Genomic DNA, 57671 nt, shown 5'->3' with positions numbered 1-57671 from the left:
CGGAAGTTTATAATGGATGTTGGGATGCTTTATATGAAGATCGTGCTGATTTCGTTATAGGTGCTCCTCAAAATCCGCCATGGCCTGATGATATTTCCACTGAGCCAATGGGAAAAATAGGATGGGTATTTGTGGTTGCAAAAGATCATCCTGTTGCATCAATAGATGGGATTTTACGGGCTGACCTCTTACGTAATTATCCTTCAGTTGTGGTTCATGATTCATCTGTGGCATTACAACCTAAGAAAACTTGGGCTTTGCGTGGGCAGAAAATGATATATGCAGCTGATTTAACGATGGCTAAAAATCTTATAGCTAATGGCATAGGTATAGGTTTCTTACCTGAGCGTTTTATTTCAGATCCTTTAACTCAAGAAAGAATAGTTGTTAAGCAAATTTCAGAACATAAACATCCGATAGCGATTAATTATGCTTGGAAAACGCACAGTCAAAGTTCAATTCTAAAGTTTATTGTTGAATATTTAGTAGATGAAAAGCGAAAGGAAGAGTGGCTTAAATAGAAAGAATTAATTTATTTCACATCATTAATAATTAGTTTTTTACAATCAAGGAGAAATTTATGAATGAAGAACTTTTTGAAGCGGTAGCTTTAGGTAATAAAGAGAAAGTAAATATGCTTTTGGCTAAAGGTGCTGATATTAATGCTCAAGATAAAGGGAAAAGAACACCTATTCTTATTGCAGCACAACATAATCATCTTGATTTAGTTCGTTTTCTTGCAGAGCAAGGGGCTGATATTAATGCTCAAGATAATAAATCATTTAACCCTTTTATTCATGGGTGTATTTTTAATAAATTAGAGTTGGTTAAATTGATGGTTAAATTGGGGACTGATATTACTCGGTTAACTCGTTTTGGTGGTAACGGTTTAACTCCAGCAGCAGAGAAAGGACATGAAGAAATTGTAAAGTACCTGCTAGAAAACACAGATATTAATGTAAATTTAACTAATAATGTTGGTTGGACAGCATTGATTGAGGCGATCATTCTAAATGATGGTGGAGAAAAAATGCAAAGAATTATTCGTTTACTTTTAGAAAATGGTGCAGATCCTACTATGACTGATGAATGGGGTGTTCCGCCAATAGAATTAGCAAGACGTAAAGGATATCAAGAAATAGTTTCTATTATTGAGGAATATTTGTAGTGAATTAAATTGATAACGTGGTATTTATAAAGAGGTATTGGATGAATTTTGAGTTTTATTTAATCGATAAAATCTTATTACCAATGTACGCTTCATTAACTTTAGATGAAAGTAAGATTTTTTCTCGGCATAATCACGTTATTAATTTTATATCTTCAACAGGGTATTTATTTGCAGTAGTTGATGAAAGCGTACCATTGGCTCCAAGACAAATAAGAGTTAAGGGAAATCACTTATCATTTAATATTAATACCCTTACCCTTCCAAACACTCCTCCTCCATCTTTTGATTGTTCATTGTTAATACCAAGAAGAGATTATCTTAACAAGATAGTAATTGAAGATGGATGGAAAGTATTATCGAATAAGCAGTCAGAGCCTAGGGGAGAATTTCAATATTTATTATATAAATCTTTGAAGGCTAATATAAAAAGTCTATTTGTTGAACTTGAAAAAACTCGACCAGATCTAAATTTTCCTGTTTCGAAACTACTAGGATTAGGCTATGGATTAACTCCAACGGGAGATGATTTTTTATCTGGGTTACTGATCAGCCTATCATTGGCTCAAAGCCCATATTCTCATCAACGTAATTATTTAGTGGATGCTATATATAAAAGTATTTCACAAACAAATCTCATTTCTGCTGCTTTCATTTCTGATGCTTGTAAACAGCAAATTAGTGTTCCTATACAGAATTTTATCAATGCCCTTTTGGGTAAAGATACTAATAATAATGTTATTTCTGTAGTTACATCATTAGGTCATAGCAGTGGTTATGATTTACTCAGTGGTCTGCTTGCAGGTCTTCCTCATCCAATAGAAAGGAGAAAATTATTATGTCCTTACATAGTCGATTAAAATCGAATACTTATATTGATTCAGTCACTTTAATGGCAATTTCAACAGCTGTAAATAAGCTAAATGGTGTAGCACAAGCTCAAATAGCTATGGGAACACCAATGAATAAAGCGGTTTTAGAGAGCGCTGGATTATTAACAGAAGAATTATCTAATGCTGGTAGTTCAGATTTAATGTTGGCTCTTATTTTGGAGGATGATGCTAACGTAAATGATATTTTTTTAGAAGTCGATTCGTTATTAACTCGTAAACCGAGTCAAATCAAAAGTAATGATAGAGAAGTGTTTTACTCGTTAGAAGCCGCAGCTGAGAATGTACCAGATAGTAATTTTGTAGTTATTTCTGTAAATGGTGCATATGCAGCAAGAGAAGCACAAAAAGCGCTTACTCTAGGTAAACATGTAATGTTATTTTCTGATAATGTTAAGATTCAAGATGAAAAAAATCTAAAAGATCTGGCTCATGATAAGGGATTATTACTTATGGGACCTGATTGTGGGACTGCGATTATCAATGGTGTGGGGTTGGGATTTGCTAATAAAGTTCGTCGTGGAAATATTGGAGTTATTGGCGCCTCGGGAACTGGTTCACAGGAAATTTCAGTAAGAGTTCATGAGTTCGGTGGAGGAATCTCTCAATTAATAGGTACAGGAGGAAGAGATTTATCTACAGAAATTGGAGCAAGAATGATGTTAGATGCATTAAAAATGTTGTCTGAAGATGTATCTACTGAAGTAATTATTTTAGTTTCTAAACCACCTGCAAAAGAAATTGCAGAAAGAGTGTTATCTGCTGCTGCGAATATCGATAAACCTATTTTTATTTGGTTTTTAGGTTATCAAGATCAGCAACATGAAAATGCAAAAGTGAAATTATTCTCATATAGTAAGCCTTGTGCTATGGCCGCTGTTATTGCATCAGGGGTTTCTGAAGAAAGTATTGATAAACATGCATTAAATATCCCTTTAATTGAGGAAGTTCGTGCGAAGTTAAAACCAGAACAGAAGTATATTAGAGGCCTATTTTGCGGTGGAACTTTATGTGATGAAGCCATGTTTATTGCTTCAGAAAAACATTCAGATATATATTCTAATATTCATCCTGATTTAGATCATCGTATAGGTCCTAATGATAAAAGTAAATGTCATACATTTTTAGATTTTGGAGATGATGCTTTTACAAATGGTAAACCACACCCAATGATAGATCCAAGTTATCGTATAGAGAGAATTTTAGAGGAAGGACGAGATCCTGAGGTTGGAGTTTTATTATTAGATTTCGTTCTAGGTTTTGGAGCGAATTCGGATCCTGTAGGCATAACTTTAGATGCTTTGGTTAAAGTTAAGAAAGAGGCTGAACAAGCAGGACGACATTTAGAAATATTGGCCTATGTACTTGGTACAGATTTAGATGACCCAAATGTAGTAAGTCAAGTTGAAAAATTGAATCGAGCTGGAATTACAATTGCTTCCAGTTCTACTAATGCAGGGTTACTTGCTCGTGAATTTGTGATTAAAGGAGCTTAATGATTATGACAACTTTATTTGAACAACCACTTAATGTAATTAATATAGGTATTAGTCAATTTTCGGAAGATTTGCAGAAACAGCAAGTACCAGTAACGCAGTTAGATTGGAAACCAGCAGGAGGAGGAGATGAAAAACTTATTGAATCTCTTGCTATTTTAGAACAAGCAGAGATTGCAGAGAAAATTAATGCTGCTAATCAAGAGGCCTATCAGAGAATTATTAGTGCGCAACCAGTTTTAAAGTCTTATGCTCAAGCAAAAGATGTTATTCCAGGAATGACAGATAAAACGATTTTACATGCAGGTCCACCTATTGTTTGGTCTAAGATGAATGGACCTATGCGAGGAGCTATATGTGGAGCAATTCTTTTTGAAAAATGGGCTAAAAATCTAGATGAGGCTGCTGAATTAGCAGCTAGTGGAGAAATTAATTTCCGACCATGTCATGAGCATCAAGCAGTAGGTTCGATGACTGGTGTAACTAGTCCGTCAATGTATGTTCATGTAGTCAAAAATATGACTCATGGCAATATAGCATTTACAAATCTTTCTGAGCAATTAGCTAAAATTTTACGAATGGGGGCAAATGATCAAAGTGTTATAGATCGTTTAAACTGGATGAGGGATGTATTTGGCCCTATATTGGCTCAAGCAATGACTTTTTGTGAGGAGGGAATCGATTTACGATTAATGTTATCTCAGGCTCTTCATATGGGAGATGAATGTCACAACCGTAATGTAGCTGGTACAACATTACTTATCCAGAAATTAGCACCTTATATTCTTGATACTGATTTTAGCACTAAAGATAAAAAAGATGTATTTAATTTTGTAGCTTCTTCTGATTACTTCTCTGGTCCAACATGGATGGTTTGCTGTAAGGCTGCATTAGATGCAGCACAAGGGATTGAGCATTCTACAGTGTTAACAACAATGGCAAGAAATGGAACTGAGTTTGGTATTCGTGTTTCAGGTCTTCCTGGTCAATGGTTTACAGGCCCTGCACAACAAGTTATAGGTCCAATGTTTGCTGGTTATAAACCAGAAGATTCAGGATTAGATGTTGGTGATTCAGCTATTACTGAAACTTATGGAATAGGTGGATTTGCAATGGCTGCTGCTCCAGCAATAGTTTCATTAGTTGGAGGGACAGTTGATGATGCGATGATGTATAGTAAAACTATGCGTCAAATTACAACAGGAACAAATCCTAATGTAACAATTCCAGCACTCAATTTTATGGGGGTACCCACAGGTATTGATGTGAGAAAAGTTATTGAGTCTGGGGTCCTGCCAATAATCAATACTGCGATTGCTCATAAAGAAGCTGGTATTGGAATGATAGGGGCTGGTATTGTTTATCCGCCGATGGAAGCTTTTGTTAAAGCTATGCATGCAATTGCGCAACAATATAGAGGTTAATATTATGACAGGATTATGGAAAAAAGGAGATTGGGCAGCTTTCTTTGGCCTATTTAGTAATAATTTGACCAATCTGCTAACTATGATTGCGTTACTGACTTTGGTTGTTGGTATTCCTAAAGATATTGTTTTTGGGCAAGTTGCTCCTGCGTTTGGATTAGCTGTATGCTGTGCATCTGTTTTTTATGTTATTTTTGCAAAACAGTTGGCTAAGAAAACGGGTCGTGATGATATTGTTGCATTGCCATCTGGACCAAGTGCTCCATCTATTTTTACAGTTACATTTTTAGTTTTACTTCCCGTTTACCAGGAAACTCAAGATTACAAATTTGCACTTAGTATAGGTCTTGTTTGGGGATTTGTAGAAGGCATGATGTTATTTTTTGGTGCATTTATGGGAGATTTTTTACGTAGGGTTGTTCCTAGAACTGTTCTGTTGTCTTGTTTAGCTGGTCTTGGCTTATTATTGTTAGCTATGAATCCGATGCTTCAGGCCTTTCATACACCAGTTGTTGCCTTTGTAGTGCTTGTACTAATCTTTATTAATTGGTTTGGGCGTTCCCCTATGTTCAAAAAAATTCCGACAGGATTGTTATTATTGATCGTTGGATCTTCACTAGCCTGGGTTTTTGGTTTACAAGATCCGTCTGCTATTGGAACAGCCCTACATAGTGCAGGTTTTAATCCACCAACACCTCATATCAATGATTTTATTGATGGTATTCGACATGCAGGGCCATATTTAGCTTCAGCCGTTCCATTAGCATTAGCTAATTATGTTTTTGATCTTGAAAATATTGAGAGTGCTCATGCAGCTGGTGACCCATATCCAACCCGTCGGGTAATGCTTGCTAATGGTGGTTCAAGTATGTTCGGCGCATTAATGGGCAATCCGTTTCCTGTAACGGTATATGTAGGCCATACAGCATACAAAGAAATGGGGGCTGGAATAGGCTATACATTAGCTACAGGTCTAGTTATGTTACTAGTTTGCATGTTTGGATTAGGAGCTTTCTTATTATCTTTGATTCCAATGGCTGCAATTGCTCCAATTTTAATCTTTATTGGAATTGTAACAGCAAATCAAGTTGTTCGTGAAACCCCTAAACTTGAAGTACCTGTAATTTTCGTATGTTTATTCCCATGGATTGGGGCTTGGGCATTAACGCTTGCTAATAATGTACTAAAAAGCGCAGGAACGAATGCTGGAACAATCGGTTGGGATATACTACAAAAAGCAGGAGTTGATTACACAGGATTATACCATTTAGGTAGTGGAGCTCCTTTGTCATCACTATTGTGGGGGTGCATCGCAATATTTGCTATCACAAATAATCCTAAAAATGGAGCAATTGCAGCAGTTATAGCAGCTATATTATCTTTCTTTGGAATAATTCATCAACATGTTCCTGTTTTTGGTGGAGAGGCTCCGCTTATGTTTGCTATGTCCTATTTAATGGTAGCTGGGCTATTATTTTTAAAACACGTTTTAAATAAAAAGGATGTGGAATAGATTTTTCAGTTAAGTAATATTAAATTGGGACTTATATTATACCGAGCTATTCAGCTCGGTATTTTTTTGTTATATTGTCTATACGTATATAAACCAAGGATAGTTAAATACTCAAAATATCTTTAGCTATAAAATTCTCTTTTGTTTAAACTTATGAAAGCTAATTATAGGGGAATATTAAGCTTGAATATAACAATAGATATAAACACAACTAAAATTTATTTAGACATAACTAGATGTGTTTACAATAGACGAAACTTTATAATATCATAAAGGAATATTCTTATATAATGATTATTTTTTACTTAAATAATTCAATTTGAGTAAGTTTACTTATTCCATTATATATCCAATTACTAGTTTCTGCCGTTGGATGTTTGAATGTAGAAACTTTCATTTCTTTCTTATTCTGTTGAGAAATATACTCCGTTGGTAATTGTTCTGAGTGAATTACTTCACAAAGTATTTCTGCTAATTTACTACCTCGAATATCATCTAATGTGATAAAATCTTCGTCATTACTTTTTTTAAGTAATCTATCTGAACGTTCAATCAACGTTATATTTTGTTCATTGAGGATTCCTTAGAGTAGCATTTAGAGTAATTTCTTAATACCGTTCCAAACCCAGTTATTATTTGTCTTTGTAGCTTCTACATGTCTAAATAACGACATTTTTCCATCTTTTGAATCAACATAATCACTGTTTACACCTTCGCTTGATACGATTTCAATAAATAGCTTAAATAAGTTCTCATCTCGGCTATAAACATTTCCCTCACCTGACAAGAACTGTTGAATACTTTGAGGTTCGTAAACGACACTACTAAAACCTGAGTTTTCTTTTTCATTTCGAGCAGGGAAACTTAATATAAAGAATGTTCTTTGTTGCACATCTACTCGCAATATTAACGCTGCTACTGGATAATGTTGTCCTATTGAATTAAGAATTTCTTCTAATGAAACTAACGTAAAGTTATCACTTTCATTAAAACCCCGTTTAGGTGTGTACCAGTAGACTTTTGCACCTTTTTCAAAACGTAAACGTTTAGCGTGTTCCCATACAGTATCTAGACGTGATTTTCCTTCAATTTCTTGATTGCTAGGAATGTCATAGAAACAATTAGCAATACCTGTATTACCTGTTTTTCCTTGTTTCTCACCTACTCCATAATTTTCTGGCTCATCGTAGTTTAAGACTTTAACTTTACCACCTTCAGAGGTTTCTTGAGTAAGTCTAATGCGGTTTATTTCTCGTTGTTCACCTAGTAGTTTTAAATGTTCTATTACATCCGCCGTCACGAGGTTATTGACGTTATCTAGTGCTATATCTAGCTTTTCAAGCTCGTGTTCTCGCTCATATTTTCGTGTTCTGTATTGAGATTCACCATTATATTGTTCTTTACCATCTTTGCTCACTTGTATCGGAGAATGGTAATAAAGATTAATTGCTTCTCCTTGAGGTTGACTAATTCCTGTAATTTGGCAGCAAAGTACAGAATTTCCTAACTCAACACCATAGAATGAAAGTGCGATTGGTTGGTCGTGCCAACAATGGATTAGGTAACTAGGATTCTTATTACCTTTGGAAAGAATGATGTTATTCATTACATCTTTTACAACTTTTTCTGTATATTTACTATATTTTAAATGATAAAGAAATACGGCATCTTTTGTGGAAAGGTTATTCGGTACAAATATGCCTTTGTTTTCAAATTTTTCCCGAAGTCGTAATTTTTCTTCAACCTTGCTCCAACTATATGTAATCAATATGCGTTTTAACTCGCTTGAATAACCATAGTGAGCCATAAAGAAATGGAGTGGGTGAATAATGTAGGATTTGTTGCTGTTTTGAGGGTTAATTACTAGCAGTTTATTCCCATCTCTTTTAAAACTATCTAAATATGATGAGTGAACGTATTTGTCTGCTTCGAGTGGGTGCGGTGTTCTGTTCATCCAAAGAGGTTTATAACTCAAACCTTGCCCTTTTGAGAAAGTAACTTCAAACTCTTTAAGTCTGAACTTATATTCAGATTCGCCCTTTTTCCAAATGCTGCCAAACGGAATTTTATGTAAGTAGTTGATAGGTAAAGCAACCCTAAAGAAACTTTGACGCAAGTTGTCTGTTTCCTTATCTGTATAGGTGGGATTAGTTAAATTGATAAAAGTGACTTCAACGAGTGTTTTAGATTTGTCTAATGAAAGGCGGTTTTCATACCAAGTAACAACATATTCATGTTCTTTATTATAGAAACCACGAATCGGGTTTTCAAAATATTTTTTTAAATTAAGTGAACATCTCCAACGAACTCTCTCTAAATTATTTTCATCAAAATATGACATAATCCACATCCTTTCTATTATTTCAAGAGATATGTAGATTATAAATGATGTGGTAGCTATGTGACAATTATTTGTATCGTTTGTCAGTTATTTGTAACTTTAACACCGCCCCCCACCAATGCCACCATAGAGGCACTATGATGTGGGGCTCGAAATGGACGTTGTTTCCAATTCTGAAAATTCAATTCATTTTGCACAAGGCTGGTTACCGAGGCAGTTTCTATCGCCTCTTGATCTGACATTTCAGGCAATAAATCCGCCAAACGACTTGCCAGCATTGTTTTGCCCGTCCCTGGTGGACCTAAAAAAAGAAGATTATGTTGCCCGGCAGCTGCAATCATCAACGCTCGTTTTGCGTGTTGTTGCCCAATAATATCGGTTAAATCTCGGCTTACAAGCGGCCGATTTTCTATAGAATTTTGCGAAATTTGCTGACAAATCGGTAATTTATCTCGCTTATTAAGCATATTAACCACATCAAGTAGCGAACCGGCATAATAGGTTGTCGCATTAGAAACCAAGGAGGCTTCATTGGCATTTTGGCGGGCTAATATCATTTGCCGTTTGGCTTTATCGGCAGAAATGACCGCAGGAATGGCTCCGTGCACACCTCGCAAATGCCCTGTTAAAGCTAATTCTCCCAAAAACTCAAACTGTTTAAGTAAATCAGAATCAATCTGCCCAGAGGCAGCCAAAATACCGATTGCAATCGGCAAATCAAAACGACCACCCTCTTTGGGTAAATCGGCGGGAGCAAGATTTATGGTAATTCGCTGTGGCGGATAGATAAAATTCGCATTAAGCAATGCACTTCGCACCCGATCGCCAGCCTCCTTTACCGTTGCTTCCGGCAAGCCTACTATAGTTAATTTCGGTTGCCCGTTGCTGATATGTACCTCAATCGTCACCAATGGGGCTTCCACCCCTATAGATGCTCGGCTGTAAACTATCGCTAATGTCATAAAAAATGAAAAGTCAGAAATGGATAAAAACAGAATAAAAGGAAAGTAAAAAAGGTGATAGAAACAATTTCTAATTTTTCGAGCGAGATCGCAAAAATAGTTTTAGGCAAAAGAAAAGCCGATCAAAAATCGGCTTTAGGAAGGATTATTTCACAATTTCAACTGGTCCGTGATCATCGCAATGATCTCCGTGCTGATGATGTAAACGACCATCTACGATGTAATCGATATGATCGCCGTGCGGTACGGCTTCGTGCCCACAGCCTTCACCGTGAACGTGATCGCCACAGTGATGAGCCGCATTACACTCATCTGGGTTTTGTTCATTTACATCTAGCGTATGCTCATCGTAATGATCGCCGTGTTTGTGGTGTAAATGCCCATCGTGTAAATAGTCGATATGATCGTTATGTTTAATTGCGGTATGTCCACAACCTTCGCCGTGTTGGTGGTCGTGGTTTGCGTGTGTTTTACAAGACATAAATGCTCCTTAATAAGCGAATAAATCAGTTTGATCCTAATCTGAAATTCAATACAATTCAAGCAGTCTCTATGGTATATTTTATGCAGTCTAGAGGAGCAAAAAATGAAAACTGAATGCGATATGATTATAATCGGTGGCGGAATGGTTGGGGCTGCCACAGCACTTGGGCTGGCAAAACAAGGGTTGAATTTAGCCTTAATCGAGAAAAAACCATTACCGACCTTTACCCCAAACGCCGCTTATGATCTGCGAATTTCTGCTATTAGCCAAGGCTCAATTCAGTTATTACAACAACTAGAAGTATGGAGCACTATTTCCGCAATGAGAACCTGCCCCTATACTGCACTGGAAACTTGGGAAATTGAGGGCTTTAACACGGCATTTTCCGCTGATGAAATCGGGCTAGAAAAACTGGGCGATATGGTCGAAAATAACGTGATTCAAATTGCATTATGGCAAGCGTTACAACAATATCCAAACTGCCAACAAGCGGTCGGATTTCAACAAATTTCTGCAAATAGAGAAGAAAATCGCTGGACGGTTAAAGTTGATGATAAAACCTTCTGTGCCCCTATTATCATTGCCGCAGACGGTGCCAACTCCCAAACTCGCCAATGGGCTGGTATTGGGCTAACCAGCTGGCAATACCGCCAACACTGCTTATTGGCGACTATTACTTGTGAAAATCCTACTCCACCTGCTACTTGGCAACAATTTTATCCGACAGGCCCTCGTGCGTTACTGCCACTTGCAGGTAACAATAGCTGTATTGTTTGGTACGATTCACCTCAACAAATCGCACAACTTAAAGCCCTTCCACCAGAAAAACTGACCCTTGAAATTGAGAAAAACTTCCCTGCTCGCTTAACTGCAGAATTAGGTAAAATTCAAGTTCAAGCATCTGGGGCTTTCCCCCTAACTCGCCAGCACGCTCAACATTACGTACAAAACGGTGTCGTGTTGATTGGCGATTCTGCCCACACCATTAACCCTTTAGCAGGGCAAGGGGTAAATTTAGGTTTTAAAGATGTAAAAGCCTTGCTGGAGGTTATCGAACAAGCGGTCAAAAAAGGGGAAAATTTTGCAGATGAATCAATTTTAAAACGCTACGAACACAAACGAAAAACAGATAATTTACTGATGCAAACAGGAATGGACGTGTTTTACAAAGCCTTTAAAACCGAGCTACTGCCCGTTAAAATCGCCCGTAATTTAGGGCTAGTATTTACGGAAAAAGCCACTCCACTTAAAAAACAGATCTTAAAATATGCGATAGGTATTTAACTGACAATAAAAAAGAGGAGTCATCACTCCTCTTTCCGTTATCGCTGGCTTACATCGCAATAATCACGCATTCTGCTACACTACGAGCATTTGACTGTGCTCTTGAGGTTGCCGCTCTGTCGCCAATCGGCCCGACAAAAACACGGTTCCATTCTGCACTGCTTGCAATACGAGCATTAAAACCGGCCATTGCTAGTCGTGCCTGCATATTTTCTGCTTGAGCTTTATTTTTGAAGGCTCCACACTGTAAACCAAATTTACCTGCTTGATTTGCTGCTTTTTGAGCAGGGCTTGCTGCGGTTGCAACGATTTTAGCTTGTTGCTCTTTTTTCGCTTTTTCTGCTGCTAATCGAGCTTGCTCTGCTTTTTTCGCTTCTTCTTGTCGTTTTCTCTCCGCTTCACGACGTCGCTCTTCCGCACGTTGTACTAATAAAGCCTCTTCTTCTGCCCTTGCTGCTAACTCAGATTCACTTAATGCTTCTTCTACTGTTGTTGTATTGCCAGCTGTATTATTTTGCTGAGATTGTGCCGCTAATCGAGCTTCTTCTTGTTTGCGTCTTTCTTCAATTTGTTGCTTTTGCTGTGCGGTTAATTGTGCTAAACGCTCTTGTGAAGTTTGGCTATTATCTGTAATCACAGTACGGGTTTCTAAATCACGAATATAGCTCCAAGTCTCTTCTGGGCGGCTTGGTAACTCACTTTTAGATTGTTGATTATTAGGTTGTATCGTTGTCGGAACAACAGATGTTGGAGCACTGGCTTTTAAAAACCATAAACTTACCCCACTCACTAAAATCAACACAATAATTACCGTTAAGATTTTTTTGACATTATTCTCTTTTTTTGTTTTTTTGCTCTTTTTTTCATTTGAGCGAGCAATATAATCACGCTGTGGCACTCTAACCGCCTCTTAAAAATAAAATATAAACCAATTTGTAAATTTTACTGGAAAAATAACCGCTTGCCTATCTTCTATACACGTTTCATCTTTAAAGTTTTGTAAAAATAAGTAAAGATTAACACTCTAGCTCATTTTAATGAGCAAGATAAACATCAAAACGATGATTTTTTGTGGTCTGCGAAAAATCAGGTTTTTGCTCTGCTAAGAAAGGGGCATAATCCGGGCGTTTTACCACCACCCGTTTTTTAGCTAAGGCTTTAGCCGGTAGAAAAAAGTCATCTGAGTCCAAATCCGACCCGACCAAATGTTGAAAAACTCGCATCTCTTTTTTTACCAAAGCACTTTTTTGTTTATGAGGATACATCGGATCTAAATAAACCACATCCGCACTTTGCACTTTAGGATCAAGCTGCGAAATGTTGCGAAAATCGGCTAAAATCATCCGTTCTTGCATAAACTCACCGATTTCCGCATCTTGATAGGCTCGATTTAAACCGTCTTCCAATAATGCTGCAACAATAGGATTGCGTTCGACCAATAACACCTTGCAACCGATAGCCGCCAACACAAAAGCATCTCGCCCAAGCCCAGCGGTCGCATCAATCACCGTGGGCAAATAATCGCCTTTAATGCCTACCGCTTTGGCAACCGCCTCGCCTCGTCCGCCACCAAATTTACGCCGATGAGCCATTGTGCCATCCACAAAATTCACTGCAATCGCCCCAAGTTTTGGTTCGTCTAATTTGCGTAATTCTAAACGCTCTTCTGTAAGTACAAGGGCTAAAATGCTATCTTCGTTATGAACAAGCTGCCATTTGTTGCAAATATGTTGGAATTTGTCGTTATCTTGTGTTTCGTTAATTAGTTGGATCATTAAAACAAATCTCCCCCTCCCCTCTTTACTAAAGAGGGGAGAGCGTGCAGAACGTAATTTAAATTTATCAGACTATTTTAGCGTTTAATTGTAGTGAAAAAAGATAAATCTCAAATTTTCTCGATCTTATTCCCCTCTTTAGAAAAGAGAGGTTAGGGGAGATTTGACTATACTCCCAAAAGCTCCTCAAAATGTTCAATTAAACAGGCTTTCCCTGCCACATCTTCATCTTGCCAAGCTGATTTTAACATTTCATCACTAAATAATTTTTCATATTCGCTTGCGATTGGGTGGTAGCTAATGTGCCACGGTTCAAAACCTACTCGGCTATGCGTGCCGTCAAAAGGGAAGAAAAAACCAAACTGTTCGGCATTGTGATGTAGCCATTCTGCCAATTCAGCAAAATAACCTCCCTCTAGATACTCCCAAGGTTCAAGCAACAACGGGGTGTTTTCAGGTAATAAATCTGGGTCAAAAATATCAATTTCAGTACCCCAATGATGACGGCTTGCCCCTGGCACCGCAGACCATCTCAACATTGCTTGGCATTTTTCAAAATCAGTTAAGACGGATAAATCAATCGCCACACCATTATCGTCGTGTACTTTACGCTCGCCGTTAAATTTCGCATTCCAAATCAATTTTTGTCGCTCAAAATCACGAAAAGTACTCGCTGGTTGAAGATTAAAACCTGCCTCTTTTGCCTCTTTTTGAAGTGCTAAAAAGGCATTCACAACTTCAGGTTGAAGACTGTGTTTATCTGAAAGAGGATTAGGCAAAGACACTAAATGCTCACGGGTTTTACCCGTTAAGATATTTGCAAAATTTTCCACAAAAATGACCGCTTGTATATAAAATTAATTGCATTAAATTATAAACCAAATTTCAGCAATATATTTTTTCTTGTGGAAATAAAACCCTTTATATGTTAAAAAGTTACCCTAAATTTCCCTTTTCAATGTAACAAATTAAGGAACACAACAATGTCTTTACAAGCAATTATTGAAGCAGCATTTGAAAAACGTGCTGATATTACCCCTAAAACTGTGGATGCAGAAACAAAAGCGGCTATCGAAGAAGTGATCGCAGGTTTAGATAATGGTTCACTACGTGTTGCCGAGAAAAAAGATGGCGAATGGGTGGTAAATCAGTGGGTGAAAAAAGCGGTGTTGCTTTCATTCCGTATCGCTGATAATGAAGTGATTGACGGTGCTGAAACCAAATTCTACGACAAAGTACCAACTAAATACGGAAACTATACGGAAGAACAATTTAAAGCGGACGGTATTCGTGCTGTGCCAGGTGCGGTAGTACGTAAAGGTTCACACATCGAGAAAAACGTAGTATTAATGCCATCTTTCGTAAACATTGGTGCTTACGTTGGCGAAGGTACAATGGTAGATACTTGGGTAACTGTTGGTTCTTGTGCTCAAATTGGTAAAAATGTTCACCTTTCAGGTGGTGTAGGCATTGGTGGTGTGTTAGAACCATTACAAGCAAACCCGACTATTATCGGCGACAACTGTTTCGTTGGTGCACGTTCTGAAATTGTAGAAGGTGTGATTGTTGAAGATAACTGCGTAATTTCAATGGGTGTATTTATCGGTCAATCAACTAAAATTTATGACCGTGAAACAGGCGAAATCCACTATGGTCGTGTGCCGGCTGGCTCTGTGGTTGTTTCAGGCTCTTTACCGTCAAAAGATGGTTCACATAACCTTTACTGTGCGGTTATCGTGAAAAAAGTAGATGAAAAAACATTAAGCAAAGTAGGCTTAAACGACTTACTACGTTCTATTGATGAGTAATTCATAAATTGAATTTCCCTCACTTTGCAAAAGTGAGGGATTTTTTTACCGCTTGTAAGGAATTATTATGAAAAAAATCCTCCTTTTAAATGGCCCGAATCTCAATATGCTTGGAAAACGTGAGCCTGAAATTTATGGTTCGCAAACCTTAGCGGATATTGAAACGCACCTGCAACAATTAGCTAATAAACAAGGCATTAAATTAGAATATTTCCAAGCAAACGGTGAAGAGCCGATTATTAACCGTATTCACCAAGCATTTCAAAATACCGATTTTATTATTATCAACCCCGGTGCATTCACTCACACTAGCGTGGCAATTCGTGATGCGTTACTGGCGGTTTCTGTTCCGTTTGTAGAAGTCCATCTTTCTAATGTGCATAGCCGTGAACCTTTTCGCCATCACTCTTATCTAAGTGATGTAGCAAAAGGTGTAATTTGTGGTTTAGGGGCTAAAGGTTATGAATATGCATTGGATTTTGCAATTAGCCAATTAAAAAATCTTTAAACTATGCTTTAATCTCAATACAATTACATTTTATAATTATAATATTAATTAAAGGTTCTTTATTTTAATGGATAAGTTTTCTCTTATATCCTTATGTTTTATTCATTTAGGATTATTCTCTTATTTCAGTATCATTTTTTTTATAACTAGAGAAGTAATGATCACTAAATTTGTGGATAAAACAATTTTAGATAACCCTGAAAATTATCATTCAGTTAAAAGAATGAGAAATTTGGGCTTTCGCTTTGATTTAAAAATAATCGCATTATTTTTAACCATACCATTTTTAATGGCAGCACTATTATCAACTATTTTTTCAGTTCAAACCATTCTTGCTAGCTATGCTGGATATATTTTAATTAGTAGCTTTTTTATTACCCTAGCATTAATTTGCAACTATTTTTACTTCAAAACTTATAATAATTACTATGATGTTTTTATCTTTGGATTAATAGAAGAAGATACAAAAGCCGTATTAAAAAATATACTTGATGATTATCCTGTTATACGCATTATCACAACGGCATCTATTATAAGTTTGATTCCTACTTTTCTAATATGTAACTACAAAACGCCATATCTAGAACTGCCATTATGGTTAAATATTCTTATATTTATCAGTATGATAGTAGCAATGTTTTTTGCAATTAGAGGAACAATAAACTCTAAACCTCTAGGAAGAATACATTCTCAAGTATCGCAACTTGCAATCCTAAATAAAATGGTACCAAATGGTATATTAGCAATTCGATGGGCATTTCAAGATAGAAAACGAAATGTAAATTTTAAGCCTGTAGATAAACTAGTAGGTAAGCAGCTAATAAATGAATCAGGTCTAAAAACATTATATGCAAAAACAGCTAAAAATGAATGGTTAGAACATACGAAACCAAATGTAGTATTAACCATTATGGAAAGCTTTGGGTTAAATGGACTGATTACCGATAATAAAGATGAGAATGATCTGTTAGGCTCTTTACGATCTTATATGGAAACAGAGTTCGTATTTAAACGTTTCTTATCCTCATCAAATGGCACTATGAGTACGTTAGCGTCAATTTACTTCCATAGTCCGATGCAAGAAATTACGCAATCTATTGCTCAAAATGTAAGACTAAAAACAACACCTTTTTTGATTTATAAGAACCAAGGGTATAAAACTGTTTTTATTTCTGCAGGTAATATGATGTGGCGAAATTTAGCAAATTACCTCCCTATTCAAGGGGTAGATGAGTTATATGATCAAAATACTTTAATTGATAGATACCCTGAGGCTAAAAACACATTATCTTACTGGGGAGTTGCTGATGAGTTTGCTTTTAAATTAGCTAATGAATTATTAGAGAATGCTAATGAGCCAATGTTTATTAATATTTTGACTATTACTAATCATCCTCCATATAAAGCCCCAAATGCATATATACCTAATAAGGTTAATCCAAAAGTATTTAAAGATAAATTTGGTGAAAATGATACAGAGCGCCGTAATATATTAGAAAGTTTTCAATATGCCTGTAATGCCTTAGGTAATTTTATTACAGATGTCAAACAAGGAAATAAAAAAGATAATACAATTATTGCTGCTACAGGCGATCATCACATTAGAGGAATGAAACATAAATTTCCAGAAGAATTTTTTATGGCTAATGCCGTCCCATTTATTTTAAGTGTTCCGTCTAAATTACAAACCCAATTTGAAATTGACTATTTACCTGCGAAGTTAGGATCACATAAGGATATTATGCCTACTCTGTATCATTTAAGTCTTTCTGATATCGAATATCTACACTGTGGGGGAGAAAATTTATTAGCACCAGTAACAGATAACTATTTTGCATTCCATCCTTATATATGGGCCGATAATTCAGGAGTAATTGATCTAACATCACCTGATTTTACTAAATATAAATGGGATGATCAGGATAAGTTCTTTATAAAAAATAACTCATTAGACCACAATGAGCATAATAAAATTAATGCTTATACACAGCTCCTTGATTGGCAAATAAATTATTTAATTAAGGGATATCAAGATGAGAAAAAAGACTAATACTTCCGATTTTAAACTGGTACGATGAATACCAAAATCGTTCATTTTCGCCAAATTTCTGAGATTTTATTCGCAAAATTGGCGAAATTCAGTTATTCTACACACAGAATTTTTTAACTCTGCATTTTATAAAAAATGCAGAGTTCTGTTTTTAGCTAACAACATACGGAATCTTATTATGGATATTCGCAAAATTAAAAAACTTATCGAATTAGTTGAAGAGTCTGGCATTACAGAATTAGAAGTGTCAGAAGAAGAAGGTACAGTACGTATCAGTCGTGCGGCTCCTGTTGCAGCTGCAGCTCCTATTCAATATGCAGCAGCACCTGTTGCAGCACCAGCACAAGCTGTACAACCTGTAGCTGCTCCGGCAGTACCTGAACCAACTGCACCAACAGCAGAAGTAAGTGGCCACGCAGTCCTTTCTCCAATGGTTGGCACGTTCTACCGTAGCCCAAGCCCAGATGCAGCACCATTTGTTGAAGTGGGTCAAACTGTGAAAATCGGTGATGCTTTATGTATTGTTGAAGCAATGAAAATGATGAATCGCATCGAATCAGACAAAGCAGGTGTGGTGAAAGCAATTCTTGTTGATGATGGTGAAGCAGTAGAATTTGATCAAAAATTATTCATCATCGAATAATAGTCTCCCCTCTTATCCCCTCTTTTAAAGAGGGGATGATCATTCATCTATTAAATGAAACTCTGAATATCGTTCAATCTTTGACGATCGCTTCTTCTTAACAAAGAGGAAGGGGGAGATTTTAAAGGAGAAAATCCCAATGTTAGAAAAAGTTGTTATTGCAAACCGTGGTGAAATTGCGTTACGTGTTTTACGTGCTTGTAAAGAATTAGGCATTAAAACCGTAGCGGTTCACTCAACTGCAGACCGTGAATTAAAACACGTTAAATTAGCTGACGAAACAATTTGTATCGGCCCTGCACCTTCAGTAAAAAGCTATTTAAATATCCCAATGATCATTGCAGCTGCTGAAGTAACTAATGCAGATGCTATTCACCCGGGCTACGGCTTCTTATCTGAAAATGCAGATTTTGCAGAACAAGTTGAAAAATCTGGCTTTATCTTTATTGGCCCAACAGCAGATGTCATTCGTTTAATGGGTGATAAAGTTTCTGCAATCAATGCAATGAAAAAAGCAGGTGTTCCTTGTGTACCAGGTTCTGACGGCCCAGTTGGTAACGATCCAAAGAAAAATAAAGAAATTGCAAAACGTATCGGCTACCCTGTTATTATTAAAGCTTCCGGTGGTGGTGGTGGTCGTGGTATGCGTGTGGTGCATCACGAAAAAGATTTAGAAGAATCTATCGCAATGACCAAAGCTGAAGCGAAAGCCGCATTTAATAACGATATGGTGTATATGGAAAAATATTTAGAAAATCCACGTCATATCGAAATCCAAGTCCTTGCGGATACTCACGGTAATGCCGTGTATCTTGCCGAGCGTGATTGTTCAATGCAACGTCGCCACCAAAAAGTGGTGGAAGAAGCACCAGCTCCAGGCATTACGCCTGAATTACGTCAATATATCGGCGAGCGTTGTGCCAATGCGTGCCGTGAAATTGGTTATCGTGGTGCAGGTACATTTGAGTTCCTATATGAAAATGGCGAATTCTACTTCATTGAAATGAATACTCGCTTACAAGTAGAACACCCTGTTACTGAAATGATTACAGGTGTGGACTTAGTAAAAGAGCAATTACGTGTTGCGGCTGGCTTACCACTTTCTATCAAACAAGAAGATATTAAAGTGAGAGGGCACGCAATGGAATGTCGTATCAATGCGGAAGATCCAAACACTTTCTTACCTTCGCCGGGTAAAATTACACGCTTACACGTGCCTGGTGGCTTAGGTGTGCGTTGGGATTCTCATATCTACTCAGGTTATAGCGTTCCTCCGCATTACGATTCAATGATTGGTAAATTAATTACCTTCGCAGAAAATCGTGATATTGCCATCAGCCGTATGGAAAATGCGTTATCTGAAACTATTGTTGAAGGAATTAAAACTAACATTCCTCTTCATACTCAAATTCTTTCAGATAAAGAATTCCGCAAAGGCGGTACTAACATTCATTACCTAGAGAAAAAACTAGGCTTAAAGTAATGTAGCCAAGTATAATCATAAAACGATCTGCACCCTAAAAGTTAGAATATAAACTAGCTGATTCAGGTGCAGATTTTTTATAAATAAACCATCTCCAGCTCCTAAGCTTGAATAAGAAATAGAGTTTAACTAAAACAAACCTTGCAAAATTTTTATTAAAAATAACCGCTTGTTCTTTCTTTAAAACCGAAAAAATAATTATTTTTATGGGCAACCGATTGCTTGTTTTTTTAGATCAAAAAAAAGTAAATAAAGCCTTTTAAAGCTTAACGCTTTGGGCTAATCTAAACAAAATTTTAAATAAGAAAGGAGCAAAAAATGACAATCTTCCAAGTTGCTGAAAAATGGTTAGCACAAGATCCAGATGCAGAAACTAGAGCAGAATTAGAACAACTTATTCAAGCCGCTCAAACGGATGAAAAAGCAAAAACGGAATTAGAATCTCGTTTTGATGGTCGTTTACAATTCGGTACTGCAGGTTTACGTGGCAGATTACAAGCCGGTTCAATGGGTATGAACCGTGTGTTAGTGGCTCAAGCTGCTGGCGGTTTGGCTGAATTTGTAAAAGGCTACGATAAAACCCCTTCTATTGTGATTGGTTACGATGGTCGTAAAAATTCAGATGTGTTTGCCCGTGATACCGCAGAAATTATGGCAGCGGCAGGCATTAAAACCTACCTTTTACCACGCAAATTACCAACCCCTGTTTTAGCTTATGCAATTCAATATTTTGATACTACCGCAGGTGTAATGGTAACCGCAAGCCACAACCCGCCTGAAGATAATGGTTATAAAGTCTATTTAGGTAAAGCCAATGGCGGTGGTCAAATTGTTTCTCCAGCAGATAAAGAAATTGCTGCGTTAATTGATAAAGTGGCAAACGGTAGCATTGCTGACTTACCTCGCAGCCAAGATTTCACTGTGTTAGATGATGAAGTGGTTAATGCGTATATTGAAAAAACAGCTTCATTAGCAAAACAACCAAAAGCGGAAATTAACTATGTTTATACCGCAATGCACGGTGTTGGTTATGAAGTATTACGCAAAACACTGGAAAAAGCAGGTTTACCACAACCTCATTTAGTGAATGCACAAATTCAACCAGACGGTACATTCCCAACAGTAAACTTCCCGAATCCAGAAGAGAAAGGTGCATTAGATTTATCTATTGAATTAGCGAAAGAAAAAAATGCAGAATTTATTTTAGCTAACGACCCTGATGCAGACCGTTTAGCCGTTGCAGTGCCAGATGCACAAGGAAATTGGAAACCTTTACACGGTAATGTGATTGGTTGTTTCTTAGGTTGGTATTTAGCGAAACAATACCAAGCAGAAGGCAAAAAAGGTGTATTGGCTTGCTCTTTAGTTTCTTCGCCGGCATTGGCTGAAATTGCGAAAAAATATGGCTTTGGTTCGGAAGAAACACTAACCGGCTTTAAATATATCGGTAAAGTAGAAAACCTATTATTCGGTTTTGAAGAAGCATTAGGTTACTTAGTGGATCCAGATAAAGTACGTGATAAAGACGGTATTTCAGCCGCTGTTGTCTTCTTAGATTTAGTATGTAGCTTGAAAAAAGAAGGTAAAACCATAGCAGATTACACCGCAGAATTTGTGAAAGAATTCGGTGCTTATGTGAGCGGTCAGATCTCTATTCGTGTGAGCGATTTATCAGAAATCGGCAAATTGATGACGGCATTACGCAATAATCCACCAGCAGAAATTGGTGGGTTTAAAGTGGCACAATTTATCGACCACACCAAAACAGAGCGTCAAAACGATATTTTAGTCTTTGTATTGGAAAATGGCAGCCGCTTAATTGCTCGTCCATCTGGTACAGAACCAAAAATTAAGTTCTACTTAGATGCTCGTGGTAGCGATGCAGAAAATGCAGAGCAAGTATTAGCTCAATTCGATGAAAGTGTTCGAGCATTACTTCGCCAAGAGCAATACGGTAAACAAGATTGTTAATTGAAACTAAAGCACTCGCCTCTTCGTGAGTGCTTTTTTCTTTTATGGAGGGGACAAAATGGCTCAAAAAATTATTTTAGATTGCGACCCTGGGCACGATGATGCCATTGCAATGATGTTGGCTTGGGGAAACCCCAATATTGATTTATTGGCTGTTACCACTGTGGTGGGAAACCAAACCTTAGAAAAAGTTTCTCGTAATGCGTTGGCGGTGGCAGAAATTGCGAATATTCGCAATATTCCTTTTGCGAAAGGTTGCCCTCGACCATTAGTACGAGAGGTGGAAAATGCCCCCGATATTCACGGTAATTCGGGTATGGACGGTCCATTACTGCCCGAGCCTACATTAACATTTGAAGACAAACACGCGGCAAATTTAATTATTGATTTAGTGATGTCACACCCCGAAAAAAGCATAACCCTTGTGCCAACGGGTGGTTTAACCAATATTGCCTTAGCTGCTCGGTTAGAGCCCCGCATTATTGAGCGTGTTAAAGAAGTAGTGTTAATGGGCGGAGGCTACCACACAGGAAACTGGAGTGCGGTGGCAGAATTTAATATAAAAATCGACCCTGAAGCGGCTCATATTGTCTTTAATGCAGGCTGGAAAGTCACAATGGTTGGTTTAGACCTCACGCACCAAGCACTTGCAACGCCTGATGTAGTGGAACGCTTTGCTGCATTAAACAGCAAACCGGGGCAATTTGTGGTGGAATTGTTAGAGTTCTTCGGCAAAATGTACAAACAAGCTCAAGGATTTGATTCTCCGCCCGTGCACGATGCCTGTGCGGTTGCCTATGTGATTGACCCGAGTTTAATCGAGGTGCAACAAGTACCGGTCAATATTGAGCTGACCGGCACTCATACGCTTGGAATGACGGTGGCGGATTTCCGCTATCCACCAAAACAATGCAATACTTGGGTGGCTAAAAAATTAGATAAAGAGCGTTTTTGGGATTTAGTTATTGACGCAGTTAAAAATCTCTAAAACGATTTCCCACTAGAATAGTATATAATTAAGTTTTTGGGCAAAAAGTGAGTGCAAGCCACTCACTTATGCTGAGCCGAGTATGCTTTGTATACTAGGTCGAAAACCGACTTAATTAGACTTTATGAAAACACTCTTTCTTCTCTTTTTCCTACTTACAAGCGGTTCAATTTATGCAAAAGATTGCATTGAATATACGAACGAATCGCCCTTTCATATTACCCGAGTGGATCTTAACTGCAAAAATATTGAATTAGTTGGCTCCGAGAAAAGCGATAATGGCACAACGGTTTCAGAGTTTGCCAAAAAATATCAGACAGATGTTGCTATAAATGCGAACTTCTTTTGGAAAGATTTTACCCCGATAGGGCTTGTGGTAAGTAATGGCAAACGTTGGTCAAAATATGGAGATACTCGCTCACGAGTGCTGTTTGGTTGCGATAAAGCGAACAAATGTTTTATTGAAGACAAAAATAAAGTTACCCCACAAAATGCAAAATGGCAGGTGGTAATTGCTGGCTGGCATTGGTTTAACCGAAACACGGAAAAATTTGAATGTGGTAAAAATGATAAAGTCGGCTGTGTGCAGAGCGTTTTTACCAACAAACACCCAAGAACCCTAATTGGCTTAAATGAGGCTAAAAATTGGCTCTATTTGGTTGTGGTAGAAGGGCGACAACTGACGTTTCAAGGTGTAACTCTTGATGAGTTAGCACAAGTCGCTAAAAAATTAGAGCTAACCAAAGCTGTGAATCTGGACGGAGGCGGCAGCTCAACAATGGTTATAAATCACAAGCGGGTAAATTCTCTACCATTTTTGCAAAGCGAAGAACGCAAAGTTTCCAACCATTTTGGGGTAAGGTTGAAATCCGAATAAATTTTACAAAGACTTCGGAAAAAAATAACCTCTGATGGCGCGAGTGTCCCACTCGTGCCGAAAATAATCGGTCAATTTAAATTTGGGATAGTGGACAAAATTTGATAAAAATTAGCCGATTGTACTAAGGCTAGCCTAGCACCAGCGAGGACGCTGGCGCTATCGGAGTGAGATTAAAAGAAAAATAAATTTTGCAAAAATGTCGGAAAAAATGACCGCTTGTATTAAAGAATTCTATTAAGCATTGGTATATTCGGCTTTATCGTCTAACCAGCGTTTGATCAATGCTTGTGCAAGCGGTGGATTTTCCACAATAATTTGCTTGGCATAGCGTTGCACCAACGGAATCATTTTGCGATCTCGCATTAAATCCGCCACTTTAAATTCTGCCATACCGGTCTGTTTGGTGCCGAGAATTTCCCCTGTGCCACGAATTTCCAAATCTTTTTCTGCAATGTAAAAACCGTCTTGGCTATCTCGCATTACCTGTAAACGCTTGCTGGAAATTTTGCCAAGCGGCGGTTTATACATTAGCACACAATGGGAGGCAGTTGCTCCTCGCCCTACTCGCCCACGTAATTGGTGTAGCTGTGCTAAGCCTAAACGTTCGGAATTTTCAATAATCATCAGGCTGGCATTCGGCACATCAACCCCTACTTCAATCACGGTGGTAGCAACCAATAAATCTAAATTCGCCGCCTTAAATTCCGCCATAATCGCTTGTTTTTCTTGCGGTTTCATTCGCCCGTGTACCAACCCAATACGTAAATCAGGCAAGGCTCGCTGTAAATCTTCCGCAATGGCAGCGGCGGCTTGTGCCTCTAATACTTCCGATTCATCAATTAAGGTACAGACCCAATAGGCTTGGCGGTTTTCCTGCTTACAGGCTTGATAAACCCGTTGCACGATTTCGGCTCGTCTGTCTTCTGAAATCACAACCGTTGTAATCGGTGTTCTCCCCGGTGGGAGTTCGTCAATAATAGAGGTATCTAAATCGGCATACACCGTCATTGCCAAAGTTCGAGGAATCGGGGTGGCGGTCATAATCAGTTGATGCGGATAAATTTCTCGCCCGTCAGCCGTTTTCGCCCCTTTTTCACGTAGCGTTAAACGTTGATGCACACCAAAACGGTGTTGTTCATCAATGATCACAAGCGCAAGATTATGAAATTCCACCGCCTCTTGGAACAGAGCGTGAGTGCCGATAATCATCTGCGCTTCGCCGTTTTTGATCGCCTCAAGTTGAGCTGTGCGAGCTTTGCCTTTCACTTTACCGGCAAGCCAACCCACCTCTATACCAAAAGGATTCAGCCAATTCGCAAAATTATTAGCGTGCTGTTCGGCTAAAATTTCGGTCGGAGCCATTAACGCTACCTGTTTGCCGTTATCTATCGCTAACAAGGCGGCAAGGGCGGCAACTAAGGTTTTACCCGAGCCCACATCGCCTTGCACTAAGCGCATCATCGGCGAAGGTTGGGCTAAATCACGCTCAATATCTTCCGTTACACGGCTTTGGGCGTTGGTCGGTTGGAATGGCAAACTTTGCAGAAAACGCTGTTTAATATCCGTTTGATACATTAAAGCCTCCGCATACTGCTGTTTTACCCCCAAACGCAGTTGTTGCATTGCTAAATTATGGGCGAGTAACTCCTCAAAAATCAGCCGTTTTTGTGCAGGGTGTTCGCCTTTTTCTAAGGTTTCGGCAGAAATGGTCGGAGGCGGACGGTGCAATAACTGCAATGCCTCTTTTAAACTGTATTTATGCGGATTGTATTCATCTGGCAACAGTTCAGCCACTTTTACATTATTTAACACCGCCAAGGCTTGCTCGGTCATTTTCCGCAATGAGGCTTGTTTTAAGCCCTCTGTGGTGGAATAAATCGGTGTCAGTGTTTCTGATAATTCAAGCGGTTGATTATTGCGGATAATTTGATATTCAGGGTGATGAATCTCCGCCATAAAACGACCACGTTTAATCTCGCCAAAGGCTTTTACTCTCGCTCCCACCACAAAACTGTTTTTCATTCCCGCATTAAAATTAAAGAATTTCAGCATAATTTTGCTGGTGCTGTCGGAAAGGGTAACGGATAAAATCGGACGGCGACCAAATTGCACTTCGGCAAGTTGCACATAGCCTTCAATGGTCGCAAAACTTTCCGGGCGAACATCGGTAATCGGCGTAATACGGGTGCGATCTTCGTACCTCATCGGCAGATGAAACAACAAATCCTGCACATTATTGATGCCAATCCGACTTAATTTTTCCGCAATCGCTGCCCCAACGCCGGAAAGAGCAGTTAAAGGCACTCCGTCTAATAATTGTTCGCTCATAGTGTTTAATTCGGTTCAAAAGGGTTGAATAGACGCACATCGCAACGGGCGAAGTCTTTGGTATTACGAGTAACTAAAATCAGGTCATTTGCCTTAGCAATAGCTGCAATATAGGCATCATTGATCGGGCTTCTATCCGGAATATGAAATTCTGCACAGATAATGGCGGCTGCTAAATCAAACGGCAAAATACGTGCTGAAAACTGTTTTAATAACTGATTTTCAAACCAATCATTTAGAATATAGTATTGGGCTAAATCTCGCTGTTTTTTCGCTAGAATACCGATTCTAACTTCACTGATAACAGTGCTACAAAGATAGCAGTTATTCAACTCAACTTGCTGAAACCAACGCATTACGTTTGAATCGGCTCTGCCTTTTCCTGCTTTACGCAGTTCGGAAATAATATTGGTGTCGAGCAAATACATTAGTCAAAATCCACCGTTCTACATTTAGAATTTTTACGAATATCTCGTAAAATTTGCTCAAAATCCGCCATATCGACTTCATCTTCTTCAACAGAAGGCGAGGCAAATATATCTGCTAATGTTTGTGGCTTGGTTTGCTGTTTATAATCCACATAACTCGACACCACACTCACAATTTTACCCCATTTGGTGATAAAAACCGGCTCTTTTTCCGCCATTTTCAACACTTTGCTGGCATTTTGGTTAAATTCTCTTGAAGTGATGGTAATAGCCATAATAATCTCCAAAATGTAGTGAAAAGTTGAGTGTATTTTAGTAAATGTAGGAGGTTTTTCAAGAGATGCTTTGATATACAATAGAGAATAGCCAGATCTTTTTAATTTTCACTACAGATAAAGCCCCTTATACCGCTATCGAACCGCCTTTTGATATTCCTGAAAGTTGGGAGTGGGTGAAGTTATCTGATATTGTCTTTAATTTAGGACAGAAAACACCAACTGAGAAATTTTGCTATATTGATGTTGGGTTAATTGATAATAAAAAACATAAATTAGAAAATACAGAAAATTTTATTGAAGCAAAAAATGCACCTTCTCGGGCAAGAAAACTAATCCAAAATGGAAGTATTTTATATTCAACAGTAAGACCATATTTGCAAAATATCTGTATCATTGATAACACATTCAAATATGAACCTATTGCTAGTACGGCTTTTGCTGTAATGAATGTATTTACTGATTTTTATAATAAATATCTTTTCTATTATTTGTTAAGTCCACCCTTTACTGATTTTGTGAATCAAGAAATGGTGGGGGTAGCTTATCCTGCAATTAATGATGAGAAATTATATAATTTTTTAGTACCTATCCCCCCACTCAACGAACAACACCGAATCGTCGCTAAAATTGAAGAGCTTTTGCCTTTTATCGAACAATACGACAAACAGGAACAAGCCTTAAAAACACTGAATAAAAACTTCTCCGAACAGCTAAAAAAATCGATCTTACAGGCAGCGATTCAAGGCAAATTAACGGAGCGATTACCGACCGATGAATCTGCCAGTGAGCTGTTAAAACGCATTGAAGCGGAAAAAGTGCGGTTGATTTCCGAAGGGAAATTGAAAAAGCCGCGAGTTCGTGATAATTCACAGAATGAGAAGTTCGAGCCACCGTTCAAGATTCCACAGGGGTGGGAGTGGGTTAGGTTGGCTGATGTGTCTGTTATTACAATGGGGCAATCTCCAGACAATAAATATATTGGAAATATCGGAATTGAATTTCATCAAGGAAAAAGTTTCTTTACTGAAAAATATATTTCTAAGTCTAGTCTTTATTGTTCTCAATCTTCAAAAATTGCAGAAAAGAATAGCATTTTATTATGTGTAAGGGCTCCAGTTGGTATTGTAAATCTAACAAATAGAGTATTATGTATCGGACGAGGGCTTGCTGCAATAAATCCAATTATACTTGATTATAAATTTTTATTTTATTTATTACGTTGTTATCAAAATTATTATGAAAGTTTGTCCACTGGGAGTACCTTTAAAGCAATCAATAGAGATATTATTGATGAAACATTTATTCCCCTTCCCCCACTCGAAGAACAAAAACGCATAGTAGAAAAAGTGGAATTGCTTTTATCGCAAATAGAGCGTTTATAAGAGCATATAATATACGCCCACGGACGCACGTAGATGTAGGTCGGGCATTTATGCCCGACCTACAATACTGATTTTCAACACACAAAAGGAAATCAGTATGATCTTATCTTACGAAAAACATCTTAAACAATCCAACCTTGCTAAAAATACCATTTCAGCGTATTTATTTTCTATTAAGCAGTTTTATTCTTTATTTGATGAAATGAATAAATCGAACCTAAAATCCTATAAAATTTATTTAATAGACCATTTCAAACCGCAAACTGTGAATTTAAGATTACGTGCAATAAATTGTTATTTGGAATTTATTAAAAAAGAGAAATGGAAATTATGTTTTGTTAAAGTGCAACAAAAGCCTTTTTTAGAAAATGTCATTAGTGAAGCAGATTATGAATATTTTAAGAAACGCTTAAAAGCTGACAATAATCTCTATTGGTATTTTGTCATTCGTTTTATGGCAGCAACAGGGGCAAGGGTTAGCGAGTTAATTCAACTCAAAGCGGAGCATATTCAGCGTGGTTTTTTAGACCTTTATTCCAAAGGCGGTAAATTACGTCGTATTTATATTCCCGAAAGATTACAACAAGAATGTTTAGCTTGGTTAAAACAGAGAAATTGCCAACACGGATTTATTTTTCTAAATAAATATGGAGAAATAATTACCACAAGGGGAATTTCATCACAATTAAAAGTATTGGCAAAAAAATATAAATTAGATCCTAAAGTGATATATCCGCATTCATTTCGTCATCGATTTGCTAAAAGTTTTTTAGAACGGTTTAGTGATATTGCTTTTTTGGCTGATTTAATGGGACACGAAAGTATTGAAACTACCCGAATTTATTTACGGCGTACCAGCACAGAACAGCAGGCTATTGTGAATAAAATTATTGATTGGTAAATTTTCAATAAACTTTGACAGTTGTAGGTTGGGCATTTATGCCCAACATTATTCAAATGATGATGGATTATCGGGCATAAATGGCCGACCTACATCTACGTACGTCCGTGGGGATATATCATATGCCCTTATAAACGCTCTATTTGTGATAAAAGCAATTCCACTTTCTTTACTATGCGTTTTTGTTCTTCGAATGGGGGTAGGGGGAATAAAATATCCAAAATATCATTTCTTGAAATTCCAGGTATCATACTTTTAGCTACACTTTTTAATTTATCGATATAGTTATGAAGATAAAACTTTAAGAAATATTTATTTAGATAAGGATATGTTTTTATTGCCATAATTTGTCTAGCAATATGAACTTTATCTTGTTCTAAGAAAAGCATTTCGCCAATAGTACCTTTGCAAGTAATCAGTAAATCTCCTTTATTTGCTATTTTTGATGCTCTATTTGTATAGCGATTAATTTCTAGTTTGTTATTTATAAAATTACTTGCACCTGTAATATATGGAATTCCAATTTCTTCTTTTGAATAGTATTCAGGTGTTAAATCTTGACCTGAAATCAATTCAATTAATTCACCAAGCCTAACCCACTCCCACCCCTGAGGAATCTCGAACGGCGGATCGAACTTCTCATTCTGTGAATTATCACGAACTCGCGGCTTTTTCAATTTTCCTTCGGAAATCAATCGCATTTTTTCCGCTTCAATGCGTTTTAACAGCTCGCCGGCAGGTTCATCGGTCGGTAATTGTTCCGTTAATTTGCCTTGAATCGCTGCCTGTAAAATCGATTTTTTTAGCTGTTCGGGGAAGTTTTTATTCAGCGTTTTTAAGGTTTGCTCCTGTTTGTCGTATTGTTCAATAAAAGGTAGCAGTTCTTCGACTTTAGCGACGATTCGGTGCTGTTCGTTAATTGGAGGGAGAGGAAAAATTAATTCTTTTAGTGTATTTAAATAAATACCTTTTTGTGCAGTCCCTTTACTATTTGATACCATTAAATCTAGCAAAAAAGCAGATTGAAGAGCGTAACTAATATATTCAGAATTAACCAGAATAGGCTTTAAAACAGCAATACTTCGTTGCAAAGCAAATTTTGCATTTGATTTTACAATAGCAGTTCGCCCAATTGTTCCGACAATTGTAAGCAAAACATCATTCAATTGAATTTCGGTTCTTTGATTCTCTATTTCCCATTGTTCAATAGACACCCAGCGTGATGCTGATGAGAATTGAATTTCGTGATTAAAAATATTAGCAGCACTTAAAATAGGAATTCCAGATAAATTATTGGGTGGTGGATTGTGAGAGCCATCTGTAATTTTTGATGTGATTTCATCAAGCCTCACCCACTCCCAACTTTTAGGAATCTCAAAAGTCGATTCGATAGCGGTATAAGGGGCTTTATCGGTAGATTTTTTGCTTTTTTTTATTTTTCCTTCGGCAATCAAGCGGTCTTTTTCTGCTCGAATTTTGCAAAGGAGTTCGCTAGCTGGCTCGTCATTCGGATCTTGCGGTACAAGCTTGCCGGAAATAGCCAGTTGTAAAATGCTGCTTTTTAATTGTTGGGCGTTCATTTTTGTTCTCAATTCAATCGGGATTACTTCTTAAAATATTTTTGATTACGATGTTTAGGATTTTCGGGGTATAACATTTCAACTACGCCAAAAGCTAAGGCTGGTTTTAAATATTGCATACGGAAATGTTTGTCATCTTTTAACCCGAGTTTTTTCATAATGTCTTTACTTTTCATTGGTTCAAGCAATACGGAAAGTAAACGAGTTACTTCGGGGGTAATTTGACAGTTTTCTTCTGGGGTAAAGACGTCGCTTTCTTCAGTTTGCTTTTCTTCGGGGGCTACGCTTTGCTTGTCTTTACTAGCTTTATCAAGTTGAATGCAAGATTGACTAAAATAATCATCTTGTGATTTCTCAGTGATTATCTGCTCTAAGCCGACTAGAGTATAGAGCTGTTTTCTCGGACTCCCTGAACTGGTCAACAAACCCTTTTCTTTGAGCCTTGCCAAGGCTAAAGTGATATGTCTGCGTGGATATTGAGGCATTTTTTGTGCTAATTCCGCAAACATTGCCTTGCCTTGATTGAAAGCGATAAATAGCAGGCAGTCTTTTTGAATAGGCTGTAAGTTGGAAAATTTTTCACCAAAACAAGCGGTGAATTTTTCCTCAAAATTGGCAATAGCTCCTAATTGAAAGGTTAGGGTAAGTTTTGTGTAATCAATTTCACTTTCCAAAAGCGGAGAATTGAAATTTCGGCTTTGCCAATAGGAATAAATATCTCGCACGCCTTGCCCTTGTCGCTCGCATAATCCTAAACGTCGGAATAGATTATGAATAATAGAATTACGGCATTCCGAGCGTTGTCCGGCAATCGCTGTTGGAATATCGATTAGCATTACCCCCGCATTTTCAAAAATCAATTTGTTATCTTTGGTCTTAATCACTTTTAAATGGCGAGTATTATTAAAGTAGTCTGCGTGCGTGATTGCGTTGATGAATGCTTCTCGCAGTCCATCGGTAATTTCGTTTTCCTCGGTGCGTGTAAGATTGTCTAATTTGAAGTGCTTATCTTTTCCAAGTTCTTGAATAAGCGGAACTACTTTTAGATAAAATTCAAATAGATTGCCTTCTTCCAGATCAAAATCGGTGATTCGCAATGTATAGCGTTTTATATCATCGTCTTCTTCGTAATACTCAAAAAAGAAATGGGGAAATACGCTGGTAATAGCGTAGTTTTTTCCAAACATCAATAAACCAGCATTGGTAATACCTTCACTATTTTGTGCCAAATCTTTTTTGTAAGCCCCTATTTCTTGCAACAATTTCTCGTCCGATAGCGTAAGTAATTTTGAGGTGCTGTTATGGGCTTTTAAGAGGTTTCTGTATTTATCAAGTGTGCTTAAACTAATATCATCAATAGAAGCGTAAGGTACAATTCGCCCATCAGCATCTTTTTGACTATAACTTGAAATGAAAGAACGAAGTTCGGAGGATGTGAGCTTATGATCGCCTGAATTTAGGCGAACATAAGAAAGCCGATAATCGCCATTTAAATGAATAGGACGATCTAAAATATCGGCGGCTTTCACATAAATTGCAATCACGGTTTTATCTTCAATTTGGAAAGGTTTTACATCATTGTCATTTAATAATGATTTGCTGACTTTTTCACTACGAGATTGCGAGAATAATTCATCGATCACTTTTTCAGGATTATTGACACCCGAGATAAGCAATTCAGGAGTATATCCTTGTTCATTTTCTTTTACGCCTAATAGAATAAATCCGCCATTACTATTGGCAAAAGCAGAGTAAGTATGCCAAAGATCTTTTGGTACACTATTTTTAGCTTCTTTGTATTCTATTTCTGATTTTTCTCGGATAAATTGCTGATTTGCAATCATCTCTTTAATCTCTTTCCAAGTCAGCATTTGCTCTCCTGTTACAACTTAATCCCCAAAATCCCTGTAATTTCACTCAAAATGCGGTCAATATCAGCATTTAAAGCGGTGCGTTTTTGTTGGTAATTTGCAATTAACTCATCGGGCGGCAAAATTTCCTCTTCTTCGTGCGGAAAACCGCATAAGTCGATGTTGAATTGGCGGTCTATTAGCTCTTGCACGTTGTAACAACGGGCTTTGTCGAATCCGTCGATTTCAATCGCTTGGCGATTTTCCCACCATTCCATTACTTCATTGAAATGCTCTAATTTCATCGGTTTGGTTTTCGAGAAATTTTTGTAGCCTTTCGGCATATCAAGGCGGTAGAACCAGGTTTTTTCCGTCGGTTTCGTATTGTCGAAAAAGAGAATGTTGGTGGTAATCGACGTATAAGGGGCAAACACACTATGCGGCAAGCGAATCACGGTATGTAGGTTCATTTCTTCCAGTAGCTTTTTCTTGATTGCCATTTTGGCGTTGTCGGTACCGAATAGGAAACCGTCAGGCAGTACGATGGCGACACGTCCGTTTTTCTTCAAACGATACATAATCACCGACATAAACAAGTCTGCCGTTTCACTTGAACGCAATGCCGCAGGGAAGTTGGTTTTAATTTGTTCGATTTCCGAACCGCCGTAAGGTGGGTTCATTAAAATAACGTCAAACTTGTCTTTTTCGGTGTAATCTTTCACTGATTTTTCAAGGGCGTTGTCGTGGTGGACATTCGGATTGTCGATGTCGTGTAACAATAAATTTGTCACACAAAGCAGGTGCGGTAAGGCTTTTTTCTCAATACCGTAAACCGAATTATTGAATAAAGTGCGGTCGGAAACCGAAGAAATTTGTTGCTCTAATTCTTTCAAAGCAGAAGTTAAAAAACCACCTGTACCGCAGGCAAAATCAGCAATACGTTCCCCCAGTTTTGGCTTGATCATTTTGACCATAAAATCGGTAACGGCTCGTGGCGTATAAAATTCGCCTGCATTGCCCGCACTTTGTAGGCTTTTTAGGATATTTTCGTAAATATCGCCAAAGGCGTGGCGTTCTTGATACTGCTCGAAATTGATTTCATCAATAATGTTAATCACTTGGCGAAGCAGTACGCCGTTTTTCATATAGTTGTTGTTATCTTCAAAAGCGGCACGAATAATACGCTGATTCATTGGGGTTTCAGCGGTAATCGGTAGATTTTTCAAAGCTGGGAAAAGATCATTATTGACGAAAGAGAGCAGTTCATCGCCTGTCATCGCTTTACCGTCTTTGTTATCTTTCGCCCAATTTGCCCAACGAAGAAAATTAGGCAGAATCGAACGGTAATTATCGTTAATCAGCTCCCATTCTTGCTCTTTTGCATCGTAGATTTTCAGAAATAAAATCCATACGATTTGTTCAATACGTTGGGCATCGCCGTTGATCCCAGCATCGTTACGCATGACATCTTGTAAGCGTTTTACTAAATTATTTAGGCTCATTTTGTTCCTTGTTTAAGTCTTTTAAGCACGATTGGCACTTTGCAAAGTTTTGCTAAAATTTAACCGCTTGTTACTCCGAATAAATGATTTTTTCCAGTCCTTTTACCGCTTTACGATAAAGTTCTTTGCCACCAAATTTATTTAAAATAGGGAGCAAACCGCCGAATGTTCGGAATTTTGGCGTTTGTAGCAATTCGGTTTTGGAGAGTTCTTTGGTACCCGATTTGACATATTCATCGAGCAACAGTCCTAAAACCTGTTGGTTTTCAGTTGGAAATTCGGATAGATATTGGCTCTGTTTGACTTTCTCAACACGTTCAATTTTAGTTAACGGTTTTTTGCCAAAGCCGACCGAGGCGATAACATCTAAATCATCAAATTCTTCTGACAATGCTTGTTTTTTGCGTAACGCTGAGAGCCATTTTGGGTCGGTGTAAAATTTCGAGAAAATGTCACCGCTTGCAAGCCATTGATGTTGGAATTGCTCGTAATTGGCGAACTCTTTTTGAATTTCACGTTTGGAGAAAATATCAATATCTTCAGAAACCAATTCGCCTTGTTCGTTAAGATATTGTACTTTTTCATCAAGAATGCGTAATTTTATTGAACCGGCTTCAACGACAACGATTGGTTTGTATTCAGGGATTGGTTCTTTTACTGAATCATCGCCCGAAGTGCGGTCGGTGTTTTCATCGTTTTTCTGATCATCAAAAGGTTTATCTTCCGGTACATCTAAAATCACCACCGGTTCGCCATCAAAACTCGGATCGGCAAATAATCGGGTTACGCCTCGAAAATCTAAAATGGTGAAAAACTCTTTACCGGCGTCGGTGCGTAAGCGAGTGCCACGCCCGATAATTTGCTTGAACTCGGTCATTGATTGAATGTTAGCATCAAGTACCACAAGTTTGCAGGTTTTACTGTCCACGCCGGTGGTCATCAATTTTGATGTAACGGCAATCACTGGGTAATCTTTTTCTTCGTTATGCACATCACAAAATGTTTCTAAATCGGCGGTTTTGCCGCTTTGATCGCCAGTGATTTGAGTGACATATTTTGCGTTTTTCTGCATCATATCCGCATTTAAGCGAGCTAATTCCGCCACCATTCGTTGAGCATGGTTGATGTTGGCACAGAAAACGATGGTTTTATCCAAGCGGTTGGTTTTCTTCAAAAATTCGGTAATGCGTTCTGCCACTAGGCGAGTGCGGTCATCAAGAATGATGTTGTAATCAAAATCTTTGACGGTATATTCACGGTCTTCGATTTCATTGCCGTCTTTATCTTTCTGACCTTTCAATGGTCGCCAGCCACGCAAATCACAGTCTAAATCTACCCGCACCACACGATAAGGGGCGAGAAAGCCGTCTTCAATGCCTTGTTTTAAGCTGTAAGTGTAAATCGGTTCGCCAAAGTAAGTAATATTACTCGCATCGGCGGTTTCTTTCGGGGTTGCCGTCATACCGATGTGGGTTGCATCAGAAAAGTATTCTAAAATCGAACGCCAGTTCGAGTCTTCTTTCGCACTGCCACGATGACATTCGTCGATGATGATTAAATCAAAGAATGACGGTTGGAATTGTTTAAACAGTTCGTGCTCCGTTTCGCCGTCAAGCTGTTGATATAACGCTAAATACACCTCGTATGCACTATCCAGCTTTTTATTGCTGACTTTCACCATTTTGTCTTTAAACGGCTTGAAATCTTGGGCCATTGGTTGATCAACCAAGACGTTACGATCTGCCAAAAACAGCACTTTTTTCTTCACACCGGACGCTCGTAAGCGGTGAATAATTTGAAAAGCTGTGTAGGTTTTTCCTGTGCCGGTCGCCATTACCAATAAAATACGCTGTTGCCCTTTTGCAACGGCTTTTACAGTACGGTCAATGGCAACTTTTTGATAATAGCGAGGTTCTTTGAAATTGTCGGAAACGCTGGTGTAATAAGGTTGCTGAATAATTTTTAGCTCTTCAGGGCTATATTGTTTTGACCAGCGTTGGTAAAGCTCATCAGGTGTTGGGAACTGTTCCATCGAAAGTTCTCGTTGCACACCAGTGAGAAAATCGTGTTCTACAAATTTATCGCCGTTAGAGCTGTAAGCAAAGGGAATATCCAACAAACGAGCGTAATCCATTGCTTGTTGCAAGCCATCTCTCGGGGTGTGTTTATAATCTTTGGCTTCGACAATGGCGAGATTGATATCGGCGGAATGGTAAAGTAGATAGTCGGCACGCTTAGGTGTTTGGCGAGAGACTTTTGTTGTCTTAGGTTCGACAATAATTTGCCCATCGGTCAGTTTTTTTTGAGCTTTAAAAGAAAATTCTTCGCTCATTTGACGATCCGACCAGCCGGCATTTTTAATCGCAGGCGTAATGAATTTGGTGCGAATGTCAGCTTCGCTCATTTTTCTCATTTCATCTATGCTAAACATTTTTCCTTCCGATAAGCGTAAATTATCGGCAGATTATAGCAAATATTTTTAGGGAAATTAAAATAGCGAAAGTATCGTTTCCAACGAATTTGGCGGATTTTGCTTTGAGTGATCAAATTAAGGTGAAACAAGCGGTCATTTTTCATAAAATTTTTGCAAATTCTCTTGAAAATTCAACCGCTTGCCCCATTTATTTCAACGTTTTTATGAAAAAGAATAGTAAAAGGAACTCAAAATGGCAACAAATCAAGAAACTCGAGGTTTTCAGTCGGAAGTCAAACAACTTTTGCAGTTGATGATTCACTCCCTTTATTCAAATAAAGAAATTTTCTTGCGTGAATTGATTTCAAATGCGTCTGATGCGGCGGATAAGCTACGTTTTAAAGCACTTTCTGAGCCTGCTTTATATGAAGGCGATGGTGATTTACGTGTGCGTGTGTCTATCAATGAAACCCTAGGTACTATTACCATTAGTGATAATGGAATCGGGATGACTCGTGAGCAGGTTATCGACCATTTGGGGACTATCGCTAAATCGGGTACGAAAGAGTTTTTAAGTACGTTAGGTTCAGACCAAGCTAAAGATAGCCAACTTATCGGGCAATTCGGGGTCGGCTTTTATTCTGCCTTTATTGTGGCGGATAAAGTAACGGTAAAAACTCGTGCCGCAGGCGAAAGTGCAGAAAACGGCGTGCTTTGGGAATCATCAGGCGAGGGCGAATATACGGTGTCCGATCTGCATAAAGCGGAGCGTGGTACCGAAATTACCCTGCACTTGCGTGAAGAAGAAAAAGCCTTTTTAAACGAATGGCGTTTGCGTGAAATTATCGGTAAATATTCTGACCATATTGCGTTAAGCGTCGAAATTCAAACTAAAGAATACGATGACGAAGGCAAAGAAACCGGCACAAAATGGGAAAAAATCAACAAAGCCCAAGCCTTGTGGACACGTAGTAAGAACGAAATTTCTGACGAAGAATATAAAGAATTTTACAAACATATCAGCCATGATTTTGCCGATCCATTAGTGTGGTCGCATAATAAAGTGGAAGGTAAACAAGAGTACACCAGCTTGCTTTATGTGCCGAGCAAAGCCCCTTGGGATCTGTTCCAACGTGAGCAAAAACACGGTTTAAAACTTTATGTGCAGCGTGTATTTATTATGGACGATGCGGAAGTCTTTATGCCGAACTACCTGCGTTTTATGCGTGGTTTGCTAGACACTAACGATTTACCGCTGAATGTCAGCCGTGAAATTCTGCAAGAAAACCGAGTTACTCAATCGCTACGTTCTGCTCTGACTAAACGAGCATTACAATTATTAGAAAAATTAGCGAAAGACGATGCGGAAAAATACGCACAATTCTGGAATGCGTTCGGCGTTGTGTTGAAAGAAGGTGTGGGCGAAGATGCCACCAATAAACAGCAAGTGGCAGGCTTGTTGCGTTTTGCCTCAACAGAGCGTGATGACAGCGAACAAGCGGTCGGTTTTGCCGATTATATTGCAAGAATGAAAGAGGGGCAGAAAGCGATTTATTACCTCACGGCAGATAGCTACCAAGCGGCAAAAAACAGCCCGCATTTAGAGCTTTTTGCGAAGAAAGGGATTGAAGTCTTATTGCTTTCAGACCGCATTGATGAATGGTTACTCGGGCATTTAACCGAATTTGACGGCAAACCGTTGCAAAGTATTACCAAATCAGATTTGGATTTAGGAGATCTTGCTGACAAAGCCGATGAAGAGAGCGAAAAAGCTCAACAGGCAGAATTTGGTTCATTCTTAGAACGTGCGAAAACCTACTTCGGCGACCGTGTTAAAAACGTGGTTTTAACCCACCGTTTAACTGACACGCCAGCAGTTGTTTCAACCGACAGCGATGAAATGACCACCCAAATGGCAAAACTATTCGCCGCAATGGGGCAACAAGCACCAGAAGTGAAATACACTTTTGAGCTAAACCCTGATCACGCAATGATTAAAAAGGTTGCCGATATTGCCGAAGAATCTGAGTTTAACGAATGGATTGAACTACTGTTTGAGCAAGCATTACTTGCTGAACAAGGCACGCTCGAAAACCCAACTGCCTTTATTAAACGAATGAATAAGTTGTTGGGGTAATACCATTCCTGAATAATGAGTAACTAAACCAAAGTTTACTGTTAGTCTGAAAATCACAAGCGGTTATTTTTTTAGGGGATTTTGCAAAATTTCCTGAAAATTTGACCGCTTTGTTTTAAAATAAACAGATTTTCAAGAAACTAACCGAATTAGCAAATAGGAACAACAATGCGTACAAGTCAGTATTTATTTTCAACTCTTAAAGAAACGCCAAACGATGCACAGGTGGTTAGCCATCAGTTAATGTTACGTGCTGGTATGATTCGCCCGATGGCATCAGGTCTATATAATTGGTTGCCGACAGGGATTAAAGTGTTGAAAAAAGTCGAAAATATTATTCGTGAAGAGATGAACAAAGGTGGGGCAATCGAGGTGTTAATGCCAGTGGTTCAACCTGCGGAATTATGGGTGGAATCAGGTCGTTGGAATGATTACGGCCCTGAATTACTGCGTTTTAAAGACCGTGGCGAGCGTGATTTTGTGCTTGGCCCGACTCACGAAGAAGTGATTACTGACTTAGTTCGCCGTGAAGTCTCTTCTTACAAACAACTTCCGCTCAATTTATACCAAATTCAAACCAAATTCCGTGATGAAGTTCGCCCTCGCTTTGGGGTAATGCGTTCTCGTGAATTTGTGATGAAAGACGCTTACTCTTTCCATACCACCAAAGAAAGTTTGCAAGAAACTTACGATGTAATGTATCAAGTTTACAGCAATATTTTTACTCGTCTTGGTTTAGACTTCCGTGCGGTGCAGGCAGATACTGGTTCTATCGGTGGTTCAGCTTCACACGAATTCCAAGTGTTAGCCTCAAGCGGTGAAGATGATGTAGTATTTTCAAGCGAATCTGATTTTGCAGCCAATATCGAATTGGCGGAAGCAATGGCAGTAGGCGAACGCCAAGCACCAACTGCAGAAATGGCATTAGTGGATACGCCAAATGCGAAAACCATTGCTGAATTAGTGGAAAACCACGGTTTAGCTATTGAGAAAACTGTTAAAACCTTAATCGTAAAAGGGGCGACGGAAGAACAGCCGTTAGTGGCATTAGTTATTCGTGGCGACCACGATTTAAACGAAATCAAAGCACAAAAACATCCGTTAGTGGCAGACCCGTTAGAATTTGCTGATGAAGCGGAAATTAAAGCGAAAATTGGGGCGGGCGTTGGTTCACTCGGTGTTGTGAATATGCCTGTGCCAGTGATTATCGACCGTTCTGTGGCGTTAATGTCAGACTTCGGCTGTGGGGCAAATATTGACGGCAAACACTATTTCAACGTGAACTGGGAGCGTGATGTTGCAATGCCGGAAGTGTTCGACTTACGTAACGTGGTGGAAGGCGACCCTAGCCCAGACGGTAAAGGCACGCTTCAAATTAAACGTGGTATCGAGGTGGGGCATATTTTCCAATTAGGTACAAAATATTCAGAAGCGATGAAAGCCACCGTGCAAGGCGAAGACGGTAAACCGCTTGTAATGACAATGGGTTGTTACGGTATCGGGGTAACTCGTGTAGTGGCGGCTGCGATTGAACAGCACCACGATGAGCGTGGTATTATCTGGCCAAGAGATGAAATCGCTCCGTTTACAGTGGCAATCGTGCCGATGAATATGCACAAATCAGAAAAAGTACAAACCTTTGCCGAAGAGTTATACGCAACCTTAAAAGCACAAGGTGTGGATGTGATTTTTGATGATCGTAAAGAACGCCCGGGCGTAATGTTTGCTGATATGGAACTAATTGGCATACCGCATATGGTGGTCATCGGCGAGAAAAATTTAGACAACGGCGAAATCGAATACAAAAACCGCCGTAACGGTGAGAAACAGATGATCGCCAAAGATAGCTTGTTAGATTTCTTAAAAGCGAATGTAAAAGCGTAATTTGATCTGACTACATATCATAAAACTAAAAGGGCTGAGCTCTGTGGAATACAGAACTCAGCCCTTAAATTATTAAATAGCCTAATTGGAGGCTGATTATTTTTGTAAAATAAAAGAAAAATATGACCGCTTGTTATTTTTTATTATAAAAAGCATATGCCTCATCAATAGAATTAAATTTATGCATAATCCCTTCTTCTAATACCATTGCTGAATCGCAATACTCTTTTATTGATGCAGGGCTATGAGAAACTAAAATAAGAGAACGATCTTTACGTTTTTCAAATAACTCGTGCTTACATTTTGCAGCAAACCGGGAATCTCCAACCGCAATAACTTCATCAATTAAGTAGCAATCAAATTCAATAGAAAGTGATAACGCAAAGGCTAGTCTTGCTTTCATCCCTGAAGAGTAACTTTTTACGGGTTCGTAAAGATATTCTCCTAACTCTGAGAATTCTTCAGTAAAGGATTTTACATAGTCAAAATCTGCACCATAAATACGGCTAACAAAGCGAAGGTTATCCATTCCTGTTAAACTACCTTGGAAAGCTCCACTAAAGGCAAGAGGCCAAGAGATAGACATTTGGCGATCTATTTCACCTGTTGTTGGGGGCTCCACACCACTCATTAAACGAATAAGTGTTGATTTACCTGCACCGTTTCTACCTAAAATACCAATTTTTTCTCCTTTTTGAAGTTCAAAATTAATATCTTTTAATACGGTTCGCCAACCATTATTTGTACGGTATCGCTTACTTACATTTTGAACTTTTATCATTGAGGCTCAATTCCTTTACTAAAATTTCTGACAAGGCATAAGCCAATAAAGAGCAATACAAGATCACTGACAAGAAGATAGCCTATACTCTCATATGTTGTCACCGCTTCGCCAAAATAACCACTTCTAAACATTTCTGTACCGTGGATCATTGGAAACCATAGAGCAATTTCTTGAGCCTTAGGGGGTAAATTATGTACAAAGAAAAATGCACCAGATAAAGGTAAGAGAAAAAAGCTTAATGTTCCCCAAATTTTACTGAACACCTCAAAATAATAAGAGATTGAACAAATAATTAAACCAAACCCCCAAGCAAAGAATGCCATTAACCCCCAAGCACATAGCATATAAAAAATATCTTGTGGTGGCTCTATCCAATTTATTGCGATAAAGATAGCCATAAGTAGAATTTGTGCTATAGATGCCCCAGCAACTTCTAACAACACACGAGTAATGATTGTATCTAAAACTCGAACATTTCTGTGATAAAGCAAACTTAAATTAGAACTTATTGCCCCTATCGCTCGGTTTGATGCATTACGCCACATCATTGCTATTGGATAGCCTGTAATCATAAATGCAATAATGTTCAAGGTTGAGTATTTATCAGCTCTCAGATATTTCCAAAAAATTGTTATTAGTAGCGTAAGCAATAGTGGCTCCACAAATAGCCATAGGAAACCAATATTACGACGTCCATAACGAGTTATCAGCTCACGCATCAATAATGCGTGAATAACCCTTTTTTGAATAACACAAGAACGTTTAAACGTTGTTTTGTCACCATATCGCATTAGTTTTTATGCTCTCTAATACTTGCTATCAATAGACTTAATACACCATATAAAATTAAACCAATAAAAAAGTAACAATCGAGCAATTAATTGCTGCAACTTTAATTTATTATCCTTTATACATAGACCCTATATATGGGCGATTTATTGATATTCACCAAGCCATTAATTTATTAGAAAAACAAAAAGAAAAATTAACTAATGACGGAATAAAGCGTTCTTGGCTACATAAACAATATGGAAAGCTTAGCCAATTATATAGAGTATTAATACGTAGTTCCTGATTGAATGGGAGACATAATGGAACATTATTTAGATGAATTAATTAAAAAGAGCCATAACATATTATTATTACAAGGCCCTATAGGTTCTTTTTTTACTGATTTTTCCGATTGGCTAATAACGCACAATAAAATAGTTTTTAAATTAAATTTTAATGCTGGAGATGAGCAATTTTATTCAAACAGGCGGGACAATACATTTGCTTATCGTGATAGTGTTAATAACTTTGAGGCTTATTTACTTGATTTTTGTCAGAAAAATCAAATAGATAACATCTTATGCTTTGGCGATAATAGAATTTATCATAAAATTGCTAAACAAGTTAGCCAACGTTTAAACATTGTCTTTTGGGCATTTGAAGAGGGCTATTTTCGGCCAGAATACATCACCTTAGAAAAATGGGGGGTAAATGCCTTTTCTCCCCTTGCAAGAGATAAGCAATTTTTTCTTAATTATGCTCATTTACCAGAACAACCCTTACCTCAAAAAGTAGCAAAAGGGTTTAAAAGTATGGCAAAACAAGCTATCCCTTATTATTACAAGGCTTATTTTAAACTCTCAGAATATCCGAACTATAAGCACCATCGTATTTTAAATGTCAGTTATTATATAAAATTGTGGGCAATATCAGGCATAAAAAGGCTATGTTATTGGTTATATGATAGTGGCTTTGCAAAACGGGTAGAAAGAGGTGAGCTAGGTGAATTTTTCATTGTGCCACTACAAGTTTATGATGATACTCAAGTGCAAGTGCATAGTGATTATAAAAGTGTTGAGTTGTTCTTACGCAAGGTGTTAGATTCTTTTGTTGAAAATGCACCAAAACATTTAAACTTAATTATTAAGCATCATCCAATGGATAGAGGATTTATTGATTATGGTTTGGTTATAGATGAATATATAGCCAAATATCCTCACTTAAAAAATAAAATATACTATATTCACGATGTGCCGATGCCCGTGTTTCTTCGTTACGGAAAAGGAATGGTTACCTTAAATTCTACTAGTGGTCTTTCAGGGTTGTTACACGATATGCCGGTAAAAACACTTGGCAGAGCCAGCTATGATTTTGAAGGTTTAACGGATCAGCAAAGTTTAGATACTTTCTGGTCCAACCCCCAACCTCCAGATAAAACCGTATTTGAAGGGTATCGTCAATATCATCTGCATAAAACACATATTAATGGCAGTTTTTATAATAAAGTAATTTTACGTTATCCTTATAATCAATAACGCTAAAGCAAGCGGTTATTTTTTCAGAGAGTTTTGCAAAAAAATGATAAAAAATGACCGCTTGTAATAAACAAAGCCTTATCTTTCCCTAAAACACTAAGCGACATCACGAAATAAAAAATATTTTAAAGCTTTCATTTATTTCTCAGGTAGAATATCATCTTATTAAAGCAACTGTCTTGTAAGGAGCTACTATGAACATTCCATTCTGCTTACCTGAAAACATTAGCCCTGAAACATTCTTGCGTGAATATTGGCAAAAACGTCCACTACTCATTCGTAACGGTTTGCCACAAATCGTCGATCTTTTTGAGCCTGCCGATATTATGGAACTTGCTTTGGAAGAAGAAGTTACCGCTCGCCTTATTCAATGCCAAGATGAAAAATGGTCGGTAAAAACAAGTCCGTTTGTAGAAGAAGATCTACAAGGCTTGCCTGCACAATGGTCTGTTATGGTGCAGAACCTTGAACAATGGTCGCCAGAACTTGGCGAGCTTTGGCAAGCATTCGGCTTTATTCCACAGTGGCAACGAGACGATATTATGGTTTCTTGCTCTCCAATCGGCGGAACGGTGGGCAAGCATTACGATGAATATGATGTATTCCTCGTACAAGGCTACGGGCAACGCCGTTGGCAACTGGGTAAATGGTGCGACCCAAGCACAGAATTCAAACCCAATCAGCCTATCCGTATTTTTGATGATATGGGCGAGCTTGTACTAGATGAAGTAATGAACCCGGGCGATGTGCTTTATGTGCCATCTCGAATGGCACACTATGGCGTTTCTGAAAGCGAGCTAGGTTTAACCTTCTCTTTTGGTTTGCGTTATCCAAATGCGACGGATTTACTAGAAAACATCTGCAAAACCATTGAGCAACAAGCAGATACAATAAATTCATCGGAATTTCATATTCCGTTCCGCCTTACACCTAATGAACAACCAAATGCCTTGCTCGATCCAAAAATGGTGAAAATATTTAAGCATCATTTAATCGATCTGCTACAAAATTCAGAACAATTTGACGCACTCTTTACTCACAGTGTGGCAACCGCTGCAAGCAGCCGTCGTTATGATTTACTACAAACAGATAATGAGTATTACCCTGATGAAGTGCAAGAAATTCTAGAAGCCGGTGGCTGGTTGCAACAAGATGCCAATGTCAAAATTCTCTACACCGAAGAGCCATCGAGAATCTACGTTAATGGCGAGTGGATCGATGAATTAAATGAAGCGGAAATGGCACTGCTTATCCGAATTGCAAATGGGGATTCTGTCTCTTGGAATAAGCTAGCCTCAAAAGTACAAGATCAAGCAGAACTAGAACTTATGCTGGATACCATCTGCGATTGGCTAGATAGCGGCTGGATTGTGCTAGAAGAAGCAGAATAAACAAAACTCTCTACAAGCGGTTGAATTGGTAAATTTTTTTGCAAATTCAGCCGCTTGTTTATTTTAATAAGGAAACATAAATGCAAATTGAACAATATCAACAGTGGGTGCGAGAGTTTTACCAAAACCAAGGCTGGTATGAACGCAATCCTTTTATGAGAATGACTTATTTAGCTGAAGAAGTCGGGGAAGTTGCCTGTGCGGTCAGAGCAATCGAGATCGGACGAGAACGCCCCGATGAAACCGAAGCTTCTCAACAACAAAAACGAGATAACCTTATTGAAGAATTAGGCGATGTTATAGACAATTTATTTATTCTGGCAGATAAATACGGCATCTCAATGGCGGATGTTATCCAACGTCACCAAACAAAATTTGAAGCACGCTATTTGCAAAATATCGAGAAAAAATAACCGCTTGTGATAAGCCTCAGAAACATCAAAATGATAATAATGGATAAATAAAACGATGTGCAAGTATGAATACTTGCACCATTGTAGGAATAGTTGCTTATACCTACTTTACAACTATTTTGCTCAAGCATATACTAAAACCTCTTTTAGTCGGGGTGCTTGCTATAGCAGGCTGAGAAATACCCGTTGAACCTGATGCAGTTAATACTGACGTAGGAAACTATCTATGCAACAATCACTTCATTTGCCGATTGAGGCTGTTTCTTGTTTCATTGTTAGTTGCGTTATTCTCTCAATCAAATAAGGAATAGCACAATGCAAAAAACTTCTATCTCTTATATCAAACACTATGCTCTATCGCTTGTTATCGCAGGTGGATTCTCTTTTAGCTCACTACCAGTCTTATCTTCTGAAGGTAGGCTGACAGTTTATTGTAGTGTTCAAAACAGCACCTGTGAAAAAGTGACAAAAGCGTTTTCCGAAAAATATAATATCGACACAAAATATGTTCGCCAAAGTACGGGCACTATTTTAGGGAAAATAAAAGCAGAAAAAAGCAACCCGCAAGCCGATGTTTGGTATGGTGGAACAATAGAACCGCACATTCAAGCCGCTGGTGAAAATCTTTTGGAAAAATACCGCTCACCCAAACAAAACGAAATTCAGCCTCAGTTTGAAAAATTGACAAACCAATGGGGAGATTATACCTCCATAATTTATTCAATGGCTTTGGCAATAGGCGTAAACACAACCAAGCTAGAACAACTGAAAATCGATGCCCCACAATGCTTAGCTGACTTAATTAAGCCGGAATACAAAAATTTAATTCAGTATCCAGATCCTCGAGTTTCCGGTACTGGCTATAATTTTATTAGCACCTTGATTCAGCTATGGGGTGAAGAACAAGCCTTTGAGTATCTGAAAAAACTGCATCAAAACGTATTCCAATATACAAAAAGTGGCTTAGCAACTTCCCATCTTGCAACAGGAGAAGTCGCTGTTGATGTGAGTTTTATACACAGTTATGCTCGTGAAAAAGAAAAAGGTGCACCGGTTAAAACCATCTTAGCTTGTGAAGGAAATGGTTATACGCTAGGCAGTGTCAGTATCATAAAAGGTGCAAGAAATTTGGATGCTGCCAAATTATTTGTGAATTATGCTCTAAGCGCAGAAGCACAGGAAATCCATTGGCAAGAAGCAGACTCTTACCAATTCCCAACCAATATTAATGCTCGATCAGCCCCTCAAGTTGCTGAATTTCACAACATTAAATATATTGATTTTGACTTTAACCGCTTTGGCTCAAATACTGAATCGCAAAGATTAATCAAAAAATGGAGTGATACCATTAAGAATTAAGACTAGTAATAGTGATGGACGGATAAATCAAATGATGGCGCAAGCGTGGACGCTTGTGCCATCGGGGGAAATTTAACCGCTTACCTTTTTAATATTCGCTACACCTAATCATAGGTTTTACAAACAATTTCTTTTTCTTCACAAAACATTGAATTATGATTTGCTTGGCATTTTTTCTGTACATTGAGCTTAGCAATCCCTCTATTTGTATGTTCACTACGATATTCTTGGGTGAATGGCTTTAGTGTACAAACATAAACAGAATCAGCACGGCTCTGCTCTGAAGTATCAATAAAAACGGGAATAGGTACACCAACCTGACCAGTAGTTCCAACAGGCACAATACAACCTGTTAATAATAAACAGAATCCCAATACCAAAGAACGCATATATATTGTCTCCTTTATAAAAATAAAATTGCAACAAAGAAGACAATTTTTATTGATAGAAGTTTAATATAAGTAATAATTAAAGATAATAAATTTCCCCTAAAACAATATAAGAACCACTCTTTTCGTGGAATTTATATTTTCTGCTCATAATTTTAAAATTAATAATAAGAATACCCTGATCGAAATTACATCCCACAAGCAAATATGACTTTTTCGGCCAAGATCGCAAAAATCATTAAAACTTGCAAAATATTGATAAAATTTGACCGCTTGTGATAAGCCATAGAAACACGGTAATGATAGCAATTGGTGGATAAATAAAATGATGGCGCAAGCGTCCACGCTTGTGCCAAAAACAAAAGCCCAAATAAACCAAATTTTACTTGGCTGATTTAGGCTTTTAGCTTATGGTTGAAATACTTTCAGAACTAGAATTAACAGGCACAAGCGTGGACGCTTGCGCCAAAACAAAGCACAAATCAAACAACTTTTACTCAGTAGATTTGGGCTTTTAGCTTATGGTTGAAATACTTTCAGAACTAGAATTAACAGGCACAAGCGTGGACGCTTGCGCCATCGGGGGTGAAGAGAAAGCCTTTGAGTATCTGAAAAAACTGCATCAAAACGTATTCCAATATACAAAAAGTGGCTTAGCAACTTCCCATCTTGCAACAGGAGAAGTCGCTGTTGATGTGAGTTTTATACACAGTTATGCCCGTGAAAAAGAAAAAGGTGCGCCAGTTAAAACCATCTTAGCTTGTGAAGGGAATGGTTATACTCTAGGCAGTGTCAGTATTATAAAAGGTGCGAGAAATTTGGATGCTGCCAAACTATTTGTGGATTATGCTCTAAGTGCAGAAGCACAGGAAATCCACTGGCGAGAAGCTGACTCTTACCAATTCCCAACTAATATTAATGCTCGTTCAGCCCCGCAAGTCGCTGAATTTCACAATATTGAGTATATAGATTTTGACTTTAACCGCTTTGGCTCAAATACTGAATCGCAAAGATTAATCAAAAAATGGAGTGATACTATTAAGAATTAAAACTAGTGGTAGTGATGGATCGACCATCTGAAATAACCCCAAAAAAGCTGGAGTTTTTTTAGACATACATTAAAATAAGAAATATATTTAAAAAAACATCAGTAATACCATTAATCTAATATAATGGAGAAATAAATGAGTAATTGGAAAGAAACAAAGCAAAAATTCTTAGACGAATGGCCTATTGATACCGTAAAAAATATGACTCTAGAACAATATACTAATTTGGAGAGGAATAATTCTTTTACATATTGGTTAGAATCTAAAACTAACGATATTATTGGTATTGGGGGAGGTTCAGCCTATAAATTTGGTATTTTTAGAAGAAATAAAACAGAAAATATAAAATATAAAAAAGGCCAGACTGGTGATGATACATATGCTTGGTATAAAAAATACGGTAAAGATAAAGATGAAGCTTTTGAAAATATTAAGAAATTAATACTAAAAATTATAATAGCTGCGCAAAATTGCCTATTTGAGCAAATAGATAATATTGATTTAGGTTCCTCCATAAAATGGAAAATAGCTTTTATATATGCGCCTGAAGAATCATTATTACAAATAGTTAGTAATGAAGCATTTAAATTTTTAGCTAAAAAATATAATTTGAAATCCAATAAAATTTCCACTATCCAGAAAGAACTAATTTTAAAAAAACCTGATAGTGACTCCTTCTATGATTATTCAGCCAAACTTTTTAATGAATTTAAATCCTCTCAGCCTATAATAAAACATCAAGATTTTAATAATAATTACGATATAAAAATAAATAAAAAGGCTAATGCATTAAATCAGATTCTATTCGGACCACCAGGTACAGGTAAAACTTATAACACTATTAAGCATGCATTAAATATACTAGCAGAAAAAGATAATAATCTTGCATTAGAATTATATCATAATTCAAAAAATAAAAGTTTCATGCAGATAAAATTCAAAGAATTTGTTGATAATGGCCAAATAAAATTTATAACATTTCACCAAAGTTATGGATATGAAGAGTTTATTGAAGGAATAAAAGCAACTACAGATGACAATGGAAATATACATTATGATATTAAATCTGGAATTTTAAAAAAACTATGTCATTCATGTATTTATTCAAGCTGCAATAAAAATTATGTTTTAATCATAGATGAAATAAATCGAGGAAATATATCAAAAATTTTTGGTGAGCTTATTACCCTAATAGAACCAACAAAAAGAATTGGAGCACCAGATGCACTTGTATTAGAACTCCCTTATTCTGGAGAACAATTCGGAATCCCTAATAATTTATATATTATTGGCACAATGAATACAGCTGATCGCTCTATTGCTCTTATGGATACAGCGCTTAGACGTAGATTTAATTTTGTGGAAATGCGACCTAAACCAGAACTTTTGAAGTCCAAATGTTTAGCTTCAAACATAGATTTAGAAAAAATGTTAACAATAATAAATGAGCGTATTGAGTATCTTTATGATCGAGAGCACACGATAGGACACGCATATTTTATGAGCTTAGATGAAAATTCAGATGCTGAGGATCTAAAAGATATTTTTATAAATAAAATTATTCCTTTACTTCAAGAATATTTCTATGATGATTGGGAAAAAATTAGATTAGTTCTAGGCGATAATAATGAAAATGAAATAATAAAAAGAGAAAAAATAGAAAACGAAAAAATATTTATCTCTTCACCTGATGATTTTTTAGAAGATAAATATTCATATAAAATTAATAATGAAGATAAAATCACTCAAATACTTAAAGAAAGATGGTCACATTAAAAGAATATGATAAATTGTATCTTAAAAAAGAGAATGTATTATTTTTTAAGTCAATAGAAAATTTTATAAAAGATAATATTGAAATTGCTCAATTTCTAAAATTAGGTAGAGACAAAATCGGAGATTTCTTGCAGGCTCAAAATTATGTTGGAATAATTCAAACAAAAAATGGAGAGGCACTTGAGATTTTACCTAAAATATATAACGAAAATGGTTATAACTCAATAAATGAATCAAAGTCTATCTTATTAAAAATGTTAAGATCATTAAGAAATTATCCATTTAAAAATATTGACATTTCAAATCTTTCTTACACAAAATTACCATTAACAGAAATCTTTATTTCTATGTTTCTAAATGAACTTTACTATCTAATTAAAAAAGGAATAAAAAGTGATTATATTGAACATGAAGATAATCTAGGATATCTAAGAGGTAAGTTAAATATATCTAAACAAATACAATATAATCATAAAGAGAGATTTTATATTCATTTAGCAGAATTTAATACTGATCGAGTAGAAAATAGATTAATTAAAAGCACTTTAGCATTTTTACAAAAAATATCAAGATCTAACCAGAATAAGCAACGTATCCAAGAATATCTATATTTATTTGATCATATATCCTTAAGTAAGGATACTAGTAATGATTTTTCAAAAGTTAAACTTGATCGACAGATGAGTTACTATGTACAAATACTTTTGTGGTGTAAAATTTTCTTACAAGGTAATTCATTCAGTCCATACAGGGGAAATGATATTGCTTTTGCATTTTTACTTGATATGAACAAAATTTTTGAAAGTTACGTTGGGTATAATCTAAAAAAAATGGAGAAAAATATACAACTTCAACATTGTGAACATCATTTACTTAAAGATAATATCACTGATAATTATAAATTTAAATTAAAACCAGACATATACATACGTGAAAAAAATATCATTATAGATTCCAAGTGGAAAAAGATAGTTGATGATAGTGATTTCAATCAAGCTGACTTCTATCAACTACTTGCATATGGCAACAAATATAAATGTAAGAATATGTATTTAATATATCCTACTTATGACATTTGCTATCCAAAATCATTTAACTATAACACCAACAATTCAACAGATTTATTTCTAAATATAATATTTTTTAATATTAAGAATGATATATTTTGTGGAGACCTTATTATATAAGAATCATTAATATCCGTAGAGCTATATATAATAAGGCTTATAGCAGACTCTTTGAGCATTTGGGTTTTAAATCAAAGTTGTTTAAGATAAAAATACCTGCTAAAAATGATCTACTACCAAAAATTGGAGTAGATCAAAAGCTGTTTTTTTAGGTTTACTTAAGCACTATCCTCGCACTCCTAAACAATCTCATCCAAGCCCCATCTTCCGTCCAATCTTCAGGATACCAAGAATTACTTACCGCACGGAATACACGTTCTGGATGTGGCATCATTGCTGCGACTCGTCCATCCACATTTGTAATAATGGTAACCCCTTCTACTGAACCGTTCGGGTTAGCAGGGTAAATTTCTGTTGGGTTAAGCAGGCTGTCAATGTATTGTCCAACCACTAGGTTTTGTGCTTTTAAGCCTGCAAATTGTTCTGGTGATTTGAACTCCACCTGTCCTTCACCGTGGCTGACTGCAATCGGCATATGGCTACCTGCCATTCCGTTGAACCAAAGTGAGTTGGTGTCGTTGATTTTTACCATTGCAACACGAGCCTCAAAGCGTTCGGATTTATTGCGGACAAAGCGTGGCCAATTTTCCGTGCCAGGGATAATTTCCGCTAGGTTAGAGAGCATTTGACAGCCATTACATACGCCTAATGCCAAGGTATTCGGGTTGGCGAAGAATTGGCTGAATTGATCTCGCAATTCTGGGTTGAATAAAATGGATTTCGCCCAGCCACCACCGGCACCAAGTACGTCGCCGTAAGAGAATCCTCCACAGGCTACTAACGCATTGAAATTATTCACATTATGGCGACCGGCCATTAAGTCGGACATATGCACGTCAATCGCATCAAAGCCCGCACGGTCAAAGGCAGCCGCCATTTCGTAATGGCTGTTTACCCCTTGTTCACGCAAGATTGCAATTTTCGGTTTTGCCCCTTTGTTGATGAAAGGTGCGGTAATGTCTTCGTTTACATCGTAAGTTAAGAATGCCGATAAGCCTTTGTTATTCGGATCTTTCTTCGCTTCAAACTCTTGGTCTGCACATTCAGGGTTATCACGTAAGCGTTGCATTTGGTGGGTAAGCTCTGCCCAAATTCCACGCAGTTCCGAACGTTTTTCGCTTAACAGTTTGCGAGCACCACGGCTGATTTCAAAACGATCATCGGCATTTACCGCCCCGAGTTCTTTGGTTAAATGAAGTAGATTGTGATCTTTTAACACTTCACGCACCGCATTTAATTCGCTGTCGGCAACTTGGATAACAGCCCCTAATTCTTCATTAAATAGCACCGCTAAATCGTTGTCGCCTAAGGCGGAAATATCCACATCGACACCACAATTCCCTGCAAATGCCATTTCTGCAAGTGTTGTGATTAAACCGCCGTCTGAGCGGTCGTGGTAGGCTAATAATTTACCATCTGCCACTAACGCTTGCATTGCGTTGAAGAAGTCTTTTAATGCTTGAACATTAACAACATCTGCAGGCTTGTCGCCTAACTGTTTGTAAACTTGAGCCAGTGCAGTTGCCCCTAAGCGATTATTGCCTTCGCCTAAGTCAATTAACAATAGACGGCTTGCCCCTTTGTCGGTACGCAACTGTGGTGTAACGGTTTTACGTACGTCTTCTACACGAGCGAAAGCTGAAATCACTAGAGAAAGTGGTGCGGTTACGGTTTTCTGCTCACCGTTTTCCTGCCAAGTAGTTTTCATCGACATAGAATCTTTACCTACTGGAATAGTTAAACCCAATGCAGGGCAAAGTTCTTCGCCCACCGCTTTTACCGCTTCATAAAGACCGGCATCTTCGCCACTATGACCTGCTGCGGACATCCAGTTCGCCGAAAGTTTAATGCGTTTAATATCGCCGATATCCGTGGCCGCAATGTTTGTGATCGATTCTGCCACAGCCAAACGAGCAGATGCACCAAAGTCTAATAATGCCACAGGTGCACGTTCACCCATTGACATTGCTTCGCCGTGATAGCTATCCAAACTTGCGGTAGTTACTGCACAATCAGCCACCGGAATTTGCCACGGGCCAACCATTTGATCACGGGCAACCATACCGGTTACCGAGCGGTCGCCAATCGTAATCAAGAACGTTTTTTCCGCCACCACAGGCAAACGTAATACACGGTGTAATGCCTCTTTTAATTGAATTTCTTCCTGTGCAAGCGGTGCATTTTCAACGGATTTTTGCGAAACCTCGCGGGTCATTTTCGGTGTTTTGCCTAACAACACATCCATTGGCAAATCAATCGGTTTGTTGTCAAAATGCGGATCGGCAAGGGTTAAATGTTTCTCTTCCGTCGCCTCACCAATCACCGCAAACGGCGCACGTTCACGCTCACAAAGTGCGGTAAATAATTCGAGTTTTTCTGGGGCAACCGCCAACACATAACGCTCTTGCGATTCGTTACACCAAATCTCAAGTGGCGACATTCCTTTTTCATCACATAAAATTTTGCGTAAATCGAATTTACCGCCACGTTCTCCATCGTGAACAAGTTCTGGCATTGCGTTGGATAAACCGCCAGCCCCCACATCGTGGATAAATAAAATCGGGTTGTCATCGCCTAACTGCCAACAACGATCAATCACTTCTTGGCAACGGCGTTCCATTTCTGGGTTTTCACGTTGAACCGAGGCAAAATCTAAATCTTCTTTTGATTTACCGCTATCCATTGAAGAGGCTGCACCGCCACCCAAGCCAATATTCATCGCAGGGCCGCCAAGCACAATCAATTTCGCACCAACAGGGATTTCGCCTTTTTGCACGTGTTCGGCACGAATATTGCCGATACCGCCTGCTAACATAATCGGTTTATGGTAGCCACGCACTTCTTCGCCGGTAAAGCTGTTTACTTTTTCTTCATAAGTACGGAAATAACCTAATAACGCTGGGCGACCAAATTCATTATTAAATGCCGCACCGCCCAATGGCCCTTCAATCATAATATCTAAGGCGGATGCAATACGGCTTGGTTTGGAAAGCGGGTTTTCCCAAGGTTGTTCAAAGTTTGGAATCACTAGGTTTGATACAGAAAAACCTGTTAAGCCGGCTTTGGGTTTTGCACCACGACCAGTTGCCCCTTCATCACGAATTTCACCGCCCGAACCTGTTGCCGCCCCTGGGAATGGCGAAATTGCCGTTGGGTGGTTATGGGTTTCCACTTTCATTAAAATATGGGCATCTTCTTGGTGGTAACGGTATTGACCGTCTTCGTCAGGGAAGAAACGACCGACTTTCGAACCTTCCATCACCGCCGCATTGTCTTTATAGGCAGACAGCACATAATCAGGGGTTTTCTCAAACGTATTTTTGATCATCTTAAACAGCGATTTTTCCTGTTTCTCTCCGTCAATAATCCAATCCGCATTAAAGATCTTATGACGGCAATGTTCTGAATTGGCTTGAGCGAACATATAAAGCTCAATATCATTCGGGTTGCGGCCTAATTTAGTGAAATTTTCCACCAAATAGTCAATTTCATCATCGGCTAATGCTAGCCCTAAATTTACGTTTGCATCTTCTAACGCTTGACGACCACCCGATAAAATATCTACCGTGGTAAATGGTTTCGGTTCTTGTTGTTTAAACAGCACCGCTGCATCGTCTGCATTGCGGATAACGGTTTCCATCATACGGTCGTGTAATAATGCAGAAAGTGCGGTTTCTTCTTGTGCAGATAATGCACGTTCAAACTCAAAATAGTATGCCAAGCCACGTTCAACACGGGCAACTTGTGCCAAACCGCAATTATGGGCAATATCGGTGGCTTTTGAAGACCACGAAGAAATCGTACCAAAGCGAGGAATCACGATAAAACATTCACCCACAGGATCGTGTTCGGCTAAAGTTGGGCCGTAGTGCAATAATTGGTTTAATTTCTCTTCTTGTTCTGAAGAAAGCGGCGCAGTTAAATCGGCAAAATGCACATATTCGGCATAAACTGATTTTACCGGTAGATTTGCTGTAGCAAATTTTTGTTGAAGTTGATTTAAACGAAATTCAGAAAGGGCAGGCGAGCCACGAAAGGTTTGTACAGTCATATTTTGATTCCGTATCTAAACAAATAAAAATTATGCTTATTATAGATGATAACGCAAACGTTTGCATTGCATAATTTAAGTATGAAACTTTAAGCAATCTTTAGTAAATAAATACAAGCGGTTCATTTTTTGTAAAATCTTACGAAAAAATGGCCGCTTGTATTCTTTTAAAACAAAGGGTTGCGAAATATTTAAAGAGCAAATAGCTTATTAATAACTCTTAACACTAAATTACACTTCGGTACAATAGAATCAACAACTAAATATTCCGTTTTAGCGTGCATATTGCCACCTGTTGGGCCTAATCCATCAATGGTTGGGCAACCTGCAGAAGCAGCAATATTGCCATCACTTAAACCACCAGCATCAATCCATTTAACCTCAGTTTGCATTTCTTGACCTACTTCATCAAATAAGGCTTTAATTTTTGGTAAATTTACTTCATCAATCATTGGAGCCTCATCATTTACAAGTGTTTTAGTTGATGTTACTCCTTCGACAAATGGATTACCTAAGACACGTTGTAGTTGGGCCTCAAAATACTCAGTTGATGATGGCAAGCGATAACGCATTTCAATAGTTAATTTGGCATAATCAGCTATCACATTGTGAGCTGTACCTCCATTTGTCATTACACAGTTGAAAGTATGCCCTATGTCATAATCATTTAATTTAGAGAACTCTACAATAAAATTAGCTGCTTCAACTAAGGCTGAACGACCACGTTCAGGGTTATTTCCTGCGTGAGCTGGTACACCGTGAAATTCAATATCATAGGTAATAACACCTTTTCTAGTTGCAACCATTGAACCATCTTCACGAGCTGGCTCCATAACAAAACAATATTTTGATTTACGGGCATACTCACGAATACTTTCTTTCGCATAAGGAGAACCAAGTTCTTCGTGTGAATTTAGATAAACGGCAACCTTCAGTTTACTTAAATCTAGTTCTTGCAAAATATAAAACGTTAAAAGTGCACCTGATTTATCATCGATTACTCCAAGTGCATTCACTTTTCCATCTTTGAATGTAAACGGAACATCCTTGCCAGAACCGACAGGAAAAACCGTATCCATATGAGCAATAAATAGAATGTCATATTGCGAGGCGTTTAAATCATTACTAATAAGTAAGCTCTCTGCAACTTTATCGCTTGTCATAGGTAAACGTTTATGTGCTAAACCCAATTTATCTGCTTTGTGAATAAACCAATCTGCGACTTTATTAACACCTTCAAGTGAATTTGCTGGGCTTTCAATATCAGTAATTTCTTTTAGCTCAGCTAAAAAAGTATCTAATGCTTTGGTTTCCATAATGCCTCCTAAATTAAAAACTGCATCACAAACATTGCAAGATAAGCATTGATAATACAAATGCCAAACAAGACTAAGTAATGTTTGCCAGGCACTCCTAGCACACCAAGAACACGTCCCATATATTGTACGGTTGATCCGACTAATGCCATACCTGGTAATAAAATAGCAATATGATGAGCATTAAGTACCCCTTCTTGAACCAATGCTACTAATACACCGGCTGCGCCGCCCCAACTTAAGAATGCGGCTAAAAATACGGCTATTGCTTCGCCAGGTAAACCAACAGGAGCCATAATAAAACCTAGCCACTCTCCAATTATTTTAAGTAAACCTGAAGCATTTAGCATATAGATAATTACAAATGCCATAAGAACATTAGGAATTGTGCTATGAATAGCAATATCCCAACCTTTACGAGCACCTTCAATAAAAATATCAGTAATTAATTTCTTTTGCGTACTCATACTTCAGCCTCCTCTTCTTTTACGAAAGTTTTTACATATAAACGCATTAAATTCGCACCAAAAATTTTGAATAAAAATATGACCCCCAAACACATAGCAATAGTGGTTGGAGCTACAGCACCCGATTTATCTGAAACCAAAAGTAATGGAGCAAAAGAAGAGAGGAAATTAGTCAAAAGTGCTCCAGCACTAAATTGAAAGGCAGCAAAAATTAGTAACTCTTTATAAGTAATTTTACCTTCATCACGCAAAAATTTAGTTGTAGAACTGCCAGCATCAGTACTTTGTGTACTTGCAATTAAAGAAATGGAACAACTACCGGGAATTCCCATTAATGGTTTTAAAATTGGACTCATCCATTTAGATGCCGCAGCTAATGCACCAAAATGTTCAAAAATTGCTACAAAACCGAGAGCTAACATCACACTTGGAATAAGTGTTACAGCAAAAAGGAATCCTCCTTTTGCACTGCTTCCTCCAGAGGTTTTTAGCCATTCTGGAAATTGTCCTGTTAGTTTACCGAAGTCAAAAATACCGCCTACAAAGTCTTTGGCAAAACCACCAAAGAATATGATCGCACAAGCTAGCGAAATAGTGCCAACAATCAGCTTTTTAGTTGTGACATTGTTTTCCATAGCAACTCCTTAAAAAATCAAATAACCAAATTTGATTCTACTATTTATATTTAAAGAGTGATGTGATCTGTATCTCAAAACCAAAATAAGCAACTAAATACATAGCATTAATTAAATATAATCTTCTTAGAATTAATGTGATTTGCCATTTAAAATAATTATAACTGTAACTCTCTCTGTAGTTTTTTTATTACCCA

General features: G+C 37.8%; 45 protein-coding genes, 2 pseudogenes and 1 riboswitch (1 of these 48 only partly in view). Of the genes and pseudogenes, 26 read left to right on the top strand and 21 right to left on the bottom strand.

Annotation, left to right across the window (positions count from 1 at the left end; all coding sequences use genetic code 11):
• The 6 genes in view from PTQ27_RS07405 to PTQ27_RS07380 are tightly spaced (at most 59 nt apart) and all read left to right on the top strand, a layout consistent with a single transcriptional unit that may run on beyond the window.
• Positions 1-521: the 3' portion of a LysR substrate-binding domain-containing protein gene (locus PTQ27_RS07405; protein WP_273749145.1), read on the top strand. It extends 382 nt beyond the left edge of the window; the window shows 521 of its 903 coding nt (coding positions 383-903); its start codon lies beyond the left edge, outside the window; the stop codon is at positions 519-521.
• Positions 522-580: 59 nt separating this feature from the next.
• Positions 581-1168, top strand: coding sequence for an ankyrin repeat domain-containing protein (locus PTQ27_RS07400; RefSeq protein ID WP_273749146.1), 588 nt, complete (start codon positions 581-583; stop codon positions 1166-1168).
• Between the two features lie 41 nt (positions 1169-1209).
• Positions 1210-2028, top strand: a complete 819-nt coding sequence (locus PTQ27_RS07395; RefSeq protein WP_273749147.1) for an oxamate carbamoyltransferase subunit AllH family protein — start codon at positions 1210-1212, stop codon at positions 2026-2028.
• A gap of 32 nt (positions 2029-2060) precedes the next feature.
• Positions 2061-3554 carry an acyl-CoA synthetase FdrA gene (gene fdrA / locus PTQ27_RS07390; protein ID WP_273749148.1) on the top strand — a complete coding sequence of 498 codons (1494 nt, stop codon included), beginning with the start codon at positions 2061-2063 and terminating at the stop codon, positions 3552-3554.
• A gap of 5 nt (positions 3555-3559) precedes the next feature.
• Entirely contained in the window at positions 3560-4978 is a 1419-nt protein-coding gene (locus tag PTQ27_RS07385; protein ID WP_273749149.1) for a YlbE family protein, read from the top strand.
• Between the two features lie 4 nt (positions 4979-4982).
• Positions 4983-6491, top strand: a complete 1509-nt coding sequence (locus tag PTQ27_RS07380) for a SulP family inorganic anion transporter (protein WP_273749150.1) — start codon at positions 4983-4985, stop codon at positions 6489-6491.
• A 301-nt stretch (positions 6492-6792) separates the two neighbouring features.
• Here PTQ27_RS07380 and PTQ27_RS07375 read toward each other — a convergent pair whose 3' ends face one another.
• The 4 genes and pseudogenes from PTQ27_RS07375 to PTQ27_RS07360 form a co-directional block, all read right to left on the bottom strand.
• Positions 6793-7047 (bottom strand): hypothetical protein, encoded by a 255-nt coding sequence (locus PTQ27_RS07375; RefSeq protein WP_273749151.1) that lies wholly within the window; start codon positions 7045-7047, stop codon positions 6793-6795.
• 39 nt (positions 7048-7086) lie between these two features.
• Positions 7087-8832, bottom strand: a complete 1746-nt coding sequence (locus PTQ27_RS07370) for a hypothetical protein (protein ID WP_273749152.1) — start codon at positions 8830-8832, stop codon at positions 7087-7089.
• A gap of 104 nt (positions 8833-8936) precedes the next feature.
• Positions 8937-9794 (bottom strand): annotated as a pseudogene (locus PTQ27_RS07365) (YifB family Mg chelatase-like AAA ATPase); the annotation flags it as partial.
• Between the two features lie 145 nt (positions 9795-9939).
• Positions 9940-10275 carry a hypothetical protein gene (locus PTQ27_RS07360; RefSeq protein WP_273749153.1) on the bottom strand — a complete coding sequence of 112 codons (336 nt, stop codon included), beginning with the start codon at positions 10273-10275 and terminating at the stop codon, positions 9940-9942.
• Between the two features lie 105 nt (positions 10276-10380).
• Here PTQ27_RS07360 and PTQ27_RS07355 point away from each other — a divergent pair, with 105 nt between their 5' ends.
• A complete protein-coding gene (locus tag PTQ27_RS07355; RefSeq protein ID WP_273749154.1) occupies positions 10381-11562 on the top strand; it encodes an FAD-dependent oxidoreductase in 1182 nt (393 codons plus the stop codon).
• A 49-nt stretch (positions 11563-11611) separates the two neighbouring features.
• Here PTQ27_RS07355 and ftsN read toward each other — a convergent pair whose 3' ends face one another.
• The 3 genes from ftsN to PTQ27_RS07340 form a co-directional block, all read right to left on the bottom strand.
• Positions 11612-12460, bottom strand: coding sequence for a cell division protein FtsN (gene ftsN / locus PTQ27_RS07350; protein WP_273749155.1), 849 nt, complete (start codon positions 12458-12460; stop codon positions 11612-11614).
• 136 nt (positions 12461-12596) lie between these two features.
• Positions 12597-13337 (bottom strand): class I SAM-dependent methyltransferase, encoded by a 741-nt coding sequence (locus tag PTQ27_RS07345; protein WP_273749156.1) that lies wholly within the window; start codon positions 13335-13337, stop codon positions 12597-12599.
• A 167-nt stretch (positions 13338-13504) separates the two neighbouring features.
• Positions 13505-14170: a M15 family metallopeptidase gene (locus tag PTQ27_RS07340; RefSeq protein WP_273749157.1), complete on the bottom strand. Its 666-nt coding sequence runs from the start codon at positions 14168-14170 to the stop codon at positions 13505-13507.
• Positions 14171-14320: 150 nt separating this feature from the next.
• Between PTQ27_RS07340 and dapD the strand changes: the two genes are divergently transcribed.
• From dapD to PTQ27_RS07300, 8 genes are all read left to right on the top strand, one after another.
• Entirely contained in the window at positions 14321-15145 is an 825-nt protein-coding gene (gene dapD / locus PTQ27_RS07335; RefSeq protein WP_273749158.1) for a 2,3,4,5-tetrahydropyridine-2,6-dicarboxylate N-succinyltransferase, read from the top strand.
• A 67-nt stretch (positions 15146-15212) separates the two neighbouring features.
• A complete protein-coding gene (aroQ, locus tag PTQ27_RS07330; RefSeq protein ID WP_273749159.1) occupies positions 15213-15653 on the top strand; it encodes a type II 3-dehydroquinate dehydratase in 441 nt (146 codons plus the stop codon).
• A gap of 157 nt (positions 15654-15810) precedes the next feature.
• Entirely contained in the window at positions 15811-17703 is a 1893-nt protein-coding gene (locus PTQ27_RS07325; RefSeq protein ID WP_273749160.1) for an LTA synthase family protein, read from the top strand.
• Positions 17704-17881: 178 nt separating this feature from the next.
• Positions 17882-18346, top strand: a complete 465-nt coding sequence (gene accB, locus PTQ27_RS07320; RefSeq protein ID WP_273749161.1) for an acetyl-CoA carboxylase biotin carboxyl carrier protein — start codon at positions 17882-17884, stop codon at positions 18344-18346.
• Positions 18347-18485: 139 nt separating this feature from the next.
• Positions 18486-19829, top strand: coding sequence for an acetyl-CoA carboxylase biotin carboxylase subunit (accC, locus tag PTQ27_RS07315; protein ID WP_273749162.1), 1344 nt, complete (start codon positions 18486-18488; stop codon positions 19827-19829).
• 318 nt (positions 19830-20147) lie between these two features.
• Positions 20148-21800 (top strand): phospho-sugar mutase, encoded by a 1653-nt coding sequence (locus PTQ27_RS07310; protein WP_273749163.1) that lies wholly within the window; start codon positions 20148-20150, stop codon positions 21798-21800.
• A gap of 58 nt (positions 21801-21858) precedes the next feature.
• Positions 21859-22788: a uridine-preferring nucleoside hydrolase UriH gene (gene uriH, locus PTQ27_RS07305; protein WP_273749164.1), complete on the top strand. Its 930-nt coding sequence runs from the start codon at positions 21859-21861 to the stop codon at positions 22786-22788.
• 124 nt (positions 22789-22912) lie between these two features.
• Positions 22913-23665 carry a phosphodiester glycosidase family protein gene (locus tag PTQ27_RS07300; RefSeq protein WP_273749165.1) on the top strand — a complete coding sequence of 251 codons (753 nt, stop codon included), beginning with the start codon at positions 22913-22915 and terminating at the stop codon, positions 23663-23665.
• 237 nt (positions 23666-23902) lie between these two features.
• Here the strand turns inward: PTQ27_RS07300 and recG are convergent, their stop codons facing one another.
• From recG to PTQ27_RS07285, 3 genes are read right to left on the bottom strand one after another with little or no spacing between them, the layout of a single operon-like run.
• Entirely contained in the window at positions 23903-25996 is a 2094-nt protein-coding gene (gene recG, locus PTQ27_RS07295; RefSeq protein WP_273749166.1) for an ATP-dependent DNA helicase RecG, read from the bottom strand.
• 5 nt (positions 25997-26001) lie between these two features.
• The gene (locus tag PTQ27_RS07290) at positions 26002-26424 is read right to left on the bottom strand and encodes a type II toxin-antitoxin system VapC family toxin (RefSeq protein ID WP_273749167.1); all 423 of its coding nucleotides are present in this window, start codon (positions 26422-26424) and stop codon (positions 26002-26004) included.
• Positions 26424-26699, bottom strand: a complete 276-nt coding sequence (locus PTQ27_RS07285; RefSeq protein WP_273749168.1) for a type II toxin-antitoxin system Phd/YefM family antitoxin — start codon at positions 26697-26699, stop codon at positions 26424-26426. Before PTQ27_RS07285 ends, PTQ27_RS07290 begins: the two co-directional genes overlap by 1 nt.
• 80 nt (positions 26700-26779) lie before the next feature.
• On the opposite strand from PTQ27_RS07285, the gene PTQ27_RS11540 reads away from it, so the two are divergent.
• Both PTQ27_RS11540 and PTQ27_RS07275 read left to right on the top strand, forming a co-directional pair.
• Positions 26780-28084 (top strand): restriction endonuclease subunit S, encoded by a 1305-nt coding sequence (locus tag PTQ27_RS11540; protein ID WP_353617598.1) that lies wholly within the window; start codon positions 26780-26782, stop codon positions 28082-28084.
• A 97-nt stretch (positions 28085-28181) separates the two neighbouring features.
• The gene (locus tag PTQ27_RS07275; RefSeq protein ID WP_273749169.1) at positions 28182-28985 is read left to right on the top strand and encodes a tyrosine-type recombinase/integrase; all 804 of its coding nucleotides are present in this window, start codon (positions 28182-28184) and stop codon (positions 28983-28985) included.
• Positions 28986-29113: 128 nt separating this feature from the next.
• On the opposite strand, the gene PTQ27_RS07270 is transcribed toward PTQ27_RS07275, so the two are convergent.
• The 4 genes from PTQ27_RS07270 to hsdR all read right to left on the bottom strand — a co-directional run bounded on the left by PTQ27_RS07270 (position 29114) and on the right by hsdR (position 36348).
• The gene (locus PTQ27_RS07270; protein ID WP_273771123.1) at positions 29114-30565 is read right to left on the bottom strand and encodes a restriction endonuclease subunit S; all 1452 of its coding nucleotides are present in this window, start codon (positions 30563-30565) and stop codon (positions 29114-29116) included.
• Between the two features lie 23 nt (positions 30566-30588).
• The gene (locus PTQ27_RS07265; RefSeq protein WP_273749171.1) at positions 30589-32436 is read right to left on the bottom strand and encodes an RNA/DNA-binding domain-containing protein; all 1848 of its coding nucleotides are present in this window, start codon (positions 32434-32436) and stop codon (positions 30589-30591) included.
• Positions 32437-32447: 11 nt separating this feature from the next.
• On the bottom strand, positions 32448-33917 hold the full coding sequence (locus tag PTQ27_RS07260) for a class I SAM-dependent DNA methyltransferase (RefSeq protein WP_273749172.1): 1470 nt from the start codon (positions 33915-33917) through the stop codon (positions 32448-32450).
• Positions 33918-33987: 70 nt separating this feature from the next.
• On the bottom strand, positions 33988-36348 hold the full coding sequence (hsdR, locus tag PTQ27_RS07255; RefSeq protein ID WP_273749173.1) for an EcoAI/FtnUII family type I restriction enzme subunit R: 2361 nt from the start codon (positions 36346-36348) through the stop codon (positions 33988-33990).
• A gap of 235 nt (positions 36349-36583) precedes the next feature.
• Here hsdR and htpG point away from each other — a divergent pair, with 235 nt between their 5' ends.
• Positions 36584-38467, top strand: coding sequence for a molecular chaperone HtpG (gene htpG, locus PTQ27_RS07250; protein WP_273749174.1), 1884 nt, complete (start codon positions 36584-36586; stop codon positions 38465-38467).
• Positions 38468-38635: 168 nt separating this feature from the next.
• Positions 38636-40351: a proline--tRNA ligase gene (proS, locus tag PTQ27_RS07245; RefSeq protein WP_273749175.1), complete on the top strand. Its 1716-nt coding sequence runs from the start codon at positions 38636-38638 to the stop codon at positions 40349-40351.
• Positions 40352-40484: 133 nt separating this feature from the next.
• Here proS and PTQ27_RS07240 read toward each other — a convergent pair whose 3' ends face one another.
• Both PTQ27_RS07240 and PTQ27_RS07235 read right to left on the bottom strand, forming a co-directional pair.
• Complete coding sequence (locus PTQ27_RS07240; RefSeq protein WP_273749176.1) at positions 40485-41132, bottom strand: ABC transporter ATP-binding protein; 648 nt, start codon at positions 41130-41132, stop codon at positions 40485-40487.
• The gene (locus tag PTQ27_RS07235; RefSeq protein WP_273749177.1) at positions 41129-41926 is read right to left on the bottom strand and encodes an ABC transporter permease; all 798 of its coding nucleotides are present in this window, start codon (positions 41924-41926) and stop codon (positions 41129-41131) included. The genes PTQ27_RS07240 and PTQ27_RS07235 overlap by 4 nt, the downstream gene beginning before the upstream one ends.
• A gap of 297 nt (positions 41927-42223) precedes the next feature.
• Here PTQ27_RS07235 and PTQ27_RS07230 point away from each other — a divergent pair, with 297 nt between their 5' ends.
• From PTQ27_RS07230 to PTQ27_RS07215, 4 genes are all read left to right on the top strand, one after another.
• Positions 42224-43441 carry a capsule polysaccharide biogenesis protein gene (locus PTQ27_RS07230; protein WP_273749250.1) on the top strand — a complete coding sequence of 406 codons (1218 nt, stop codon included), beginning with the start codon at positions 42224-42226 and terminating at the stop codon, positions 43439-43441.
• Positions 43442-43635: 194 nt separating this feature from the next.
• Positions 43636-44832 carry a ribosomal protein uL16 3-hydroxylase gene (locus PTQ27_RS07225; protein ID WP_273749178.1) on the top strand — a complete coding sequence of 399 codons (1197 nt, stop codon included), beginning with the start codon at positions 43636-43638 and terminating at the stop codon, positions 44830-44832.
• A gap of 80 nt (positions 44833-44912) precedes the next feature.
• Entirely contained in the window at positions 44913-45245 is a 333-nt protein-coding gene (locus PTQ27_RS07220) for a MazG-like family protein (protein ID WP_273749179.1), read from the top strand.
• A 141-nt stretch (positions 45246-45386) separates the two neighbouring features.
• Positions 45387-45481, top strand: a riboswitch (TPP riboswitch).
• A gap of 79 nt (positions 45482-45560) precedes the next feature.
• Positions 45561-46604 (top strand): ABC transporter substrate-binding protein, encoded by a 1044-nt coding sequence (locus tag PTQ27_RS07215; protein WP_273749180.1) that lies wholly within the window; start codon positions 45561-45563, stop codon positions 46602-46604.
• Between the two features lie 104 nt (positions 46605-46708).
• On the opposite strand, the gene PTQ27_RS07210 is transcribed toward PTQ27_RS07215, so the two are convergent.
• Complete coding sequence (locus PTQ27_RS07210) at positions 46709-46993, bottom strand: hypothetical protein (RefSeq protein ID WP_273749181.1); 285 nt, start codon at positions 46991-46993, stop codon at positions 46709-46711.
• A gap of 578 nt (positions 46994-47571) precedes the next feature.
• Here PTQ27_RS07210 and PTQ27_RS07205 point away from each other — a divergent pair.
• From PTQ27_RS07205 to PTQ27_RS07195, 3 genes and pseudogenes are all read left to right on the top strand, one after another.
• Positions 47572-48042 (top strand): annotated as a pseudogene (locus PTQ27_RS07205) (extracellular solute-binding protein); the annotation flags it as partial.
• A 135-nt stretch (positions 48043-48177) separates the two neighbouring features.
• Positions 48178-49818 carry an McrB family protein gene (locus PTQ27_RS07200; protein ID WP_273749182.1) on the top strand — a complete coding sequence of 547 codons (1641 nt, stop codon included), beginning with the start codon at positions 48178-48180 and terminating at the stop codon, positions 49816-49818.
• Positions 49806-51005: an McrC family protein gene (locus PTQ27_RS07195; protein WP_273749183.1), complete on the top strand. Its 1200-nt coding sequence runs from the start codon at positions 49806-49808 to the stop codon at positions 51003-51005. Before PTQ27_RS07200 ends, PTQ27_RS07195 begins: the two co-directional genes overlap by 13 nt.
• A gap of 154 nt (positions 51006-51159) precedes the next feature.
• On the opposite strand, the gene purL is transcribed toward PTQ27_RS07195, so the two are convergent.
• The 4 genes from purL to PTQ27_RS07175 all read right to left on the bottom strand — a co-directional run bounded on the left by purL (position 51160) and on the right by PTQ27_RS07175 (position 57474).
• Positions 51160-55056 carry a phosphoribosylformylglycinamidine synthase gene (purL, locus tag PTQ27_RS07190; RefSeq protein ID WP_273749184.1) on the bottom strand — a complete coding sequence of 1299 codons (3897 nt, stop codon included), beginning with the start codon at positions 55054-55056 and terminating at the stop codon, positions 51160-51162.
• A 191-nt stretch (positions 55057-55247) separates the two neighbouring features.
• The gene (locus tag PTQ27_RS07185) at positions 55248-56372 is read right to left on the bottom strand and encodes a M20/M25/M40 family metallo-hydrolase (protein WP_273749185.1); all 1125 of its coding nucleotides are present in this window, start codon (positions 56370-56372) and stop codon (positions 55248-55250) included.
• An 8-nt stretch (positions 56373-56380) separates the two neighbouring features.
• Entirely contained in the window at positions 56381-56839 is a 459-nt protein-coding gene (locus PTQ27_RS07180) for a YjiG family protein (protein ID WP_273749186.1), read from the bottom strand.
• The gene (locus PTQ27_RS07175; protein ID WP_273749187.1) at positions 56836-57474 is read right to left on the bottom strand and encodes a nucleoside recognition domain-containing protein; all 639 of its coding nucleotides are present in this window, start codon (positions 57472-57474) and stop codon (positions 56836-56838) included. The genes PTQ27_RS07180 and PTQ27_RS07175 overlap by 4 nt, the downstream gene beginning before the upstream one ends.
• Positions 57475-57671: the final 197 nt, after the last annotated feature.

It is taken from the genome of Mannheimia cairinae (genome assembly GCF_028649535.1).
Lineage (GTDB): Bacteria > Pseudomonadota > Gammaproteobacteria > Enterobacterales > Pasteurellaceae > Mannheimia > Mannheimia cairinae.
Note: the sequence above shows the minus strand (reverse complement) of the source record. Positions and strands in the feature narration are given on the sequence as shown.

Coding starts and splice junctions, on each gene's coding strand:
- PTQ27_RS07400 (WP_273749146.1), top strand. CDS start 581: ATGAATGAAGAACTTTTTGAAGCGGTAGCTTTAGGTAATAAAGAGAAA.
- PTQ27_RS07395 (WP_273749147.1), top strand. CDS start 1,210: ATGAATTTTGAGTTTTATTTAATCGATAAAATCTTATTACCAATGTAC.
- fdrA (WP_273749148.1), top strand. CDS start 2,061: ATGGCAATTTCAACAGCTGTAAATAAGCTAAATGGTGTAGCACAAGCT.
- PTQ27_RS07385 (WP_273749149.1), top strand. CDS start 3,560: ATGACAACTTTATTTGAACAACCACTTAATGTAATTAATATAGGTATT.
- PTQ27_RS07380 (WP_273749150.1), top strand. CDS start 4,983: ATGACAGGATTATGGAAAAAAGGAGATTGGGCAGCTTTCTTTGGCCTA.
- PTQ27_RS07370 (WP_273749152.1), bottom strand. CDS start 8,832: ATGTCATATTTTGATGAAAATAATTTAGAGAGAGTTCGTTGGAGATGT.
- PTQ27_RS07360 (WP_273749153.1), bottom strand. CDS start 10,275: ATGTCTTGTAAAACACACGCAAACCACGACCACCAACACGGCGAAGGT.
- PTQ27_RS07355 (WP_273749154.1), top strand. CDS start 10,381: ATGAAAACTGAATGCGATATGATTATAATCGGTGGCGGAATGGTTGGG.
- PTQ27_RS07345 (WP_273749156.1), bottom strand. CDS start 13,337: ATGATCCAACTAATTAACGAAACACAAGATAACGACAAATTCCAACAT.
- dapD (WP_273749158.1), top strand. CDS start 14,321: ATGTCTTTACAAGCAATTATTGAAGCAGCATTTGAAAAACGTGCTGAT.
- aroQ (WP_273749159.1), top strand. CDS start 15,213: ATGAAAAAAATCCTCCTTTTAAATGGCCCGAATCTCAATATGCTTGGA.
- PTQ27_RS07325 (WP_273749160.1), top strand. CDS start 15,811: ATGATCACTAAATTTGTGGATAAAACAATTTTAGATAACCCTGAAAAT.
- accB (WP_273749161.1), top strand. CDS start 17,882: ATGGATATTCGCAAAATTAAAAAACTTATCGAATTAGTTGAAGAGTCT.
- accC (WP_273749162.1), top strand. CDS start 18,486: ATGTTAGAAAAAGTTGTTATTGCAAACCGTGGTGAAATTGCGTTACGT.
- PTQ27_RS07310 (WP_273749163.1), top strand. CDS start 20,148: ATGACAATCTTCCAAGTTGCTGAAAAATGGTTAGCACAAGATCCAGAT.
- uriH (WP_273749164.1), top strand. CDS start 21,859: ATGGCTCAAAAAATTATTTTAGATTGCGACCCTGGGCACGATGATGCC.
- PTQ27_RS07300 (WP_273749165.1), top strand. CDS start 22,913: ATGAAAACACTCTTTCTTCTCTTTTTCCTACTTACAAGCGGTTCAATT.
- recG (WP_273749166.1), bottom strand. CDS start 25,996: ATGAGCGAACAATTATTAGACGGAGTGCCTTTAACTGCTCTTTCCGGC.
- PTQ27_RS07290 (WP_273749167.1), bottom strand. CDS start 26,424: ATGTATTTGCTCGACACCAATATTATTTCCGAACTGCGTAAAGCAGGA.
- PTQ27_RS07285 (WP_273749168.1), bottom strand. CDS start 26,699: ATGGCTATTACCATCACTTCAAGAGAATTTAACCAAAATGCCAGCAAA.
- PTQ27_RS07275 (WP_273749169.1), top strand. CDS start 28,182: ATGATCTTATCTTACGAAAAACATCTTAAACAATCCAACCTTGCTAAA.
- PTQ27_RS07270 (WP_273771123.1), bottom strand. CDS start 30,565: ATGAACGCCCAACAATTAAAAAGCAGCATTTTACAACTGGCTATTTCC.
- PTQ27_RS07265 (WP_273749171.1), bottom strand. CDS start 32,436: ATGCTGACTTGGAAAGAGATTAAAGAGATGATTGCAAATCAGCAATTT.
- PTQ27_RS07260 (WP_273749172.1), bottom strand. CDS start 33,917: ATGAGCCTAAATAATTTAGTAAAACGCTTACAAGATGTCATGCGTAAC.
- hsdR (WP_273749173.1), bottom strand. CDS start 36,348: ATGTTTAGCATAGATGAAATGAGAAAAATGAGCGAAGCTGACATTCGC.
- htpG (WP_273749174.1), top strand. CDS start 36,584: ATGGCAACAAATCAAGAAACTCGAGGTTTTCAGTCGGAAGTCAAACAA.
- proS (WP_273749175.1), top strand. CDS start 38,636: ATGCGTACAAGTCAGTATTTATTTTCAACTCTTAAAGAAACGCCAAAC.
- PTQ27_RS07240 (WP_273749176.1), bottom strand. CDS start 41,132: ATGATAAAAGTTCAAAATGTAAGTAAGCGATACCGTACAAATAATGGT.
- PTQ27_RS07235 (WP_273749177.1), bottom strand. CDS start 41,926: ATGCGATATGGTGACAAAACAACGTTTAAACGTTCTTGTGTTATTCAA.
- PTQ27_RS07225 (WP_273749178.1), top strand. CDS start 43,636: ATGAACATTCCATTCTGCTTACCTGAAAACATTAGCCCTGAAACATTC.
- PTQ27_RS07220 (WP_273749179.1), top strand. CDS start 44,913: ATGCAAATTGAACAATATCAACAGTGGGTGCGAGAGTTTTACCAAAAC.
- PTQ27_RS07215 (WP_273749180.1), top strand. CDS start 45,561: ATGCAAAAAACTTCTATCTCTTATATCAAACACTATGCTCTATCGCTT.
- PTQ27_RS07210 (WP_273749181.1), bottom strand. CDS start 46,993: ATGCGTTCTTTGGTATTGGGATTCTGTTTATTATTAACAGGTTGTATT.
- PTQ27_RS07200 (WP_273749182.1), top strand. CDS start 48,178: ATGAGTAATTGGAAAGAAACAAAGCAAAAATTCTTAGACGAATGGCCT.
- PTQ27_RS07195 (WP_273749183.1), top strand. CDS start 49,806: ATGGTCACATTAAAAGAATATGATAAATTGTATCTTAAAAAAGAGAAT.
- purL (WP_273749184.1), bottom strand. CDS start 55,056: ATGACTGTACAAACCTTTCGTGGCTCGCCTGCCCTTTCTGAATTTCGT.
- PTQ27_RS07185 (WP_273749185.1), bottom strand. CDS start 56,372: ATGGAAACCAAAGCATTAGATACTTTTTTAGCTGAGCTAAAAGAAATT.
- PTQ27_RS07180 (WP_273749186.1), bottom strand. CDS start 56,839: ATGAGTACGCAAAAGAAATTAATTACTGATATTTTTATTGAAGGTGCT.
- PTQ27_RS07175 (WP_273749187.1), bottom strand. CDS start 57,474: ATGGAAAACAATGTCACAACTAAAAAGCTGATTGTTGGCACTATTTCG.